Raw genomic sequence first — 51,777 nt, 5'->3', positions numbered from 1 at the left:
AAAACCTGATCTTGCTGGGCAGTGCCAACCTCAACGGCACCGGCAACAGCGTCAACAACCGCATCACCGGCAACATCGGCAATAACATCCTCGACGGTGGCATGGGTGCCGACACCTTGATGGGTGGTGCCGGCAACGACACCTACGTTGTGGATAACATCAACGATGTCGTCATCGAACAGGTTGGTGAAGGCCACGACCTGGTCAGAGCCAGTCTCAGCTATACCCTCGGCGCAAATGTCGAAGACCTGACGATGATTGGCAATTCCGATGGATCGCTCAGGGGCAACGCGCTGGACAACGTCATCACCGGTAATGCCGGCTCCAACTATATCGATGGCGGGCTTGGCGCGGACACCATGATCGGTGGTGCCGGCAACGACACCTACTTTGTGGATAATCTCAACGATGTTGTCACCGAACTTGCCGATGAAGGTATTGATACCGTCTGGACCAGCGTCGATTTCACCCTCTCGGACAACGTCGAAAACGGCTTTATGACTGGCAATGCCAACTTGAATCTGACGGGGAGCGCGCTGGATAACACCTTGAATGGTAACGAGGGCAACAACATCCTCTCGGGCGGTCTCGGTGCCGATCGAATGTCTGGCGCGGGCGGCGACGATACATACGTCGTGGATAACGTCAATGACATCGTGCTAGAGGCCCCGGATAAAGGTCACGACCTCGTCAGCACTTCGGTCGACTACACGCTGGGGGATAACGTCGAGGACGGCACGATAACAGGCAATGCAGACGTGAAACTGTCGGGCAACAATCTTGATAACATCCTGATCGGAAACTCCGGCAATAACGAACTACAGGGCTTTGACGGTATCGACCAACTATTCGGTGGAGCAGGCAACGACATACTGTACGGCGGCATCGGCAATACCACACTGAACGGTGGTTCAGGCGCCGATACCTTTGCCTTCACCAATCTGTTTCTTATTAACGCCGTAATGGGGGGAACCTCTCCCCAAAACGTCATTACCGATTTCAACGCCCTGGAAGGCGACAAAATCGATTTCTCCAATTTCGACAGCGATCCGATGGCCCTCGGCTTACAGCACATGACCTTCGTTGGCTCGAGTGAATTCACCGGCTTCGGGCAACTGCGTTTCGTCGATAATGTTCTATCGGGGAACATGAGCGCAGACGCTGGCGGTTACTTCGAAGTGCAAATGGTAGGTGTCAACTCGCTCAACGCGAACGACGTCATCGTCTGATCTCTTCGCTGCCCGAAACAATCGAAGCCGAGCAATAAAAACACCCCGCCGAGGCGGGGTGTTTTTCTGTTCGCGTTATCTATTACCTAAGCCAGCAACCCCAGCTCTTTGGCCCGCGCCACTGCCTGTGTGCGCCGCTCAACCCCCAGCTTGCTGTTGATATGGCTGGCGTGGGTTTTCACGGTGTGCAGGGAAATGAACAATTGCTCGCTGATCTGCTGATTCGAACAGCCTTGAGCAATCAGGCGCAGGACGGCCAGTTCTCGACTGCTGAGTTGCTCGGCCACTGAAACCTCCGCGACGGGACGCGCAGCGGGAACAGGCAGGTGTTCCAGCAATTGCTGACTGACGGCTGTCGAAGCGATCGCGACCAATTGCCCGCGCAACCAGTCGCCATGCTCCTTCACCAGCAGATCGAATGGCTGCGCCACGCCGCCGGTTGCCGCCTCCAGCGCCTGACTCAGTGCTTTTCTGGCCTCCGGCTCACGCCCCCCCACCAGCAGCAACGCCACCTTCTGCGTCAACGCCATCACACTGAGCAACTGCCGGCCGGTTTGCTGGCCGTTTTCATGCAACACATTCAACCGCCCTTCGGCGAGCATCGGTTGCCCCTGAATCATGTCGAGCAGCGCTTGTTGCAGCTCCACATGCAGCGGCAGTTGTGGATGAAATTCCGGTGGTGCGGCGGCGCGTTCTCCCGTGTATGTCTGCCCCAACCGCGCGAGCCACGCTTCTGCCAGATCAGTGCGACCCTGCGCCAGCCACAGCTCACATTTGACCAGCGTGATCATCGCCAAATAGTAGATCGGCGGCACATCCCAGATGTGCATCAGGCGTTCGGCTTCGGCGAGCTCGGCAAAGGCCTTGGCGAACTCGCCACTGCTGCCATCCAGTCGAGCGATCACGCAGTGGCCGATCAACACGCTGATATCGCGACAGGCTCGCGCTTCGCCGATTCCGGCCAACAACCGCACGCGCGCGGCCTGCGGCTGCAGGCGCATGGCCAACAGAAAACCCTCGTACAGCGTCAGCCGTGCACGCACCGCGTACAAGCGCTGTGGCGACAAGCCGCGCAACCGCTCCAGCCCCTGATGGACCTCATCGAGAGCACGCAGGATTTCGCCGCGAGCCTGCAACACCCGCGCACGATCGTAATGCGCCAACGCTTCGAACAAGGGATTGCCGACGCGCTGTGCCAGTTCCAGGGATTCGCGGTTAAGCCCGCGTGCGCGCCACAGATCGCCATCGGCAATGGCCAGATTGGACAAGGTCGATAGACACATCAGCCGTTGGCCATAACGTTTGGCCGGCAGGCTTTCCAGAGCTTCAGTGCAGTATCTGATCGTCAATTCCCGATGCCCACGCCCGCGCGCAATGATCCCGCTCAGCGCCAGCCATTGCGCCAGCATCGACTTCTGCGCGGTAGCGGAGGGCGCCGGCAGGAAGCGGCTCAGGTGGCTGGACAGCTCTTCGGCGGCATCGAGTTGACAGGCCAGCCCCAGCGCCCAGCTGTACAACACAATCAAACGCGGAGTACTGATCAACAGGCTGTCGGGCAAGTCCATTTTCCAGCGCAGCAGCATGCCGACGTTCTGCTCGGCGAGCAGTTGCTCCTCGGAAAGGTTCTGTACCAGATTTGCCGCCACATCGAGGTGACCTGCACGCAGCGCCTGTTCGACCGCCTCGTCCAGCAGCCCTTGAGCGTTGAACCAGCGACAGGCACGCAGATGCAGCGTTGCCGTCGGCACCATCGCTTGCGCAATCGGCCGACTGCGCAATAAATCAGAGAATAAATGGTGATAACGATACCAGTGACCATGCTCGTCCAGCGGCACCAGAAACACCTGATGCGCCAGCAGGAAACGCAGGATCTCGGCACTGTCATGGGCTTCACGAACGGCATCGCACAACTCGCTGCAAAAACGCTCTTGCGGTGCGGTGTCGTAGAGAAAGGCCTGTACTTCGGCGGGCAGGCAATCGATGACTTCCTCCAGCAAATAGTCGCGGATCAGCCCTTCCCCGCCGTTCAGTGCTTGCGGCAACGCGGCATCGTTGCCCGCCTCGGCCACCGCCAGCAACCAGAAGCGCAAACCGGCGACCCAGCCTTCGCTGCGCTGGATCAGGTTTTCCAGCGCTTCACCGCGCAGTGAACTGCTGTGACGATCGAGCAAGGTCAGGGCTTCGTCGTATGTCAGGCGCAAGTCCTGTTCGTGCAACTCCAGCAACTGCCGCGACAGCCGCAAGCGCGCCAGATGCCAGTCCGGACGCTGGCGGCTGGTGACCATCACCAGCAAGCCATCAGGCAGATGGTTGAGGAAAAATTGCAGGCAGCGATCGAGCACCGGGCCTTGGGCGAGATGGTAATCGTCGAGCACCAGCAGCAGCGGCGCGCCGGGATCGAGGTGCCGGGTCAGTTCATCGAGCAGGCCGTCGAGCCATTCTTCAAAAGCAAATGGCTGATGGCGCTGACGCATTTTCAACAGACCGAGAGCGCCAGCGCCCAGGGCCGGAAAGTAGTCCTGCAAACCTTCGAGCAAACGCTCAAGAAAACGTCCGGGGTCGCTGTCACGCGGGCTCAGCCCCAACCAGAGGCTTTGCCAGTGCGCCGGCAGGCTCTGACAGAACTCTACCGCCAGCGAGCTCTTGCCGAACCCGGCGGGAGCGCTGACCAGCAACAGCCGTCCACCGAGCCCGGCCTGCAGGCGCTCGCAAAGACGTGGTCGCAAGACGTAGCCGTCGGGCAACGGAGGGCGAAAAAAACGCCCGTCCAGTGCCGCGACGGCAACGCTTGCGGGACCCGGAAGTGGGGACAGATCAGTCATGGCCGGCTCTTGTTCGAATTGCTGTTGGCGGCATTGCAGATGTCCGCAGACTAGCCTTAAACGTACCGGGAATGAAGGTTGCTGCTACAAATGGCTACAAAAAGGCTACATCCACCTGTGAACCCTATCCTGTAGGAGCTGCCGGAGGCTGCGATCTCTTGATCTCGCATTTGCCGCTGAAAAGTCAAAAGATCGCAGCCATCGGCAGCTCCTGCGAAAGCAAAAAAAAACGCCCCGAACCAGTCAGGGCGTTTTCACGAGGATGCGGCCTCGGGTTACAGCGGGTTAGCGAACACCGTCCTGACGCAATGCGGCCGGAGTGAAGTCGCTGGTGGTGGCGGTGAAACCGAAGTCATACGCGCTCTTCTCTTCGTTCTTCATGCCCAGTGCCAGATAACGGCCGGACTGCAGGTCGTAGAGGGTTTCCAGGGCATACCACGGCACTTGCTTGTCGTAGTAGTTCTCGGCGTGTGCTTCGGCGACGCGCCACAGTTGGCCACGACCGTCGTAGTGGTCGATCACGGCGGCTTGCCAGGTGTCCTCGTCGATGTAGAAGTCACGCTTGGCGTAGATGTGGCGCTGGCCTTCTTTCAGGGTGGCAACCACATGCCAGACGCGGCGCAGCTCGTAACGCGCCAGATCCTGGTTGATGTGGCCGGCCTTGATGATGTCGGCGTATTTCAGTTTCGGATCGTCGAGCTTGTAGCTGTCGGAGGCGATGTACATTTCTTTCTTGCCTTCGAGCTTCCAGTCGTAGCGATCCGGAGCACCGTTGAACATGTCGAGGTTGTCGGAGGTACGCAGACCGTCGGCGGCAGTACCCGGCCCGTCATAGGACACTTGTGGAGCACGGCGTACACGGCGCTGACCGGCGTTGTAGACCCACGCCGAACGTGGTTCCTTCACCTGATCGAGGGTCTCGTGAACCAGCAGCACACCACCGGCCAGACGTGCCGGCGCAGTCACTTTCTGCTTGAAGTAGAACAGGATGTTGCCCGGGTTTTTCGGATCGTAGTCCTTCATCTTGTCGCGGAACACGAACTGGTCCTGGAAGTACACCAGACTGTACGAGCCGTTCGGTTGCGGTGTGGCCTGAGTCACCAGACGGGTCACACTGCCGCCGCGGTAGCGGGTGATGTGGTTCCAGATGACTTCCACACCGCTCTTCGGAATCGGGAACGGTACCGCGGTATCGAAGTTTTCCAGACCGTTGCCGCCGGACACCAGGTTGGTGGTGGTGGCGTTTTTCCTGATCGCGGCGAACACATCATCCGGCACGGTCGCGCCGCGATGGGACGGGTAGACCGGCATTTTGAAGGTGTCCGGGTAACGCTTGAACATCGCGTACTGACCTGGCGCCAGCTTGTCTTTGTACTTGTCGACGTCTTTCGCGGTGATGGTGAACAGCGGTTGCTCACTGGCGTACGGATTGGACAGGAAACCCTTGCTGTCGACCGAACCGGCATTCTTCGGCAGTGGTTTCCACGCCGGGATCGAACCATCGGCGTTACCGGCCATTTCGGCGCCCATCGGCGTCAGGCTCTTGCCCAGTTTGTCGGCTTCGGCAGCAGGCACCGCGGCCATGACGCCGGTCGCCAGCAGCGACAGGCCCAGAACACCGGCGTGGAACAGACTCTTTGTTATTTTCATAAATTCGTTCGTCCTGAAATGCAGTGCTTAGAAGTTCACGCCGAAGCTGAGCGCAACGAAGTCGCGGTCATCCACGGTGGTGTACTTGCCGTCGAAGAAGTTGGTGTAAGCCAGGCTCGCGGTGTAGGTGTTCTGGTATTCGGCGTCGACGCCCAGGCTGACCGCTTTGCGACCTTCCTCGAAGTTGCCGCCAGGGCCTGGCGAGTAACCGCTGACGTCATGGGACCAGGCCACGTTCGGCTTGAGGTTCACACCGGCGAAGACGTCGTTGTATTCCCAGATGGCGCGACCGCGGTAGCCCCACGACATCGATGTGGTGAAGCCGTCGTTGTCGCAATTGCGGCTGCGGTTGTTCTGTGGCGAGCCCGGGCCGGCGCCGTTGATGGTGCTGTTGTTGAGAATGTTGGCGCAGGTGTTGGTGGTGCCGGTGGCCGGCAACTCACCAGGGCCGTAGACCGGATCGCGGCCATAACGCATGTCGGAACGGCTTTCCAGCCCACCGACGTAGGTCGCGCCGACTTCGCCGACGAGGGTCAGACGGCTGGCGCCCATGACCTGATCGAAGAAGTGCGTGAACGTTGTCTGGATCTGGGTGATTTCCTTGCGCTCATAGCCATGCAGATCCTGACCCGGCACGCCGGTTAGCAGCGAAGCATTGGTCAGTGCGCCGCCCAGCGGACGTACGCCGGCGAACAGGATGTCGGTGGAGTTCAGTTGCACCGGAGCGTTCGGACGGTAGCTGATCTCACCGCTCCACGCCGTACCGGTAGGCAGGGTGGTGGAGAAGCTCAGACCGTAGAGGCGAATATCTTCAGGGTATTCGATGAAGTAATTCGAGTTGCCCGCGACCAGCAGGGGTGCGAGTGCCGCGAAAGGCCCAGGCAGAGAGGCTGCGGTGTTGTACACCGATTGCGGTGCACCGGTGGCGCTGAAAATCGGCGCACGGCTGTGGTAGTTCATGAAATACGCGCCGAACTCGGTATCCAGCGGCTCGAACATGTACTTCAGAGACGCGCCCCACTGACCGCTGTCACGGGCGTCACGATCCGGACCACGGCGTACCAGAACGCCCTCTTCGTTGACGTTGACACCGTTGGCCGCCAATGGCCCCAGCGCGACGGCCGGGATTTGCGAACGCTTGTTGAGTACGCGCAAGTTGTTGTCGCAACCGTCGGCAACGATGTCCGGCTGCGAGAAGAACGTGCCGCAGTTATCGACAACGGTCTGGTCCCATTCCAGTTGATAGAACGCTTCGGCCGAGAGGTTATCGGTCAGGCTCTGGGACAGATAGAACATGTTGACCGGAATCAGGCCTTCCTTGATCTCGGCACCCGGACGGCGGAACGCCGATACGTCGATCGGGTTGATCGAGTTGATGCCGCCGCCAATGAAGGTACTTTCACCCCAGCTCACCACCTGCTTGCCCAGACGCACGGAGCCCGGCTGATCGGCGATCGCGTAGTTGTGGTAGACGAAGGCGTCGAGGATCTGCCCGCCGGACGACTTGGCGCCCTCTTTGCGGTTGCTGTCGCTGATGTCCTTGAACTGGCGGCTCTCGTCCTTCAGTTCGAAGTCGTACCAGTATTTGCCACGGACAAACACACCGGTGTCGCCGTACTTCAGTTCAAGGTCATGGATGCCCTTGAAGATTTTCGAAAAGGTTTCACCACTCTTGAAGTTGGCGTGACCGTCATCGGACGTTTGCGACAGGCCGTGGCCGCCGTTGTTGACGCCGATCAGGTTCTTGTTCGGGCTCTGAGTAGACCAACTGGCACCAATCGACAGGGACGAGTCGAACTGGCCCTCGATTTCACCGACGTTGAAACTGACGCCGAATGCGGGCCCGGCGAGCGAAGAAGCAAGACTGACTGCCAGAGGCAGTTTCGCCCGGCGCCAGAACTGGTTTACTGAGGTCATCGACGCTACTCCATGTGCATTATTGTTATGGCAGTGAGTACTTTTAAAAACGCCTGAAGGACCGGGTGCCAGAGACAACCCGAAACCACTCCAAAGATGCATCGCCCCGTTTTGTGCGTGTGCCCCGTTCTTAAAAATCCTTGAGCGGACTATAGCCAGCAGGTGGTACTGCTTGATCCCTCTAAAGTGTGATTTGCAGCCGCCAACCACTCTGGAACAGTCCTTTCGCCAGTCCGACACAAGTCGGCACGGCAAGGATGGCTGATTTTTTCGATTTCACAAGCCAAGCGCTTGCTTGGTGGGTCTGGCGCGCCGTTTTCGGCGCGCCAGCAGACACTCAAAGTGTCGAGAGGAAGGTGCTGTTGTTGGCCTGCCATTCGGTGATGTCGAGGCGGATGCGCTTCTTGTCGAGCTTGCCGACACTGGTCTTGGGAATTTCCGTAACAACGGCGATCTGGCTTGGAATTGCCCACTTGCTCAAGTGACCCAGTTCGACGAACGGCTTGAGGTGTTCCTTGAGCTCGCGTGCCCCGATCTCGTGCCCTTCGCGGATCACCAGCAGGGCAAACGGGCGCTCGCCCCACTGCGGATCGGCGATGCCCACCACTGCTACTTCGCGTACCGCGACGTGACGGCTGATCAGGTCTTCGAGGTCCAGCGAGGAGATCCACTCGCCGCCGGTCTTGATCACGTCCTTGATGCGATCGCGGATGTCGATCACGCCCATGCTGTCGAGCGTGGCGACGTCGCCGGTGTGCAGCCAGCCGCCCGCCCAGAGCTCGGCGCCCTTCTGCGGTTCGTTGAAATAACCTTCGGTGAGCCATGGCGCACGCAGCACCAATTCGCCCTGGGTCTCGCCATCGGCCGGGAGAAAGTTACCCTCGGCGTCGACAATCGCTGCTTCCACCAGCGGCCCCGGCACACCGGCCTTGATCCGATAGGTGGTGCGTTCGTCTTCGGTGCCGGCCATCAACTCATCGTTGAGATGTGCACAGGACACCAGCGGCCCGGTTTCCGACATGCCGTACGCGGCGGTGAGCTGAATGCCCCGCGCCTTGGCGGTTTCGTACAGCGTGCGGTTGAGTGCGCTGCCGCCAATAACGATTTTCCAGCCGCCGAAATCGGTGTCCTGCGCGCCTTTGGCGTTGAGCAGCATTTGCAGGATGGTCGGCACGCAATGGGAGAACGTGACCTTCTCTTTGCGCCACAGCTCGACGAGTAATTCCGGATCGTAGCGTCCCGGATAAACCTGTTTGAGGCCCAGCATGGTCGCCACGTATGGCAGGCCCCAGGCATGCACGTGAAACATCGGTGTGATCGGCATGTACACGTCGTTGGTGCCGAGCAGGCGCACGCTGTCGATCGCGCCCATGATTGTCGACACACCCATGGTGTGCAGGACCAGTTGCCGATGGGTGAAATACACGCCCTTCGGATTGCCCGTAGTGCCGGTGGTGTAGAACGTGGTGGCAACCGAATTTTCGTCGAAATCCTGGAAGTCATACTGCGGGCTCGCGGCGGCCAGCAGTTGCTCGTACTCGCCGACCAGGTTCGGCAGATCGGCAGTTTTCTCCGGCAGATCGGTCAGCAGCAGGGTTTTCTCGACCGTGGTCAGGTGCGGGGCGATCGCTTGGTATAAACCGACGAACTCACTGTTGACCAGCACAAAGCGGTCCTCGGCGTGGTTCATGGTGTAGAGGATCTGCTCCGGCGACAGGCGCACGTTGATCGTATGAATCACCGCGCCAATCATCGGAATCGCAAACATGCATTCCAGGTAACGATGGCTGTCCCAGTCCATCACCGCCACAGTGTCCCCGGCCTTCACACCGTTCGCCGTGAGGACATTGGCCAGCCGCGCCACACGCTCGATCAGCGTCGGGTAGCTATAGCGGATCTGGTCACGGTAGATGATCTCGCGGGTTTTCTCGTAACGGGCGCCGGACATCAGCAGCCGTTTAATCAGCAATGGATACTGGTAGGCCCCATCGGCCGGGGGAATGACGCGAGTCTGCAACATATGAATCCCTTTTCTGGCTGCACGGTGTTGGCGTAGAGATCGGTACTCTAGAACCCTTATACGCCAGCCAAATCAGCCAAAGGAATGATTTGCAGAGCCGTACAAATGCTAGCTTTGCGCCAGCATTTGTCGGTTTTCTTCATCGGTCAGGCTGTTTGCCCTACAGCCTCTTCGGAAGGTGTGCGTGGGAAAACCACCGCGGCTAGAAAGGTCAAAGCGCCGAAACCCGCAAGAATCAAGTAAAGGCCTACAAAACCATGGCGCGGTTCGACATAGGAAATCAGCGGAATCGCCGTCGCACTGGCACCAAACGATAAACAGTAACGCAGGGCGAAGACGCGCGATTGCCACTGCGGGGCGACGAAGTTGGCGACCATCGCATCGTTGACGGTGACCTGACCAAACACCACGAACATGAAGGCTGCGCCGAGGGCGATCACGACCCATCCGTCGGCATAGGAAAGCGCAAGCAACAGTGGCGCCTGGCACAGCGTCAGGACAATGAACGGCCATTTCAGGCTGAGCCGATGCAGCACTCGACCGATGCTCAACTGTGCGACCGCGCCAAAGGCATAAGCCAGACTGACCACCACGCCAAGGGTTTGTGGCGAAGCGAACAGTTCATGCAAACGCTCCTGAAACAGCTTCGGATAGGTCATGGTGGTGGCGTTGAACACGACGCCGCCAGTGGCCGTCGCCAGCGCCAGCACGCCGAACACCATGAGCATGGAAATACGCTGGCCAGCGGCGCCTTTGAGTGGCGTGTGCGCACGCTTCGGAATCGGCTCTTCACGCACCTGCAAGGCGAAGCCAGCCCCCAGCACAATCGCCACCGCGCCCGGTAACAGAAACGCCGAGCGCCAGCCGAATTGCGCCACCAGCAAGCCCGTGATCAGCGCCGAAAACGCCACGCCCAGATTGCCCCACATGCCATTGATGCCGATTTCCCGGCCACGGTTCTGCGCGTAGGCGACCAGCATTGCCGTGCCGACCGGGTGATAAATCGCCGCGAAAATGCCGATCAGGGTCAGACCGATCACCAGCATCGTCGGACTGTTACTCAGGCCAGTAAAAATCGCCGAGGCACCAATGCCAAAGAAAAACACCAGCATCATCTGCCGCCGACTCCAGTGATCGCCCAGCCAACCGGCGGGTAGCGAACAAGCGCCGAAGGCAATGAACCCGCCCAGTGACAGGCCGATCAGCGTGGCGTAATCGAGGCCGAAGGCCTGCGTCATACCGAGTACAGCGGCAGGAAAGATCAGCATGAACATGTGATCGATCACATGGGCGGCGTTGATATAGCGAATAACGTTTCTGGATTGCTTCATGGCGGCACGCTTTACGTTGTTGTGTAGCGCTTATGCTAAGTTGGCCGCAAAGCGCATTCCTGCCAAGCAAGTCATCAAACCAGACATGTTGATCAGCCACTTCGAACACGGCCCGGTGAGCGCCTACCCCCGGGATTATCTGGATGGCGCGCACCAGCCACTGCACCTGCATCGTGAGGCGCAGTTGTTGTATGCGGTCAGCGGGATCATGCGCGTGGTCACGGCGTCGGGCGCATGGGTGATTCCGCCAAGTCGTGCGGTGTGGATTCCGCCAGAAGTGGCGCACGAGATTTTCATGAGCGGCGACGTGCAGATGCGCTCGCTGTTCATCGCGCCAGAACTGTCCCCCGACAGCCTGCAACAGTGCTGCGTATTGGCAGTGACACCGCTGCTGCGTGAACTGATCCTGCGTGCCGTCCAAGGGCCACCGCATGCCGACAACCCGCTGATTCAGCAGTTGATGCTCGAAGAGCTGGGCAGCCTGGAAAACCTGCCCCTGCACATTCCGATGCCTAACGACCGGCGCCTGCAAAACATTTGCCTGGCGCTGCTGCACACTCCCGATCATGCCAATACCCTGGAAGACTGGGCGCAGCAGGTCGGCGCCAGCTCACGGACATTGGCGCGGCTGTTTCAGCAACAAGTGCAGATGAGTTTCAACGCCTGGCGCCAGCAACTGCGCCTGATGGAAGCCCTGCCGCGCCTGCTCGCCGGAGACAGCGTGCAACGTGTGGCGCAGGACCTGGGTTACGGCAGCGCGCGGGCGTTCAGCGCGATGTTTCGCCGTTTGCTGGGGGAGAATCCCCGCGAATACCTCAACAACCTGAGCAAACTCAGCGAACTCGTGTAGGAGCTGTCGAGTGCAACGAGGCTGCGATCTTTTGACTTTGTTTTTAAGATCAAGATCAAAGATCGCAGCCTTCGGCAGCTCCTACACAGTCCGATCAGTGCATTTCGGTAAACGCGATTTTCACGCCGAGCGCGATCAGCACCGCGCCCATGGTGCGGTCGAACCAGTGGCCCATGCGGGCGAAACCGGCACGTACGCGTTGCTGACTAAAGAGCATCGCAACGAGGCAGAACCAGATAGCAGTCGCGACCGCCAGGTAAATCCCGTAGCCGGCCTGCACCGCCAGTGGTGTGTGCGGGTTGATCACCACGGTAAACAGCGACAGGAAAAACAGCGTGGCTTTCGGGTTCAGGCCGTTGGTCACGAAACCCGAGGTGAACGCGCCGCGTGCTGTGCGCACGCCAGCCTCTTTGTGCAGGTCATCGGTGACGGTTTTCGCCGGTTGCGCACGCAATGCCTTGAAGCCGATGTACAGCAAGTAAGCCGCCGCCGCCCATTTCAACGCGTTGAACAACACGATCGACTGCGACACGATCAGGCCGATGCCGAGCAGCGAATAACCGACATGCAGGAAAATCGCTGTGCCGACGCCCAGTGCCGTCCAGGTACCGGCGCGACGACCGTGGGTCACGCTCTCGCGCACCACCACGGCGAAGTCCGGGCCGGGGCTGGCGACGGCCAGCAAGTGGATCAGTGCAACGGTCAAGAACTCGGTCCAGTACATGGGGGCTCCTTTCGGCCAAGCGTATCAATTTGTTTCATCTGGTAGGCTCGGCAGATTACGCCCAACGCTCACAGCACAAAAGGTACAGTTGATGACGAACACGCGCCGTGCGGTATTCCTTGATCACCCTTCGCTGGATCTCGGCGACCTCGACCTCAGTCCGTTGCGCGCGTGTTTCAGCGATCTGCAACTGTTCGCCCAGACCTTGCCAGAGCAAGTGGCCGAGCGCCTGCAAGGCGCCACCGTAGCGATCACCAACAAAATCCTGATCGACGCCGCCGCCATGGCCGCCAACCCCGACCTGAAGCTGATCCTGATCACCGCCACTGGCACCAACAACGTCGATCTGGCCGCCGCCCGCGCTCACGGCATCACTGTGTGCAACTGTCAGGGTTACGGCACGCCGTCGGTGGCGCAGCACACGATCATGCTGCTGCTCAACCTTGCCACGCGTCTGGCCGATTACCAGAAAGCCGTCGGCGAAGGTCGCTGGCAGCAGGCAAAACAGTTCTGCCTGCTCGACTACCCGATCGTCGAGCTGGAAGGCAAAACCCTCGGCCTGCTCGGTCATGGCGAACTCGGCGGCGCCGTGGCGCGATTGGCCGAAGCGTTCGGCATGCGTGTGTTGCTCGGGCAGATTCCCGGGCGCCCTGCTCGCCCGGATCGTTTGCCGCTGGATGAACTGCTGCCGCAAATCGACGCCCTCACCCTGCACTGCCCACTCAACGAACACACTCGCCATTTCATCGGCGCCCGCGAACTGGCGTCGATGAAACCTGGCGCCTTTGTGGTCAACACCGCCCGTGGCGGGCTGATCGATGAGCAGGCGCTGGCTGATGCCTTGCGCAATGGCCACCTCGGCGGCGCGGCTACCGATGTGCTGAGCGTCGAGCCGCCGACCAACGGCAATCCACTGCTCGCAGCGGACATCCCGCGCCTGATCGTGACCCCGCACAACGCCTGGGGCAGCCGCGAGGCACGCCAGCGAATCGTCGGCCAATTGACCGAAAACGCTCAGGCGTTCTTCAGCGGTAAGGCGCTGCGGGTCGTCAGTTGATAGACTGCGGCACTTTTTTTTGAGGAGCAGTTATGGATCCGCGCAGTGAAGTACTGCTTCGTCAGCCCGAGTTGTTTCAAGGTTCGTTGTTGTTGGCCGGTTTACCCGCCGATGATTTGCTCGGGCGCCTGCCCAACGCATTCGGCTGGTGCTGGCATGCCGGCGACCAGGCCGCACTGGATGCACGCTTTGAAGGCCGTAGCCATTTTGGCGTGAACATACCCGAGCGAGAATTCGACAGCGCCGTGGTGTTTCTGCCCAAGTCCAAAGACCTCACCGACTACATCCTCAACGCCGTGGCTTCGCGTCTGGCCGGGCGTGAAGTATTTCTGGTCGGGGAGAAGCGCAGCGGCATCGAAGGCGCATCCAAGCAACTCAACCCGTTCGGCAAACCACGCAAACTCGACAGCGCGCGTCATTGCCAGCTCTGGCAAGTCACCGTGGCCAACGCCCCTGAAGTGAAATCCCTGGAAAGCCTGGCGCAGACCTATGAATTGCCCTTGGCCGAGGGTCCGCTGAAAGTTATCAGCCTGCCGGGCGTGTTCAGCCACGGCCGCCTCGATCGCGGCAGCGCCCTGCTGCTGGAGCATCTGGACAAACTGCCGAGTGGCCATTTGCTCGACTTCGGTTGCGGCGCGGGCGTGTTGGGGGCTGCGGTCAAACGTCGCTATCCGCACAATCAGGTGACTCTGCTCGACGTCGATGCCTTCGCCGCCGCCAGCAGTCGCCTGACATTGGCGGCCAATGGTCTGGAAGCTGAAGTGCTGACCGGTGACGGTATCGACGCTGCGCCGATGGGTTTGAACGCAATTCTGAGCAACCCACCGTTCCATGTCGGCGTACACACCGATTATTTCGCTACTGAGAACTTGCTGCGAAAAGCGGCGAAACATCTGAAAAACGGCGGCGAACTGCGCTTGGTGGCGAACAGTTTCCTCAAGTATCAACCACTGATCGAAGAGCATCTGGGCGTCTGTGCGATCAAGGCTGAAGGCAACGGTTTCCGGATTTACCGGGCCAAGCGCGGCTGAAAATTTGTTCTTGCCCAAACGGATTTGCCTAGGCAGAATCCGCTCCGTCCTAGGGGAGTAGTCTCCCACGAGCACCAAGCTCGTCCGGCATACGTCAACATACTTGATCCTCAGATCATGGCGTATGCGACCCAAGCGTCCGCAGCAGACGGATCGCAGGGTTTGACAAGACCTATGACACGCACACCTTACCCGGGGCGGGAAGGCTGTACGTGTCATAGCCGTGTCGACCCGCCCCTTAGGAAATCCTGATGCTGGACTCGTTACTCGTTCCCACCGCAATCGTTGCCTTGGCCGAAATCGGCGACAAGACGCAACTGCTCGCACTGATTCTCGCCGCTCGCTTCCGCAAACCCTGGCCGATCATTGCCGGTATTGTCGCCGCGACCCTGGCCAACCACGCAGCAGCCGGTGCGGTCGGCGCCTGGTTCGGCAGTTTCTTCTCGAATGCCACGCTGCACTGGATTCTCGCCGCAAGCTTTACGGCCACGGCGCTGTGGACACTGGTCCCGGACAAAATGGATGACGATGAAACCAGCACCGCACGCAAGTTCGGGCCTTTCCTGACCACGCTGATTGCGTTTTTCCTCGCCGAAATGGGCGACAAGACTCAGGTCGCCACGGTGATGCTGGCCGCGCAATATCCGGAACTGTGGCTGGTGATTATCGGAACGACGGCGGGCATGCTGATTGCCAACGTGCCAGTGGTATTGGCGGGTAATTTTGCTGCGGACAAATTGCCGCTGACCTTGATCCGTCGCCTCGCGGCATCGGCATTCATGATTCTGGCGATTGTTGCGGTGTACAAGGCGATGCAGAGCAGTGGCTGGGTTTAACCCTGCCAAAGCCGATCGCGCCGATCATTCCCACGTTCTGCGTGGGAATGCAGCCGGGGGACGCTCTGCGTCCCATTGGAACGCGGAACGTCCCTTGAGGCATTCCCACGCAGAGCGTGGGAACGATCATCGACTCAGGATTTCGGCGCTTTTTCGTACAGCGGCATGACCTTCGGAATCGCCGCCTGCAACGACGCAATCCGGCTGGTCGAGGCCGGGTGGGTGCTCATGAACTCCGGTGGCGAACCTTCCGAGGCCTTGCTCATCTTGTTCCACAAAGTAATCGCGGCATTCGGGTTGTAGCCGGCGCGTGCGGCCAGCTCCAGACCGATCAGATCGGCTTCGTTTTCGTTGGCGCGGCTGTTTGGCAGGGTCATGCCGTAGTTGGCCACGGTGTCGGCCAGCGCCAGACTGTCCTGACCCAGACCGAGCAACGCACCGGCGCCCTGCTTGGCCATTTCAATCCCGTAGGCCTTGGACATCGCTTCACGGCCGTGCTCGCGCAGGGCGTGGGCGATTTCATGGCCCATGACCGCGGCGATTTCATCGTCGGTCAGCTTCAGGCTGTCGATCAGCCCGGTGTAGAAGATGATCTTGCCGCCAGGCCCGCAGTTGGCGTTGAGTTCATCACTCTTGATCAGGTTGACTTCCCACTGCCATTGCGCCGCATCCGGACGGAAGTTCGGCGCCTGGGCGATCAGGCGGTTGGCAATCGCCTGAACCCGCTTGGCCTCGGGACTGGTCTTGTCCAGCACACCTTTGCTGGACGCCTCGCCGACGGTCTTCTGATACGACTGCGCATACATCTGGTCGACCTCTTGCGAGGACAGCATGCTGAACATGTACTGCTTGCGCTCCACACCCACGGCGCCGCCGCTGGTGGTGTTGACCGACTGACAACCGGCCAGCAACAGCGCTGCGCTCAGTGCACTTACAACCAATGTCTTGTTCATTCAAAAGCTCCCTGAAAACCTGTCGCGTATCCTAGGCGGGTAATTGTATCGACGCCAGATACAACGGACGTGTTGCAGCGACTTTCAGATGTTTCCCACCTGCACTGTCGTAAAAAATTCACAGCGACCGCCAACCCCGTGCAACTGCGTCGCGCACTGATCCATTTGCGACATCGCCTTTCAATTGCACCTGCTCGCGCTCATGGCCCAATGCCCGCTGCCGATACAACAGCGCAGACGTCCTCTTGCGTGCGGAGCTCCCATGAAGTTCAAGTCGATCCAGTTTTCCGTCGCCGCCTTGGCCGGCGCCATCGTGCTCAGCGTGGTGGCCGCGCTGGTGCTGTATGCGCTGTTCTCCGGTGCGCGCACGCAAGAAATGGTGCAACAGCGCACTCAGGCGCAGTTCGAGCAAGTCATCGAACAGCGCCTGACCTCGCTGGCGCAAACCCAGGTCAGCCAGATCCAGCGCGAGCTCGAAGCGCCACTGTTGATTGCCGGCGGCCTGGTGCGGGTCAACGCCCTGCTCGGCACGCCAGGTGATGATGGCCAGCCGCGCCTGACCGTCAGCCGCGAGCAACTGATCAGCCTGATCAAAGAGAACGTCGAAAAGAACCCGAAAATTCTCGGCACCTACATCGGCTGGGAAAAAAACGCCCTCGACCACAATGACGCGGCCTACGTCGGCACCAGCGTCGTGGGGATCGACCCGGCCAACGGACGTTTCCTGCCGTGGTGGTTCCGCAATGATGACGGCACCCTCGGCCTCGACAAACTGGTCGACGTCGATGACCAGAAGACTCTGTCCACCGGCGTGCGCGCCAGCGAGTACTACCTGTGCTCGAAAGAAACCAAGAAATCCTGCGTGATCGATCCGGCGCCGTACAAAGTCGGCGACAAGATCGTCATGCTCGCCTCCTTTATTGAACCGATCATGCTCAATGGCACCTTTCAAGGCATCGTCGGCGCCGACCTGTCGGTGAACTTCATTCAGGAAATGCTCCTCAGCGCCAACCAGAAGCTGTACAGCGGCGCCGGGCAAATGGCCCTGATCGGCGGCAACGGCCGGATCGTCGCGTACACCCAAGACCCGAGCAAATTCGGCGAGAAAGTCAGCGACATCCTCGACGCCGGGCAGACCGCCAACCTGGCTAATCTCAAACGCGGCGAAGTGACTTACTCGGTCAACAAGGACAAGGGGCGCATCGAGTTGTACCTGCCGTTCGGCATCGGCCAGACCGACGCACGCTGGACATTGATGCTGCAATTGCCGCTGAACGCGGTGATGGCCGATCTGCAAAAACTGCAGGGCGATCTGGAGGCCCAGCGCAAATCCGACACCTTCGGCATGGCCATGGTCGGTCTGCTCATCGCCGGCCTCGGCTTGCTGGTGATCTGGCTGGTCGGCCACGGCATCGCCCGACCGCTGAAACAGATGGTCGCGATGCTCAATGACATCGCTCAGGGTGAAGGTGATCTGACCCGTCGCTTAACCAGTGATCGCAGCGATGAACTCGGCTCGATTGCCAAAGGCTTCAACACGTTTCTGGCCAAGCTGCAGGCGATGATCACTCAGGTGGTGACGTCGGTGCAGAGCGTCAGCGACTCCTCTGAACACACTGCTGACATCGCGATTCGCACCAACATCGGCATCCAGAAACAAATGGCCGAGATCGATCAGGTTGCCACGGCGGTGCAGGAAATGACCGCCACCGCGCAGGACGTCGCGCGTAACGCGACGCAGGCGGCACAAGCGGCCAGTCATGCCGATCAGGCCGCCAGCCAAGGTATGCAGATCGTCCGTGACACGTCGAACTCAATCGGCGTGCTGGCGCTGGAAATCGGCAAGGCTGTAGATGTGGTGCAGAACCTGGCCAAGGACAGCGAAAACATCAACGCCATTCTCACCGCCATTCGCGGCATCGCCGAGCAGACCAACCTGTTGGCGCTGAACGCGGCGATTGAAGCGGCGCGTGCCGGCGAGCAGGGTCGTGGTTTTGCCGTGGTGGCGGACGAAGTGCGCAATCTGGCGCAGAAAACCCAGAAAGCCACCGAAGAAATCCAGAGCATGATCCAGCAATTGCAACAAGGCACCCGCGATGTCGTGCGGGTCATGGAAGACAGCCAGAACCGCACCGACGAAAGCGTGCAGCACGCGGCGAAAGCGGCTGAGGCGCTGGAGACGATCACCCAGGCGGTATCGGTGATCAACGACATGAACACGCAGATTGCCAGCGCGGCGGAAGAGCAGAGTGCAGTAGCCGATGACATCAATCGCAACGTGATCAACATCGGGCAAGTGGCGAATGAAGTGGCGGGCGGTGCGGATGAGTCGAGTTCGGCGAGCGCGGACCTGACCAAACTGGCGGAGCAGCAGCGGCGGTTGATCAACCAGTTCAAGGTCTGAAAAGCGAAAAGCCCCTCACCCTAACCCTCTCCCAGAGGGAGAGGGGACTGATTGGGGGATATTTCAGAATGACACCGACCTGAAAGATCTTCACTGAATCCATAATCGACTCGATGCATCAGGTCGCTGAATCGCTCAAGACAACTCGGTCGGCTCCCTCTCCCTCTGGGAGAGGGCTGGGGTGAGGGACTTTTGATCTACAGGCTTTAACCCGGGGTCAGACACTCCGGCCCATTAAGCTTGGGATCATTGATCAGATTCGCCAGCACCCGCTCGCGCAATGCCGCCGGTTCACTGGCCAGCAACCCTTGCAACACATGCAATGGCGTCTCGGGATCGAGCCACGCCGCCTGCCCCGCTTCATCCAGAATCAACGGCCGGCGTTGACTCGACGCCGGCTGCGTAATCACTGCCGTGCTCAACCAGACCTGCTCCTGCACCGGATAAGCCTCCCAGATCGCCGCAAAAAACAGTGACGAGCCCTCCCCCGGCGTCAGCCAGAACGGCCGCTTGCGCTGGGTCCCACGCCATTCATAAAAACCGTTGGCCGGCAGCAGGCAGCGGCGCAAGCGCAAGGCTTCACGAAACATCGGCTGCTCGGCCACCGTTTCGGCACGAGCATGAGCCGGGGTTTTCGACAGATCAGTCAGCCACGGCGGAGTCAGCCCCCAGCGGGCGCGGGCGAGGGTGCGCTGGCCATCTTCACCGGCACGCAGCATCAACACCGAATCATTGGGGGAAATGTTCCACTGCGCCTGCTGATCGGCGGGAAAACCTGGCAGGGCCGCGAAGTCGCGGTTCCAGCGAAACAGGGCATAACGTCCACACATGGGGCAACACGACTCTGAAATAAAACGAAGCTCAGCCTAACAGACCAGCGTCCCGGGGAAGCTCTCCGGTTCATCGCCGGGCAGCGGCAGCGCGGCATTGTACGCGGTGATCAGCTCGCGGGCGTATTCGGCCTGGTCGTTATCCACCGACAGTCCCAACAGGCCGAAGATCGGCAGTTCCCCCGTACCGCCGAGCAAATCGCGACCAATCAAGTGCGCCTCGATGCCTTCGCTGGCGAGCATGCCCTTGAGCATTTCACCTTCCATCAGGTTTTCTGGCTCGTAGATTCGCTGCATGGGCGCCTCTCAATCGTTTTCGCTGAAGACTTCCAGAAACCAGTCCTCTCCATGGACCTGCAAGACGAACGTTATGGGCTGACAACACACCTGACAGTCTTCGATGTAGGTCTGATCGCCGCCGGACAGGTCTACTGTCGTCTCGACCGGTTCCCCACAATAAGGACATTCGTATTCAGCGGTTTCCAGCATCGCGGTCTCCCAAGTGACTTGTGCGTATAATCGCCGGTCTATTTGCAGGGCTATTTTTGTCTGGCTACTTTTTCAGACCGTGCCCCGCGGGTTTTCGATCAAAACCTTTACTTACCCTAGCCGTTTCCAACAAGAGAGCATGATGGGCGAATTCGATGCCATCCGACCTTACGACGACAGCGAAGTACCTGTGGTACTGGCAAGACTGCTCGGCGACAAGGCGTTTCTAGATATCCTCACCCACTTCCGCTTCCCGCGTTTTGCCGGTGCCTTCGGCTGGATGCTCAAACCACTTATAGCTCATCGGCTGCGTCGTGAGTTCGCCGACGTGACGTCGGTGGCGACGTTGCAGGACAAGATCGAGTCCTATGTCGACCACACCATCGAGCGCGCCACCGACGGCGTGACCTACACCGGTGTCGAGCAATTCAAGTCTGGCAGTGCCTATCTGTTCATCGCCAACCACCGCGACATCGTGATGGACCCGGCCTTCGTCAACTATGCCGTGTACCACGCCGGCCTGCCGACCCCGCGCATCGCGATTGGCGACAACCTGCTGCAAAAGCCGTTTGTCAGCGACCTGATGCGCCTGAACAAGAGCTTCATCGTCCATCGCTCGATCACCGGCCGCCGCGAGAAAATGGCCGCGTATCAACTGTTGTCGGCGTATATCAACCACTCGATCCGCAACGATTGCGCCTCGATCTGGATCGCTCAGGCCGAAGGTCGGGCGAAGGACGGCGACGATCGCACCGAGTCGGCCATCCTCAAGATGTTCCACATGAGCCGCAAGGACGAGCCGTTCGGCGAAGTCATCCAGTCGCTGAACGTCACCCCGGTGTCGATCAGTTACGAGTATGACCCGTGCGATCAGGCCAAGGCCCGCGAGCTGTACATCCGCGCCACCACCGGCACCTATGCGAAAGCGCCGGGCGAGGATGACGTGAGCATCGCCAAGGGCATTACCGGCTACAAAGGTCGGGTGCACGTGAACTTTGCTGCGCCGATCACTGAGCTGTTCGAAGACACCAAGCAATTGGCGATCGAAATGGACAAGCAGATTCTCGGCGGCTACCGGTTGTTCCCGGTGCATTACCTGGCGTATGCGCAGTGGGCCGACGCCGATCCGCAATTGAATGTGCCGAAAGCGGCCGAAGTGTTCCCGGCCGATGAACTGGCCAAGGCGCAGGAGGAATGGCAGAGCCGGCTGGATGCGTGCCCTGAGGAGCATCGTCCGTATCTGGTGCTGCAATATGCGACGCCGGTGCGTAATCAATACCGGGTCAAGGCTGGGTTGCCACTGTAAAGCAACAGCAAGATCAAAAGATCGCAGCCTTCGGCAGCTCCTGCAGGATGTACATCATTCCCGTACAGGAGCTGCCGAAGGCTGCGATCTTTTGCTTTTAAAAGCGGGTGCTGATCCAGGAAACGATCAGGGCCAGGCCCAGGCAGGCAAAACCGAAGCGATAGAAAAACCGGTTCATGCGCAAGGTCGCCCAATCGAGGATAGGCTCGGCGTTCGGTTGCGCCTGACGCTGGGCGGCAATGCTGGCCATCGCGCGCTGCTCACGGCGGCGAGTGGCGTGCAGCAGCCAACTACCCGGAAACGCCAACAACAACGCCAGCAGGTTGATCAGTTTGGCGGGATGGGCGGTAAACAGCGTCATCAAGTGCAGCGACATCACAGACCTCTATCTGAACCGGTATGGCAGTCGCCAAATCGACGACTGCGGCGCGGATTCTAACCAAACCTGCCCGTTCCTCCCCAGTCTTTGCGACAAATAACCTGACAATCGACCGATGGCTGTCCTGTGTCACGGCATCGTCATGTGGATACACCAAGATGCGCGCCTCGAAACGCACATGGAACGCGACATGCTTCACGCTGAAAATCAGGATCGTCTGTACCTCATTACCCCTTACGACGAACAACAAAGCCTCGTCGGCAGCCTCGCCTTCAATGTCCAGGATCGCCATTGGCTGGTGTATTGCGCGCTGGGCGGGCATCAGCATGCGGATTTGCCCGAGACGGATTTGTTGACGGGTGTCAGCGTGCTCGATTTCTACTCGCAGGCTGCCTGAAAGCAAAAGCACCCTCACCCTAGCCCTCTCCCCGAGGGAGAGGGAACCGACCGAGTTGTTTATTCGAGGTCCATCGACCTGAAATTTCCAGCCGAACTCAGGTTCTGAAAAGCCCCCGATCGGCTCCCTTTCCCCCTCGCCCCCTTTGGGGGAGAGGGCTGGGGTGAGGGGGATCGATCTCCCATACGACACAAATCCCAACCCTGACACCCACAAAAAAGCCCGGGCTCATCGCTGATCCCGGGCTTTTTCACATCCGCTGAAAACTTACTCAGCCAGAACCTGACCCACGGTCGGGTCCTTGAACAGGCGCGTCAACGCATCACTCAACACGTCGCTGACCAGTTTGGTGTTGGTTTCCTGGTTCGGCGCCATGCCGAAACGCTGGTCCAGCGAGGCGCCGTAACGGCCGCTGTAGCGACGGTTGGCGTTCTGCACGTCGGAGCGGAAGGTCGCGCCGATGGTCGCTTCGGTCACGTACATGCCTTCTTTCGGCGACTGGTATTTCAGCTCGGCCAGGGTCACCGTCAACTGCGGCGCGTTCGGCGCGTTGTTGGTCGGGGTGAAGCCGAGCAGACGCACGGCGGCTTCAGCCTGAGCCTGCAGCTTGGGCAGGATCTGCTCGCGCTGCACGGTGATGGCGCTGGTTTCCGGGTACAGGCCGCCACGGGTGCCCAAGGTTGGCGACGGACGACCGTCAACCACACGCACGACGACTGGCTGGCCACGGCCGACCGCTGGCAGCTGCGTAGTCAGCTTCGGCTCCGGGCTCAGTTGTTGCGGGCTGTGGGCGCAGCCGGCCAGGGTCAAACCGGCCACAGTGATCAAACCGAACAACAGGCGTTGCAACATGCTCTTCTCTCCAGAATCAGGCACAAACAGGCCGGCAGTATAGCGGTGGGCCACTCCGGGTAACCAGCGCCCGACAGCGAATACTGAAATGTCTGACAAACCCTTGGGAAAGCGGTTCCTGTCACAGATTATTCACCCGGCATACACGTTCACGTCACGGCGCATTGGCAACCTTGTAATCAGTCCCCCAAAAGGTACTCAATCATGCGTTATCTGATCTCGTTGTTCGCTCCTCGCCCATTGCACCGCTGCTTCGCCCTGCTCGACCGCAACGGTCATTGCCAGGCATTCAAGCAGTGCAGCCTGCAACCGATGGGCGATGGCTGGGTGGAAATCGAAGAAATCCGTCTCAACTGGTTGCACCAGCCACTGCCCGCCAGCGCCCGCGTCATAGCGTCGCAGCCCCGCGCACGGGTGCAAGGGATGTTGAGCATCTGACCGGATGCCTAATAAAAGTCATTAAACACGAGCAACAGCGCGCATTTCTTCGATACAATCTCCCCCCGATTATAAGGACGTCTCCTGATCGGGCCCCGCAACAGCGTCAATGCGCATGCATCGACACCCAAAATCGCCCACAGAGAGCCGCCCACACAGATCGAGTGAAGTTGGCGCGCTTGCCTGTTCTTCCGGCAAAAACCCCGCTTTTCGCGAATCTGCAGAGCTGTCATGACGCTCGGCCACCGCGTTGTTTTGCCCTTGCGGGCAGGGTGCCAGGCCTGGACAGCCCTTTTTTGAGGTTCACGTCTTCAAAAGAGCGTGAAAAAAACGGGTTTTCACAACTTCACAAGAGTGTGGCGAGCAAATGAAAAGTTTTGCGTCTGAACATGCACCATTAGCGTCTGAAACAGCCCAACGACACAGGACCGGGTATACCTCGAATATCGGAGCCTGAAGCCTGTCCGCTACGGATTTGGTTGCACAAAAACGGATGTCTCGACCATAAGTCGAATTGCCAGCTGCGTGCTGAAATGAGTTCATGGAGCTCTTGAAAGCCAAGCCGCATACATCCGTCGAAGTTGCGAAAAATTGCGAAGATTCGGACATGGCGACCTGACCACGGATAGCCTGGACACCACTGACCTGTCCCGGAACGCCTGGCAGCCATGCCGACAATTTGGTGCTGCAGATTTTGGAGACGCGTTAAATGGCGCATAACGAAGCAGTCGACGTAGTTCTGGTAGGGGCGGGCATCATGAGTGCCACCCTGGCCGTGCTGCTCAAAGAGCTCGACCCCGCGATCAAGCTGGAAGTCGTCGAGCTGATGGATTCCGGTGCTGCGGAGAGTTCCAACCCCTGGAACAACGCCGGTACCGGCCACGCGGGTCTGTGCGAGCTGAACTACACGCCACAGGCCGCTGATGGCACCGTCGACATCAAGAAAGCCGTGCACATCAACACCCAGTTCGAAGTGTCCAAGCAGTTCTGGTCGTACCTGACCAAAAAAGGCACCTTCGGCTCGTGCAAATCCTTTATCAGCCCGGTGCCGCACCTGAGTTTCGTCCAGGGCGACAGCGGCGTGTCTTTCCTCAAATCGCGCTTCGACGTGTTGAGCAAGCACCACGCCTTCGCTGACATGGAGTACACCGAAGACAAGGCCAAGATGGCCGAGTGGATGCCGCTGATGATGCCGGGCCGCTCGCCGGACGAAGTTCTCGCCGCGACCCGCGTGATGAACGGCACCGACGTCAACTTCGGCGCCCTGACCAATCAGTTGCTCAAGCACCTGACCAGCGCTCCCGACACTCAAGTCAAATACTGCAAGCGCGTCACCGGCCTCAAGCGTAACGGTGCCGGCTGGACCGTCAGCATCAAGGACGTCAACAGCGGCAACAGCCGTGAAGTCGACGCCAAATTCGTTTTCCTCGGCGCGGGTGGTGCGGCGTTGCCGTTGCTGCAGGCTTCGGGCATCGAAGAAAGCAAAGGCTTCGGCGGCTTCCCGATCAGCGGCCAGTGGCTGCGCTGCGACAACCCGGAAGTGGTCAAGCATCACCAGGCCAAGGTTTACAGCCAGGCTGCGGTGGGTTCACCACCAATGTCGGTGCCGCACCTGGACACCCGCGTGGTCGACGGCAAGAAATCCCTGCTGTTCGGGCCATACGCCGGTTTCACCACCAAGTTCCTCAAGCACGGCTCCTTCATGGACCTGCCGCTGTCGGTTCGCGCCGGCAACATCGGGCCGATGCTGGCCGTGGCGAAAAACAACATGGACCTGACCAAATATCTGGTCAGCGAAGTGATGCAATCGATGGAACAGCGTCTGGATTCCCTGCGCCGTTTCTACCCTGAGGCGAAAGCCGAAGACTGGCGCCTGGAAGTGGCCGGCCAACGGGTACAAATCATCAAGAAAGACCCGAAAAAGGGCGGCATCCTGCAGTTCGGTACCGAACTGGTCGCAGCCAAGGACGGTTCCCTCGCCGCCCTGCTCGGCGCTTCGCCGGGCGCGTCGGTGACCGTTTCGATCATGCTGGAACTGATCGAAAAATGCTTCCCGGCCAAGGCCAAGGGCGAGTGGGCCGGCAAACTGGCGGAAATCTTCCCGGCCCGTGAAAAGGTGCTGGAAACCGATGCTGCGCTGTATCGCAAGATCAACACGCAGAACAACATCGCGCTGGAGCTGGTTGAAGAAAGCAGCGAGACCCCAAGCTACGCTTGATCTTGCGGCATGAAAAACGCCCCGTACTCAGTGAGTGCGGGGCGTTTTTTTATGGCCTTGAAAAGCAAAAGATCGCAGCCTGCGGCAGCTCCTACAGGGTAAACACAAACCCTCTGTAGGAGCTGCCGAAGGCTGCGATCTTTGGATCTTGTCCTTTGATCTTAGCCGCGGGCCTTGTCGATCAGCTCGATGTACTCGGCCGCGTTGCGTTGATCCTTGATCTGGTCAACAAACGTCTGACCGTGCTCGTCCTTGCCATCCACGTCATAACCGGCCGCTACGAAGAACGTCAGAAAGCGCTCGAAGTCATCGATACGCAGGCCACGGTAGGCCTTGATCAGTTTGTGCAGCGACGGCGAAGTGGCGTCGACCGGCTCAAAATCGAGGAACAGCTTGATCTGCTCATCGCCGATCTCGTCACCAATCACTTGTTTCTTATCTTTACGCATTGCCGACTCCAGCTCGCAGACATTACACGGGGCGGGCAGTTTACCCCTGCCCGGCCGCCCGGCTCAACGCGATCGCACCGCCCCGGTGTGCAAATCGGCCCAGATATGGCCGTTGGCGTAACTGAGGAACTGCACATACACGGTGTCGTTGCGCAACAAGTCGATGACTACGCGGTACTGGGCCAACGGATAGAACAGCGTCAGGATTTTGCTCTTGTCGTCGTACACCGGTTTTTTCAGGCTTTTGCTTTCGCCGTCGAAATTCACCAGCACCTGAGTGATGGTCGCTCCCTTGTTCAGGGACTTGCCCTTGAGGCGGATCATCAGCGATGACGTCACCGGAATCGGCTGCTGATTGGACTGGCGTTGCGCGCCGACGACCACGGAATAGTCAGTGACCTGCATGAGTTGCTGCTGTTCAGGCTCGGCATCGCGCACGGTCAGATCGTCCGGCGGAAGGAATTGGCTGTGCATCGGCGCGGCGGACAGCGGCAGGCTGAGGGTCAGCAACAGGGCGGCAAAGCTGCGGATCAAGAGGCGCATGGCAGGCTCCGGGGGCGGGGCCGAGCACTCTAGCATGGGATTAAAAGCAAAAGATCGCAGCGTTCCGCAGCTCTTACAGGTTTACATCAATCCCCTGTAGGCGCTGCCGAAGGCTGCGATCTTTTGATCTTGCTTACATGCCTTTAACGGCAAAAATCCCGTTGGCGTTGCGCCAGTAGCCTTTGTAGTCCATGCCGTAACCGAAGATGTAGCGGTCGATGCACGGCAGGCCGACGAAATCGGCTTTCAGGTCAGGACGCGCCTTGCGGTCATGATCCTTGTCGATCAGCACGGCGGTGTGCACTTTGCGCGCGCCGGCGTGTTTGCAGAAGTCGATGATCGCGCCCAGGGTGTGACCCTCATCGAGGATGTCGTCGATGATCAGCACGTCGCGGTCGATGAACGAGACTTCCGGCTTGGCTTTCCAGAACAGGTCGCCACCGCTGGTTTCGTTGCGATAACGGGTCGCGTGCAGGTAGGAGGCTTCCAGCGGGAACTGCAGATGCGTGAGCAGTTTGCCGGAGAAAATCAGCCCGCCGTTCATCACGCAGAACACCACCGGGTTGCTGTCAGCCAGTTGTTCGTTGATTTGTGCACCGACGCGGGCAATGGCGGCCTCGACTTCAGCTTCGGTGTACAGGCAGTCAGCCTCTCGCATGATTTGACGGATATGCTCGAGATCAGCGGACATGGCGCTCTCCAGGGGTTGGCGGAATTGGAAAAGCGGGCAAAGGTACGCATCCATCGAGGCCGAATCAAGCCTTTATGGACTAACGTACAGAATGTCCTATAGGACATCACCCTCGGATAGATTAATCTAGGCCGGTTTTTTTGCCCGCCGCCGGAGTTTTTCCATGCCCATCCTCGAGATCCGCCATCCGCTGATCCGCCATAAACTCGGCCTGATGCGCCGCGCCGATATCAGCACCAAGAATTTCCGTGAGCTCGCTCAGGAAGTCGGCGCCCTGTTGACCTATGAAGCTACAAAAGATTTGCCGCTGGAGTCCTACGATATTGCAGGCTGGTGCGGCACCGTGTCGGTCGAGAAAATCGCCGGCAAGAAGATCACCGTCGTGCCGATCCTGCGCGCCGGTATCGGCATGCTTGAAGGCGTGCTGAGCCTGATCCCGGGAGCCAAGGTGTCTGCTGTGGGCGTTGCCCGCAACGAAGAAACCCTGCAAGCGCACACTTATCTGGAAAAACTGGTTCCGGAAATCGACGAACGGCTGGCGATGATCATCGACCCGATGCTCGCCACCGGCAGCTCGATGGTTGCGACCATCGACCTGCTGAAGAAAGCCGGCTGCAAGGACATCCGCGCGATGGTGCTGGTCGCCGCGCCGGAAGGTATTGCCGCCGTAGAAAAGGCTCACCCGGACGTGACCATCTACACCGCCTCCATAGATGAACGTCTGAACGAACACGGTTACATCATCCCAGGGCTTGGCGATGCCGGTGACAAGATCTTCGGCACCAAGCAGAAGGACGCGTGACCATGCAGCAAGAGTTCAACGATCCGCTCTGGCGCACGGTGCTGTCCGGCGCCCAGATGCTGTTCGTGGCTTTCGGCGCGTTGGTGCTGATGCCGCTGATCACGGGCCTTGACCCGAACGTGGCACTGTTTACCGCAGGTTTAGGGACGATCCTGTTCCAGATCGTCACCGGGCGTCAGGTGCCGGTGTTCCTGGCCTCGAGCTTCGCTTTCATCACCCCGATCATTCTCGCCAAGGGCCAGTTCGGCCTCGCCGCGACCATGGGCGGCGTGATGGCGGCCGGTTTTGTCTACACCTTCCTGGGCCTGGCCGTGAAGATCAAAGGCACCGGTTTCATCGACCGTCTGCTGCCACCGGTGGTGATTGGTCCGGTGATCATTTCCATCGGTCTGGCCATGGCGCCGATTGCCGCGAACATGGCAATGGGCAAGGCTGGCGACGGTTCGGAACTGATCCACTACCAGACCGCGATGATGATCTCGATGCCAGCGCTGCTGACCACCTTGATCGTGGCGGTGTTCGGTAAAGGCATCTTTCGTCTGGTGCCAATCATTTCCGGTGTGCTGGTCGGTTTTGCCATGTCGTTCTATTTCGGCGTGGTCGATACCGCAAAGATTGCTGCCGCGCCATGGTTCGCTTTGCCGCACTTCACCGCGCCGGAGTTCAACTGGCAGGCGATTCTGTTCATCGTCCCGGTGGCATTGGCCCCGGCCATTGAACACATCGGCGGCGTGATTGCGGTCGGTAGCGTGACCGGTCGCGATTACCTGAAGAAGCCAGGCCTGCATCGCACCCTGCTCGGTGACGGCATTGCCACCACCGCCGCTGGCCTGTTCGGAGGCCCGCCAAACACCACCTACGCCGAAGTGACCGGCGCGGTGATGCTGACCAAGAACTACAACCCGAAGATCATGACCTGGGCGGCGATCTTCGCCATCACCCTGGCGTTCATCGGCAAGTTCGGCGCGCTGCTGCAAAGCATTCCGGTGCCGGTAATGGGCGGGATTCTGTGCTTGCTGTTCGGTTCGATCGCGGCGGTGGGGATGAACACCCTGATCCGTCACAAGATCGATCTGGGCGAGGCGCGCAATCTGGTGATCGTGTCGGTGACCCTGGTATTCGGTATCGGCGGTGTGCTGGTCGGCACCGGCACAGGTCCCGACGACTTCGGCCTCAAAGGCATCGCGCTGTGCGCGGTGGTGGCGATTGCGCTGAACCTGATCCTGCCGGGTAACGATGGCTGGAAGAACAAGAAGGCGGATGAGCCGCAGATCTAAACCTTTAGATCGTCGCTGAGTGATCGTTCCCACGCTCTGCGTGGGAATGCGTCCCTAGAGGCATCCCACGCAGAGCGCGGGAACGATCATCACAGGGCCAGCGGTGCTCTTTCGCAAAGGGTTGCCAATGCCTTCGCCCATTGCGGGTCGTCATTCAGGCACGGCACCAACACCAATTCCTCGCCCCCCGCTTCGCGGAACTGCTCATTGCCGCGATCACCAATCTCTTCCAGCGTCTCGATGCAGTCGGCAACAAACGCCGGGCACATCACCAGAATCTTCTTCACGCCGCTTTTCGCCAGTTCATCCAGGCGTGCTTCAGTGTAGGGTTCGATCCACTTGGCCCGGCCCAGACGTGACTGAAACGACACCGACCACTTTCCATCCGCCAGGCCCATGCGCTCAGCGAACAACGCCGCAGTACGCAGGCATTGCGCGCGATAACAGGTCGCCAATACCGCAGGCGAGGCGTTCTTGCAGCAGTCTTCATTCTTGAAGCAATGATTGCCGGTCGGATCGAGTTTGGTCAGGTGCCGCTCAGGCAGCCCGTGGAAGCTCAGCAGCAAGTGATCGTAATCCTGCTGCAAATGCGGTTTGGCACTGGCAACCAAAGCGTCGAGGTATTCCGGCTGATCGTAGAACGGTTGCAGGATCGACAACTGCACATCGAGATTCTTCGCGCGAATGACACGTCTGGCCTCTTCAATCACCGTGGTGGTGGTGCTTTCGGCGAACTGCGGATACAGCGGCGCCAGCGTAATGCGCTTGTGCCCCGCCGCCACCAGTTTCAGCAGGCAGGTTTCAATCGACGGCTCACCGTAGCGCATCGCCAACTCCACTGGCCCCTGCTTCCATTGCGCCTTCATCTGCTGCTGCAGACGCCGGCTGAGCACCACCAGCGGCGAACCTTCGTCCCACCAGATCGAGGCGTAGGCGTGGGCCGACTGCTCGGGGCGCTTGACCAGGATCAGCGACACCAGCAAGCGCCGCACCGGCCACGGCAGGTCGATCACGTACGGGTCCATCAGGAATTGATTGAGGTAGCTGCGTACATCGGCCACCGAGGTGGAAGCCGGGGAACCCAGGTTGACCAGAAGCAAGGCGTGATCGGTCATGCAACGTCCTATTTCAGAGGCGGCTGGAGAGATCATCCAGAGCCGCGCGTAAATCCGTGAACTGGAAAGTGAAACCCGCTTCCAGCAAGCGTGCCGGCACGGCCTTCTGGCCGCCAAGCAACAACAAAGACATCTCGCCGAGGCCGACTTTCAGTGCCAGTGTCGGCATCGGCATGAACACCGGGCGGTGCAACACGCTGCCCAGCGTTTTGGCAAATTCGCGATTGCGCACAGGTTGCGGCGCGCACGCATTATAAGGACCACTGGCCTGATCGCGGTGCAGAAGAAAATCAATCAGGGCGATTTGATCGTTGATATGAATCCACGGCATCCACTGCCGGCCGTTGCCCAAAGGCCCGCCCAGCCCAAGCTTGAACGGCAGCAACAGGCGCGACAAAAAGCCGCCCTCGGCCGACAGCACCAGACCGGTTCGCACCAGCACCACGCGGATACCCAGCGATTCTGCGCGCAGTGCGGTTTCCTCCCAGGCTATGCACAGCTGACTGGCGAAGTCGTCGATCACCGGCGGCGATTCTTCCGTCAGCTCACGCTCACCGCCGTCGCCATACCAGCCAATGGCTGATCCGGAAATCAGCAGCGGCGGTTTCTGCTCTCGCGTGTCGAGCCAGCTCAACAGGGTTTCCGTGAGCGTGATACGGCTGCTCCACAACAACGCTTTGCGTCGATGGGTCCACGGCCGATCGGCAATCGGCGCACCGGCCAGATTGATGATCGCGTCAACCGGCTCTTCGCCAAGGTCTTGCAGACGCGCAATACCGCGCACCTGTGCGCCACAGATTTTCGCGACTTTCTCCGGCTGGCGACTCCACACCGTCAAGCGATGCCCCTGCCCCGACCAGTATCGGCAGAGCTGACGTCCTATCAAACCAGTACCGCCGGTCAGCAATATGTGCATGACATCTTCCTCGCGTGGCGTTTAACCCGGATCACTAGTCTATTTTTATAAGCAGGGATCTTTTCTATCGGGCAGGCTCTATTGTTTAACCATAGGCCAAGCTGTCAGATCGAGAACGCTAGAAGTTATACCAAAAAACAAAATTGTACAGGTTTGATCGACGGCGTAGTCTGTACAGAAAGGTAAACGAGGCCCCTATGACTGTACCTATCGCAATCATCGGCACCGGCATCGCCGGGCTCTCCGCCGCCCAGGCTCTGACAGAGAGCGGGCACACCGTGCAACTGTTCGACAAAAGCCGCGGCAGCGGTGGGCGCATGGCGAGCAAACGCAGCGACGCTGGTTCGCTGGACATGGGCGCGCAATATTTCACCGCGCGCGACCGACGTTTCGTCACCGAAGTGCAACGCTGGCAAAGTCAGGGCTGGGTCGCCGAATGGCAACCGCAGCTCTACACCTTTCAGGGCGGCCAGCTGAATCTGTCACCGGACGAGCAGACCCGCTGGGTCGGCACGCCGCGCATGAGCGCCATCACCCGTGGACTGCTCGATGGCCTGGAAGTGCACTTTGCCTGCCGCATCACCGAGGTTTATCGCGGTGAAGAACACTGGCATCTGCAGGACGCCGAGGGCTTCACTCATGGCCCGTTCAGTCACGTCGTGATCGCCACACCCGCACCGCAAGCGACAGCGTTGCTCGCTGCAGCGCCGAAACTTGCCGGGGCCGCCGCCGGGGTGAAAATGGAGCCGACCTGGGCCGTCGCCCTCGCTTTCGAAACACCATTGGACACCCCGATTGAAGGCTGCTTTGTACAAGACAGCCCACTCGACTGGCTGGCGCGCAACCGCAGCAAACCGGGGCGCGACAACACCCTCGACACCTGGGTGCTGCATGCCAGCAGCGCGTGGAGTCGCCAGCACATCGACCTGTCCAAGGAAGCGGTGATCGAGCAACTGCATGGCGCGTTTGCCGAGTTGCTGCACAGCGCCATGCCAGCGCCGAGCTTCAGCCTCGCCCACCGCTGGCTCTATGCGCGCCCGGCGACGGGCCACGAATGGGGCACCTTGGCCGACGCCGATCTGGGTCTGTATGCCTGCGGCGACTGGTGCCTGTCGGGCCGCGTCGAAGGCGCATGGCTGAGCGGTCAGGAAGCCGCACGCCGCCTGCACGAACACCTGCAATGAACCGTATCAATCCGCGTAAATTGCTGCTGTCGAAATGGACAGCAGCGCAGCCGCAAAACCGTGAGAAACACTTTCTGGTGACCGAGCTGTTCTGCGACGAAGAAGGCACAGTGCTGGAAGTTGAATTGCAGGCGGTGTTGACCAAGCGTGCCGAACGACTCGATTGGCAAACCCTCAAGAACAACGATCACTGGTTATTGGGCTGGCAATAAAGATCCTGTCGGAGTGCCTGCTCGCGATGGCGGTGGACCATTCAACCTTTTTTGTTGAATGACATACCGCTATCGCGAGCAGGCGAAGGCCTGCAAGGGAATGCATCAACCGGAAAAAGTTATACAAATCATTTGACTTGTACACCCATGAATCTATGCTGAGCAAAGTTGTACAGAGATCTACCTCTGTACAGGTATAGATTCGAGGTGCCCATGTCTGATTCTTGCGCAGCCAAACCCAAAATCGCTATCAGCGCCTGCCTGCTGGGCGCCGAGGTGCGCTACAACGGTGGACACAAGGAATCACGCCTGTGCAGCCGCACCCTCACCGAGCATTTCGATTTCGTCCCGGTGTGTCCGGAAGTCGCGATCGGCCTCGGCATTCCGCGCGAGCCGATCCGCCTCGTCGGCGAGGCCGAGCATCCACAAGCGGTGGGCACGGTAAATCCATCGATCAACGTCACTCAACCATTGGCCGAATACGGCACGAAAATGGCCGCCGAGCTTAGTGACATCTGCGGCTACATCTTCATGCAGCAGTCGCCGTCCTGCGGTCTGGAACGGGTCAAGGTCTACCACGCCAACGGCGCCCCGGTTAACGGCGGCGGACGCGGGATTTATGCCCAGGCGTTCTGCGCACAGCACCCGGATCTGCCCGTGGAAGAAGCCGGGCGTCTCAATGATCCGGTACTGCGCGAGAACTTCATCACCCGTGTGTTCGCCTACAGCGAATGGCAACAGGTCCTCGCCAATGGCCTGAGCCGTCGCGCCCTCACCGAATTCCATTCGCGCTACAAATACTTGCTGATGGCGCACAACCCACTGCAATACAAAACGCTGGGCAAGTTGTTGGGCAATATGGCCGACACCGATCCCGCCGAACTCGGCCCGCGCTACTTCAGCGAACTGATGGCCGCCCTGAAGAAATGCGCCACGCGCGGCACCCACAGCAATGTCCTGCTGCACATCAGCGGTTATCTGAAACAGGCGATCAGCGCTGAAGAAAAACAGGAAATGCAGCACATCATCGGCCAATACCGCCAGGGCATCGTGCCGTTGGTGGTGCCGTTGACGTTGCTCAAGCATCACTTTCGCCTCCATCCGGATTCGTACATCGCGCAACAGGTTTACCTGCAACCGCACCCGGAAAACCTCAGCCTGCGAAACGCAATCTAATGAATGACCAAATCGATACCAGCGCCCAGGAAGACCTCGGCGCGGATTTTAAAAAAGCCCTCGACGAAGGCTGGCTGCCGATTCGCGAAGTCGCGCGGCAGACCGGCGTCAACGCGATCACCCTGCGTGCCTGGGAACGCCGCTACGGGCTGGTCGTGCCGCAACGCACGCCCAAGGGCCATCGGTTGTATTCGGCCGAACATGTGCAACAGATTCTGACCATCCTCACCTGGCTCAACCGCGGTGTTGCCGTCAGTCAGGTCAAACCGCTGCTCGATGCACCACAGGCGTTCAGCGAGTCGGTGGAGAACGACTGGCAGCGCTTGCGCCAAACCCTGCTTACCGCCGTCACCCAACTCAATGAACGCAGCCTCGACGACAGCGTCAATCAGGCCATGGCGCTCTACCCGCCACGCACGCTGTGCGAGCAATTGCTGATGCCGTTGCTGGCGGAACTGGAGCAGCGCTGGCAAGGCCAGTTCGGCGCGCAGATGGAACGGGTGTTCTTTTATTCGTGGCTGCGCAGCAAATTCGGCACACGCATCTACCATAACAATCGCCAGTTACAGGGCGCTCCGCTGCTGCTGATCAATCATTCCGACCTGCCACTGGAGCCTCATCTGTGGTTGTGCGCATGGCTGATCAGCAGCGCCGACTGTCCGGTGCAAGTGTTTGACTGGCCGCTGCCGGCCGCCGAACTGGCACTGGCGGTCGAACACCTGCAAGCCCGTGGCGTACTGCTGTATTCCAGCAAAGCCATGAGCCTTGCGCAGTTGCCCAAGCTGCTGAACGGAGTCAATTGCCCGAAAATACTGGTCGGACCAACGGTATGCATCCACCACGCCGAGTTGTCCGTAAAAACCTCCGAGATGGCTGATGTGTTCCTGGCTGAAGACGCGCTTCTGGCCCATCAGGAACTCGTTCAGCGTGGGTTGATTTAATGGACACCGTGAGTGCCGACATGCAATTGATCTGGCTGCGCAGCGACTTGCGCCAACATGACAACACCGCCCTCGCGGCCGCCGCAGCGCGCGGCCCGACGGTTGCCGTGTATCTGTTGAGCCCGCAGCAGTGGCTGGAACATGACGATGCGCCGTGCAAGGTCGACTTCTGGTTGCGCAACCTCGATGAGCTGAGCAAAAGCCTCGCCGCGCTGAACATTCCGCTGCTGATCCGTACTGCCGCGCATTGGGATCAAGCGCCAGCGGAACTGCTCAAGCTCTGTCGGCAACTGAAGGTCGAAGCGGTTCACGTCAATGAAGAATACGGTGTCCATGAAAGCCGTCGCGACGCCTCGGTGGCGGACACACTGAAGGCCGAGGGCATCACGTTTCACAGCTACCTCGATCAGTTGCTGTTCAAACCCGGCAGCGTGCTGACCAAGACCGGCACTTATTTCAAGGTGTTCAGCCAATTCCGCAAAGTCTGTTACGAACGTCTGCACCGCTCGATGCCGGCCCTGATCCCGGCACCCGGCAAACAGGCAAAACTTCAGATCGACAGCGATCCGCTGCCCGGTTCCGTCACAGGCTTCGCCACTCCGAATCAAGCTCTGCGTGATCTGTGGCCGGCCGGGGAACAGGAAGCCCGGCGCCGTCTCGACACCTTCACCGACGCGCAGATCGACTACTACCAAAGCGAACGCGATTTCCCGGCCAAGCCTGGCACCAGTCAGCTCTCGGCGTACCTCGCCGCCGGGGTTATTTCGCCGCGCCAGTGCCTGCACGCCGCCCTGCAAAGCAATCAGGGCGAGTTCGAGAGCGGCAAGGTCGGTGCGGTCACCTGGATCAACGAGCTGCTGTGGCGCGAGTTCTACAAACACATTCTGGTCGGCTATCCACGGGTCTCGCGGCACCGCGCCTTTCGCCAGGAAACCGAAGCGCTGGCCTGGCGTGATGCGCCGGACGATCTTGCCGCCTGGCAAGAGGCGCGCACCGGTCTGCCGATCATCGACGCGGCCATGCGGCAATTGCTCGAAACCGGCTGGATGCACAATCGCCTGCGCATGATCGTGGCGATGTTCCTGACCAAAAACCTGCTGATCGACTGGCGCGAAGGCGAACGCTTTTTCATGCGTCACCTGATTGATGGCGATCTGGCGGCGAACAACGGTGGCTGGCAATGGAGCGCCTCCACCGGCACCGATTCGGCACCGTACTTCCGCATCTTCAATCCGTTGAGCCAGTCGGAAAAATTCGACAGCGAAGGCCTGTTCATCAAGCACTGGCTACCGGAACTGGCGGCCCTCAACAAGAAAGAAGTGCATAACCCGGCCGACGTCGGTGGTTTGTTCGGCGCGGCGGATTACCCGTCGCCGATCGTCAATCTCAGCACTTCGCGCCAGCGCGCATTGGCTGCCTTCAAGAGTCTGCCTTCGCGTACGTCTACCGGAGGTGATGATGAGTGAATTCCTGCGCCGTTTCGCCCGGCAATTTTCAGCATTGAACAAAGACAACCTGGAAAGCCTGGGCGAGCTGTACAGCGATGACATTCACTTCACCGACCCGCTGCATGAAGTGCAGGGGCTGGCGCAACTGCGCGTCTATTTCGGCGAGCTGTACGCCAACGTCAGCGAACTGCGTTTCGACTTTCATGGTTTCGACCAGATCGGCGCCTGCGAGGGCTACCTGCGTTGGGTCATGAGTTATCGCCACCCGCGCCTGGCGGGTGGTCGTTTGATTCGTGTCAGCGGCTGCTCGCATTTGCTGTGGCACGACAAGGTTTATCGCCATCGGGATTATTTTGATGCCGGGGCGCTGCTGTATGAACACTTGCCAGTATTGGGCCGGGTCATTGCCTGGCTGAAAAGGAGAATGGGATGAGTCGTACACCTCCACGGCGTTATTGGTTGACCGGGGCCAGCAGTGGCATCGGCGCGGCGCTGGCTGAAGAGATTCTGAAAACCGGTGCACACCTGGCGGTCAGCTCCCGTCAGGTCGCCGCGCTCAAGGTCTTGTCACAACGCTATCCGGGGCAGGTTCTGGTGGTGCCGGGGGATCTGACCAACAGCCAGACAGTGCGCGAAATCGGCGAGCAGATCGCCGCCGACTGGGGTTCCCTGGATTCGGTGATCCTCAACGCTGGCACCTGCGAATACGTGGATGCCAAACAGTTCGATTCCTCGATCATCGAGCATGTGGTGCGCACCAACCTGCTCGCCAGCAGCTACTGCATCGAGGCCGCCCTGCCCTTGCTGCGCAAAGGCACCGCGCCGCACCTGGTCGGCATGGCCAGTTCGGTAACCTACCTGCCGCTGCCACGGGCTGAAGCCTACGGCGCCTCGAAGGCCGGTTTGCGCTACCTGTTCGAATCGCTGCGCATCGATCTCGCCGACGAAGGCATTGAAGTCACAGTCATCAGCCCCGGTTTTGTGGAGACCCCGCTGACCGCCAAAAACGATTTCCCCATGCCCTTGAGCTGGCCTGTGGATAAAGCGGCGCGGCATATCTTCGCCAAACTCAAAGATCGGCCATTGGAAATCGCCTTCCCGGCGCTGTTCATGGCCGCGCTGTGGCCGCTGTCGAAATTGCCGACGCGCGTCCAATTGGCCATCGGCAAGCGCATGGTGCGCAAGTCGCCTCCTCTGACGGATCCGACATGAAAATTGCCATCGTCGGCAGCGGCATCGCCGGACTGACCTGCGCCTACCTGCTCAATCGCCGCCATGAAGTCACGGTATTCGAGGCGGGCGACTGGGTCGGTGGCCACACGCACACCGTGGACGTCACCGTCGCAGGACGGCAGTACGCCGTGGACACCGGTTTCATCGTCTTCAACGACTGGACCTACCCGAACTTCATCCGCTTGCTCGGCCAACTCGGCGTGGCGTTCAAACCGACGGAAATGAGTTTCTCGGTAACCGACCCAGACACCGGTCTGGAATACAACGGCAACAACCTCAACAGCCTCTTCGCCCAGCGCAGCAATCTGTTGTCGCCGGGGTTCTGGGGCATGTTGCGCGACATCCTGCGCTTCAACAAAGAAGCTCAGCGCGACCTCGTCGAACTGCGCATCGCCGCCGACACCACCCTCGACGAATACCTCAAGGCTGGCGGCTACGGTGAACGTTTCATCCTGCATTACATCGTGCCGATGGGCTCGGCGATCTGGTCGATGTCGATGGCAGAAATGCTCAACTTCCCGCTGCAGTTTTTTGTGCGGTTCTTCAAGAACCACGGGCTGTTGTCAGTCAGCGATCGGCCGCAATGGCAAGTCATTGAAGGCGGTTCCAGCGCTTACATCGCGCCGCTGACAGCCGCGTTCAAGGACAGGATTCGGCTCAATTGCCCGGTCACCCGGGTTGATCGCGATGTGCATGGCGTAGTTATCCACAGCCCGGCAGGCCTCGAGCACTTTGACCGAGTGGTATTCGCCTGTCACAGCGACCAGGCGCTGAAACTGCTGGCAGTCCCTAGCGATGCCGAACGCGCAATCCTCGGCGCCCTGCCGTATGCCGACAACGAAGTGGTGCTGCACACCGATACCCGTTTGCTGCCGACGCGCAAACTGGCCTGGGCGAGCTGGAACTATCGGCTCAGCGGCGCCGGCCATACCCACGCTGCCGTCACTTACGACATGAACATTCTGCAGGGCATTCAGAGCGACACCACGTTCTGCGTCAGCCTCAATCAGAGTGCCGGGATCAGCCCCGACAAAGTGCTCGCCCGCTACACGTACGCCCACCCGCAGTTCAGCCTTGCGGCCGTGGCCGCGCAGCAACGCTGGGGTGAACTGGATGGTGCGCAGCACACGCATTATTGCGGCGCTTACTGGGCCAACGGGTTTCATGAGGACGGTGTCGTCAGCGCCTTGCGCGTGGCCGCCGCGTTCGGGGAAAGCTTATGAACAGCGCCCTGTATAGCGGCTGGATCGGCCATCGGCGTTTTTCGCCGCGCCGCCATGAATTCCGTTACCGGATCGGCTTGCTCTACCTCGATCTCAGCGAACAGGACGCGGTACTTGCACTCTCGCCGCTGGCCGGACGCAGCCGCTTTGCGCCGTTTTCATTTCGCGAGACTGACTACCTCAAGGCCTTCACCGGCCGTGGCATACGCTTGATCGATGCGGTGCGCCAGCAAATCGGCCTTGCCATCGGCCACGAACCGCAAGGCTCGATCTGCCTGCTGACCCAGGCGCGCAGTTGGGGGCTGTCGTTCAACCCGGTGAGTTTCTTTTACTGCCATGAGGCGGACGGGCAACTGGCGGCGATCGTCTGCGAAGTGACCAACACGCCGTGGGGCGAGCGCTACCACTATGTGTTGCCGGCGCGGCCCCCGGTCAATCTGCAGGATTTCCATCAGCACTTTGCCGTGGCCAAAGCCTTTCACGTTTCACCGTTCCTGCCGCGCGATCTCGAATACCGCATGAGCTTCAGCCCCGCCGCGCAAAAACTCGGCGTGCACATGGCTGACTGGCAAGGCGAACACAAACTGTTCGACGCGACGCTCAATCTGCAACGCGAAAGCCTCGACCGGCGCAGCCTGCATCGTTACCTGCGGCGCTTTCCGTGGATGACCGCGAAAACCGCTCTGGCCATTTACTGGCAAGCGCTGCGACTGCTGCTAAAACGCGCACCGATTTTTGCTCATCAGACTGCCGACGGCAGTTTTCAAACCGCCACTGTGCCTCCCAAGGAGCAGCGCCATGAAATCCTCTAGTCTGTCGGTCAGCCGGCTCAGCACCAACGGTTTGACCGGATCGTTGCTGCGCCGTGGCGTGCTGCGTCAATTGGCTCAGCTGAAAAACGGCCAACTGTTGGTGATCGAGGATGGCGAACGCCTGATGTTCGGTACGCCGGGCAGTGCCTTGCTCGGGGAAATCCATGTGCTCGACTCGGCCGTTTGGGGCCTGGTTGCCGGTAACGGTTCGATTGGTGCCGGCGAGGCCTTTATCCATGGCTATTGGAGTTCACCGGATCTGACGGCCGTGGTCCGCGTGTTCGTCAGCAACCTCGACGTGCTCGATGCCATGGAGGGCGGTCTGGCCCGTCTCAGCCGGCCACTTGTGCAAGGTCTGCACTGGCTCAACCGCAACACGCGCAAGGGTTCGCAGAAGAACATCGCCGCGCACTACGATCTGGGCAACGATCTGTTCGAGCAGTTTCTCGACCCGACCATGATGTATTCGGCGGCGCAGTTCCTTACGCCGGAAGACAGCCTCGAACAGGCACAACTGAACAAACTCGAGCGCATCTGTCAGAAGCTCGCGCTCAAGGACAGCGACCATTTGCTGGAGATCGGCACTGGCTGGGGCAGCATGGCGCTGTATGCCGCGCAACATTACGGCTGCCGCGTGACCACCACGACCCTGTCGAAAGAGCAGTACGCGTTTACCGCGCAACGCATCGAACAACTGGGTTTGCAGGATCGCGTCACGCTGTTGCTCAAGGACTACCGCGACCTGACCGGCGAATACGACAAACTGGTGTCGATCGAGATGATCGAAGCCGTCGGGCACCGCTTCCTGCCGACCTACTTCAAACAGTGCGCGCAGTTGCTCAAGAGCAACGGCCTGATGTTGATCCAGGCGATCACCATCCGCGAGCAGCGTTACGAACAGGCCAAGCGTAGCGTCGATTTCATCCAGCGCTACATCTTCCCCGGCGGCGCCCTGCCCTGCGTGCAGAAAATGCTCGAAGTGGTCGGCCGCGACACCGACATGAACCTGCTGCACATGGAGGATTTCGGCCTGCACTACGCCCGCACCCTGCGCCTGTGGCACGAGAACTTCCGCCGCGCCCACGGCCGCTTGAGCGAACTGGGCTATGACGATTATTTCCTGCGGTTGTGGGAGTTTTACCTGTGTTACTGCGAGGGCGGTTTCCTCGAACGCACCATCGGCACCGCGCAATTGCTGCTGGCCAAACCGGCGGCGATGACCGCGCCGCTGCTCGGACGCTTCGATGCTTGAGCGTGTCGCCAATGCCGTGTTGTTCCAGATCGGCTGGCTGATCTGCGTGATGGGCGGCAACAGCCTGTGGTTGCTGGCCGCGCTGGCGGTGCTGGTGATCCATCTGCGCTGGATCAGCAGTTGGGCGGCTGAGGGGCGTTTGATCCTCAGCGTGGTGATTGTCGGCACCGCGGTCGACAGTGTGTTGCGCGGTGCCGGCGTGTTCGCGTTTCAGGATCAGTCGCCGCTGATTCCGTTGTGGCTGATGCTGCTCTGGGCGCTGCTGGCGACCACCTTGCGTCATTGTCTGGCCTGGAGCGCCCGCCCTTGGTGGCTGGCCAGTGTGCTTGGCGCGGTCGGCGGCGCGCTGTCGTATTACGCTGGCGGGCGCCTGGCCGGGGTGCAATTTCCCTATGGCGAATTGCCGACACTGATCGGCATCGGCCTGCTCTGGGCACTGCTATTTCCGTTGCTGCATACGATGGCTCGGCGGCTGACTCGCTGAGCGTCCGTCAGACCTTTCACACGTGCTCCGGCCACTGCCTTACACTGCCGACCATGAAGACCATTCCCCACCAACAAATCACGGAACCGGCGGTCACTTGCTCGACCTGCGCGGCGTGCTGTTGCCAGCTCGAAGTGATGCTGATCACCGACACCGGCGTGCCTGATCGCTTTATCGATACCGATGAGTGGGGCGGTGAAGTGATGTTGCGTCTGGACGACGGCTGGTGCGCGGCGCTGGATCGCGACAGCATGATGTGCACGATCTATGAGAAACGGCCGCTGATTTGTCGCGAATTCGAAATGGGCGCGCCGGAGTGCATTGAAGAACGCAAAGGCATCACGACTGCCTACCGCTGATTTAAAGCAAAAGATCGCAGCCTTCGGCAGCTCCTACAGAAGAAATCATTCCCATGTAGGAGCTGCCGAAGGCTGCGATCTTTTGATCTTTTTAGAGCGGCATCGTGTAATGCAGCGAGTAACTTTCTACGCCGTCGTTGTCACTGGCGAGACCGGCGTTGGAATAGTGCGTCGCACGAATCCCGACTTCATGTCCGCCATTGAAACGCAGGCCAAAACCCAGGCGGTCTTCGAACTGGAAAGAGCCGCCGAGATTGTTGGATTCGTACTTGGTATTGGAGAACGCGGCTACGCCGATGCCCGCCTCGACATACGGTTTGACCGACTCACCGGCGAACTCGTAAACGAATACCGGCGAGAACGACAGGCTGTTGTTACTGGACGTCTTGTCACCTTCCCAGTAAGTGTAAGCGCCGCTCCAGTAACCGGTCAGACGACCGACGTCACTTTGCAGCCAGCTCTTGTCCCAGTCGAAATTCATGCCCAGGCGGTACGTCATGGTCGAATCGCTGGTGGCACCCACCGCGAACTCCACGCCTGCCGCTTGTGCAGTAATACTTTGCCCCATCAGTGCGGCCGCAATCGCGGCCAAGCAGAATAGTCGCTTCACGTTGAAACTTCCTTTTCCGGAACGATCGTTTGGTTTTCTAGATAACTCATCGCTATAGAAGCTAGCGCTTGATTAGAAGTTCAGCTGTTTTTCTAGTTATTTCACAATTTTTTTACAAGTCGAAGTTTTGCACTTCGCCAGCGCTTTGTCCCAGCAATGGCAGGATGTTTTTGAAGTACGCAGGGTCCGCGCTGGTCCAGAATCTGACCGACCGGTTCGGGCCGGCGGCAAGCAAATCGCGCTCCGCCAAAAGCCGCTGAAGTTGCCGCGCCACAGCAGCGCCGGTATCGATCAGGCTGATGTCCGCAGGGATCATCGATTTGAGCATCGGCTTGAGGAAGGGATAGTGGGTACAGCCCAGAATGATCGTGTCGCAACTGCTGGCCAGCAGTGGCTCGACATACCCTTGCAGCAACTGGCGCAACTCGGCGCTGTGCAGATCGCCGCTTTCAATCAGCTCGACCAGGCCGGGGCATGGCTGGGTGATCACGCGCACGTCAGTGGCAAAGCGATCGAGCAGCGCCGCGAACTTGGCGCTCTGCAACGTGCCGGTGGTGGCGAGTACGCCGACTACACCGCTGCGGGTCGCGGCTGCCGCTGGTTTGACCGCAGGCTCCATACCGACAATCGGCCAGTCAGGAAAATCACGTCGTAAATCGGCAACGCCTGCGACCGTTGCGGTATTGCAGGCCAGCACCAACGCCTTGGCGCCCTGCTCGCGGAAAAAACCGGCCATCACGCTGCAGCGCTGGCGAATGAATTCCGGGGTTTTCTCGCCGTAGGGGACGTGCCCGCAATCGGCGACATAGAGCAGCGATTCATTGGGCAGCAACCGCTGGATTTCCGCCAACACCGACAAGCCGCCAACGCCGGAGTCGAACACGCCGATCGGCGCTTCACGCATGGCGCGAACCACAGACGCTGCAACCCGGATCGCGCTTGACCCGCAGCTCGCGGAAGCGCGAACCCAGGGCATCGATCAGCAGCAAGCGGCCCACCAGCGGCTCACCGAAACCGACCAGCACCTTCAAGGCTTCCAGTGCTTGCAGGCTGCCGACCAGACCAACCAGCGGTCCGACCACTCCGGCCTCGCTGCAGGTCAGTTCGGCCTCGCTGCCGTGCCCGTATAAACAGTGATAGCACGGGCTCTCGGCACGACGCGGGTCAAACACCGACAACTGCCCCTCAAGACGAATCGCCGCGCCGCTGACCAAAGGTTTGCACGCAGCCACACACGCGGCGTTGACCGCTTCGCGGGTGGAGAAATTATCGGAGCAGTCGAGCACCAGATCCACCGCCGCCACGGCAGCAGCGAGAGAATCCTCGTCCAGCGCCTGACGATGAGCGATCAGTTGAATCTCGGGATTGATCGCGCCCAGACGCTTGAGCGCCGAGTCGACCTTGCTCATGCCGACGCTGTCGGTGTCATGAATGATCTGGCGTTGCAGGTTGGTCAGGTCGACCGTATCGAAATCCGCCAGATGCAATTCACCGACACCCGCCGCTGCCAGATACAGCGCAACCGGCGCGCCGAGACCGCCGAGGCCGACGATCAGCACGCGACTGGCCTTGAGCTTCAACTGCCCGTCGATGTCGATGTGTTGCAGCAGAATCTGCCGGCTGTAGCGCAGCAATTCCTGATCATTCAGCACGGCAGGCGCCCCAGACTGATGCGTTGATGACCGCCCAGATCGGTGCGGCTGCGGACTTCTTCAAAACCGCGAGTGAGCAACAGATCGCGCATGGCTTCGGCTTGATCATAGCCGTGTTCGAGCATCAGCCAGCCGGCGGCCTCAAGATGATCAGGGGCCTGGGCGACGATCAGACGCAGATCGTCGAGTCCGTCTTCACCGGCGACCAGTGCACTGGTCGGTTCGAAACGCACATCGCCTTCGACCAGATGCGGATCGGCAGCGGCAATGTACGGCGGGTTGCTGATGATCAACTGAAAACGCTGACCTTCCAGCGCACTGAACCAATGGCTGCTGAGCACGGTGGCGTTGTGCAAATGCAGGCGCTGGCGATTGCGTTCGGCAAGTGCCACGGCTTCCAGCACGCGATCCACAGCGGTGACTTTCCACGCAGGGCGTTCGCTGGCCAAGGCCAGGGCGATCGCGCCGCTGCCAGTGCCGAGATCGAGGACTTTAGCGGGCGTTGCGGGCAGCAATTCCAGCGCCGCTTCCACTAGCAACTCGGTATCCGGGCGCGGAATCAGCGTGTGCGGCGCGACTTCCAGATCCAGCTTCCAGAAACCCTGCTGACCCAGAATGTAAGCCACCGGTTCGCCACTGCGGCGGCGTTGCAAATATTCGGCAAAGACCAGCGCCGCTTCACTCGGCACGATGCGCTCGGGCCAGGTGTGCAGAAAGCTGCGCGACTTGCCCAGTGCAGCGGCAAGAAGCAATTCGGCATCCAGACGCGCAGTCGGTGAGTCCGGCAATTCGGCAGCGCGCAACAGGCTGGCAATGATGGTCATTTATTCACCTATCGCTGCGAGCTGGTCAGCCTGGTATTCGGCCAGCAACGGCTCGATCACCGCTTCAACGCCACCGGCAAGGATTTCATCGAGGGAGTACAGGGTCAGGTTGACGCGATGGTCGGTAACCCGGCCCTGAGCAAAGTTGTAGGTACGAATCCGCTCGGAACGATCACCGGAACCCACCAGCAATTTACGCTCGCTGGCAATCGCATTGGCCGCCGCGGCGGTTTGCTGATCGTTGAGTTTGGCCGACAGCCAGGCCATCGCCCGCGCCCGGTTCTTGTGCTGGGAACGTTCTTCCTGACACTCGACGACGGTGCCGGTCGGTATGTGGGTGATGCGGATCGCCGAATCGGTGGTGTTGACGTGCTGACCACCGGCCCCGGAGGAGCGGTAAGTGTCGACGCGCAGATCCGCCGGGTTGATCTCGATGGCTTCGCGCTCGTCCGGCTCGGGCAATACCGCCACGGTGCACGCCGAAGTGTGGATCCGACCCTGGGATTCGGTGGCGGGTACACGCTGTACGCGGTGCGCGCCGGATTCGAATTTCAGCTTGCCGTAAACGTTGTCGCCTTCGATGCGGGCGATGACTTCTTTATAGCCACCGTGCTCGCCTTCGTTTTCCGAAAGAATTTCCACGCGCCAGCCACGACGTTCGGCGTAACGCGAGTACATGCGGAACAGGTCGCCGGAGAAGATCGCCGCCTCGTCGCCACCGGTGCCGGCGCGGATTTCAAGAAAGACGTTACGGCCGTCGTTGGGATCCTTGGGCAGCAGCATGCGCTGCAGATCGTCTTCCAGGGTTATCAGCAACTCTTTGGCTTCACGAACTTCTTCCACGGCCATTTCCCGCATGTCCGGGTCGCTGTCCTTGAGCAACGCCTGCGCGCCTTCAAGATCGCTTTGTACGCTGAGCAGCTTTTTATAGCCCTGTACCACCGGCTCAAGTTCGGCGTATTCCTTGGAATAGGCGCGGAATTTGACTTGATCGGAAATGACTTCGCCGTCGCCGAGCAGTGCGGTGAGTTCCTCGAAACGGTCCTGGAGGACATCCAGCTTATTGAGCAGTGACGCTTTCATTGCGGTTTTTTATCCGAAAAGCTATCCGGTGAGCCCTCGAGGGCAAAGAGTTCCTGGGCCATGGCCAGCGCATCGAGGCGGCCTTCGGCAGAAAGCTTTTTCAATTGCACGCTGGGCGCATGCAAGAGTTTATTGGTCAGGCCACGGGCCAGTTGCCCGAGTACGTCTTCGGCGTTGCCGCCGTTGGCCAGCAGACGCAGGGCTTTTTGCAGCTCCTCGTCGCGCAGGCGTTCGCTCTGCTGACGATAGGCCTTGAGCACATCGACCGCCGCCAATTCGCGCAGGCGCACCATGAAATCATCGGCGCCGACCGAGACCATCTCCTCCGCGGCCTGGGCTGCCCCCTGGCGACTCTTGAGGTTCTCGGCGACCACTTCGTGGAGATCGTCGACGCTGTAGAGGTAAACGTCGTCCAACTCGCCGACTTCTGGCTCGATATCGCGGGGAACGGCGATGTCGACCATGAAAATCGGTTTGTGCTTGCGCAGCTTCAATGCACTCTCGACCGCGCCTTTGCCGAGAATCGGCAACTGACTGGCGGTCGAACTGATGACGATGTCGCTGCGCACCAGCTCTGCCGGGATGTCCGAGAGCAGCACCGCGTGGGCGCCGAACTGTTCGGCCAGCAAACTGGCGCGCTCCAGAGTGCGGTTGGCCACGACGATGCGCTTGACCCCCAGCTCATGCAAATGGCGGGCGACCAGGGTGATGGTCTCGCCGGCGCCGATCAGCAAGGCCTGGCTGCGTTGCAAATCACTGAAAATCTGTTTGGCCAGACTGACCGCGGCAAACGCCACGGACACCGGGTTTTCACCAATCGCGGTGTCGGTGCGCACCTGTTTGGCGGCATTGAACGTCGCCTGAAACAGCCGTCCGAGTAGCGGCCCGATGGTGCCGGCCTCGCGGGCCACGGCATAGGCCGACTTCATTTGGCCGAGAATCTGCGGTTCGCCCAGCACCAGCGAGTCGAGCCCGGAGGCGACACGCATCATGTGACGAACTGCCGCATCATCTTCATGCACATAAGCACTCGCGCGCAGCTCATCGAGGCTTAAATGGTGATAATCGGCCAGCCAGCGCAGCACGATATCGGCAGAAAGCTGATCCTGTTCTATATAAAGCTCACTGCGATTGCAGGTGGAGAGGATCGCAGCTTCGCGGCTGTCGGTGAGTCGGCAGAGCTGCTGCAAGGCCTCCACCAGCTGTTCAGGAGTAAAAGCCACGCGCTCGCGGACGTCTACTGAAGCAGTCTTGTGGTTGATACCGAGTGCAAGGAAGGCCATTCAAGGTCGCTGATGGTGACGTGAAGCCGGCAATTGTCCTACTTCGAAAGATTCAGAACAACTACCGCTGACTATTGTCCCAATCGTCAGTCCCTATAATGGGCACAATTGAGTCTCGGTTATGTTTGGTCGAAGGCTTGTGTCATGATGATCCGACCGCAGGTTAGTCGTCCTCTTCCTATATGAATAGATCTTCCGCGTTGCTCCTCGCTTTTGTCTTCCTCAGCGGCTGCCAGGCCTTGGCCCCCGTTTCGCCGGACGGTACGCCGTCGGTTGAAGACACCACGCCCGCGCCTGAAAAGCCCAAGGTTTACAGCTCGTTCAGCGAGGAAACCGTTTTCAGCCTGTTGAGCGCCGAACTCGCCGGCCAGCGCAATCGTTTCGACATTGCCCTGGACAACTACGTGACCCAGGCCATCAACACTCAGGATCCGGGTGTCTCCGAGCGTGCATTCCGCATCGCCGAATATCTGGGCGCCGATCAACCGGCCCTCGATACCGCGCTGATCTGGGCGAAAAACGCCCCGGATGACCTCGAAGCGCAACGCGCCGCCGCCGTGCAACTGGCGCGCGCCGGGCGTTATGACGACTCGATGGTCTATATGGAGAAAGTTCTGCAGGGCAAGGGCGATACCCATTTCGATTTCCTCGCGCTGTCGGCAGCGGATACCGATCAGGAAACCCGCAACGGTCTGATGAAAAGTTTCGACCGCTTGTTGCAGCGTCACCCGAACAACAGCCAGCTGATTTTCGGCAAGGCCCTGTTGTTGCAACAGGATGGCGACAATAAAGCCGCACTGGCATTGCTCGAAGACCATCCGCCGGAAGAAGGCGAGATCGCACCGATCCTGCTGCGCGCACGTCTGCTGCAATTGCTCAACCGTGGCGACGAAGCCCTGCCGCTGCTGCAAAAAAGCATCAAGAAATACCCGGACGACAAACGCCTGCGCCTGACTTACGCGCGCATGCTGGTTGAGCAAGACCGCATGGAAGACGCCAAGGCCGAGTTCTCCAGCCTGGTTCAGCAATACCCGGAAGACGACGAACTGCGTTACTCGCTCGCCCTGGTCTGCCTGGAAGCCAAAGCCTGGGACGAGGCCAAGGGTTATCTGGAAGACTTGATCGCCCGCGAAAGCCACGTCGATTCGGCGCACCTGAACCTCGGTCGCATCGCCGAAGAACGCAACGACCCGCAAGGCGCGCTCATCGAGTACGCCCAGGTCGGCCCGGGCAACGATTATCTGCCGGCGCAATTGCGTCAGGCCGACATCCTGATGAACAACGGCAAAACGGCTGAAGCGCAAAGCAAACTCGCCGCCCAGCGCGACGAGCAACCGGATTACGCGATCCAGCTGTACCTGATCGAATCGGAAACCCTGTCGGCTAACAAACAGGACGACAAGGCCTGGAAAGTCTTGCAGCAAGCCTTGCAGCAATACCCGGACGATCTGAATCTGCTCTACACCCGGGCGATGCTCGCGGAAAAACGCAATGACCTGGCGCAAATGGAAAAAGACCTGCGCCTGATCATCAAGCGTGATCCGGACAACGCCATGGCGCTCAACGCGCTGGGCTACACCCTGTCCGACCGCACCACCCGCTACGCTGAAGCCAAAGCGCTGATCGAGCAGGCACATCAGATCAATCCGGAAGACCCGGCCGTACTCGACAGCCTCGGCTGGGTGAACTACCGCTTGGGCAATCTGGATGACGCCGAGAAATATCTGCGTCAGGCGCTGGAGCGCTTCCCCGATCACGAAGTCGCCGCGCACCTGGGCGAAGTCTTGTGGACCAAGGGCAACCAGCGTGAAGCCAAACAAATCTGGGGCAAATTCCTCAAGGATCAGCCCGACAGCACCATTCTGCGCAGCACCATCAAGCGCCTGACCGGATCCGAGACTCTTTAACTCATGTTTTTGCGCCACGTTATTGTTTTCAGCTTCATCGCCCTGCTCGCCGGCTGCTCGGGTTTTGGCACTCGCGAATCGGTCGAGGGCCACGGCAGTCCGGCTCAATGGGCCGCGAACAAACAACAGCTGACCGGCCTCGACGGCTGGCAGATCGACGGCAAGATCGGCATCCGCGCACCGAAAGATTCCGGTAGCGGCACGCTGTTCTGGCTGCAACGTCAGGACTATTACGACATTCGCCTGTCCGGCCCACTGGGTCGTGGCGCGGCCCGTTTGACCGGGCGCCCGGGCAAGGTTTCGCTGGAAGTTGCCAATCAAGGTCGCTATGACTCCGAGTCGCCGGAAGCGCTGCTTGAAGAGCAACTAGGCTGGAAACTGCCGGTGTCGAACCTGGCCTGGTGGGTGCGTGGCCTGCCAGCCCCGAACAGCAAAAGTCGCCTGAATCTGGATGCCGACAGCCGCTTGGCCAACCTCGAACAGGATGGCTGGAAAGTCGAATACATCGCCTACACCGAGCAGAACGGTTACTGGTTGCCGGAACGCATCAAGTTGCACGGCACTGACCTGGACGTCACGTTGGTGATCAAGACCTGGCAACCGCGCAAGTTGGGGCAATAACCCATGACCGCTGCACGCCTGACCCTGCCCTCGCCGGCCAAACTCAATCTGATGCTGCACATTCTCGGTCGCCGTGAAGACGGTTATCACGAATTGCAGACGCTGTTTCAGTTTGTCGATTATGGCGACGAGATCACTTTTGCCGTGCGCAATGACGGCGTGATTCAACTGCACACCGAATTCGCAGGCGTGCCCCACGACAGCAATCTGATCGTGCGCGCGGCGAAAATGCTCCAGCAACAATCCGGTTGCTCGCTCGGTATCGATATCTGGATTGATAAAGTGCTGCCCATGGGCGGCGGCATCGGCGGTGGCAGCTCGAACGCGGCGACGACTTTGCTCGGCCTGAATCATTTGTGGCAATTGGGTTGGGACGAAGATCGCCTGGCCGAACTGGGCCTGACGCTGGGTGCCGACGTACCGGTTTTCGTCCGTGGTCACGCGGCGTTTGCCGAGGGCGTGGGCGAGAAACTGACCCCGGTCGATCCCGAAGAACCGTGGTATCTGGTGCTCGTGCCGCAAGTCTCTGTTAGTACGGCAGAAATTTTTTCCGATCCTTTGTTGACACGTAACACGCCGCCCATTAAAGTGCGCCCCGTTCCCGAGGGAAACAGTCGAAATGACTGCTTGCCGGTGGTTGCAAGGCGTTATCCAGAAGTACGTAACGCATTGGATTTGTTAGGTAAATTTACCGAAGCAAAGCTCACCGGAACTGGAAGTTGTGTGTTTGGGGGCTTCCCAAGCAAAGCTGAAGCTGATAAAGTCTCGGCCCTTCTGACAGAGACCCTTACAGGGTTTGTAGCCAAAGGCAGCAACGTTTCGATGTTGCACCGCAAGCTGCAAAGTCTGCTCTAAAGGAACCAAGTGCTCGGCACTTGATGCAACAGATACAGGGGCGTCGCCAAGCGGTAAGGCAGCAGGTTTTGATCCTGCCATGCGTTGGTTCGAATCCAGCCGCCCCTGCCATTTTCTATACTCATCCAGGTTACCCTCAGCCTCTAGGTACTGCGCGTGTCCAAGATGATGGTCTTTACGGGGAATGCTAACCCCGATCTGGCTCGGCGTGTCGTACGTCAGCTGCATATCCCTCTCGGTGACATCTCTGTCGGCAAGTTTTCCGACGGCGAAATTACAGCCGAGATCAATGAAAACGTTCGCGGTAAAGACGTTTTCATTATTCAGCCGACTTGCGCTCCGACCAACGATAACCTGATGGAACTGGTAGTGATGGCTGATGCCTTCCGCCGCTCCTCGGCTACTCGTATCACTGCTGTTATTCCTTATTTTGGTTATGCCCGTCAGGATCGCCGTCCGCGTTCCGCACGTGTGGCTATCAGCGCGAAAGTCGTTGCTGACATGCTTACCGTAGTCGGCATCGACCGTGTTCTCACGGTTGATCTGCATGCTGACCAGATTCAGGGTTTCTTCGATATTCCGGTAGATAACATCTACGGCTCCCCGGTACTGGTGGATGACATTGAAGATCAGCGCTTCGAAAACCTGATGATCGTGTCCCCGGACATTGGTGGCGTCGTGCGTGCACGTGCCGTTGCCAAATCCCTGGGCGTGGACCTCGGGATCATCGACAAACGCCGTGAGAAAGCCAATCACTCTGAAGTGATGCATATCATCGGTGATGTCGAAGGGCGTACCTGCATTCTGGTCGATGACATGGTCGATACCGCCGGCACTCTGTGCCACGCGGCCAAGGCCCTGAAAGAGCATGGCGCAGCCAAGGTCTTTGCCTACTGCACACACCCTGTGCTGTCGGGTCGGGCCATCGAGAATATCGAAAATTCCGTGCTGGACGAGCTGGTGGTGACCAACACCATCCCGCTGTCCGCTGCAGCACAAGCCTGTGCACGTATCCGTCAACTGGATATCGCACCGGTTGTTGCCGAAGCGGTTCGCCGCATCAGCAATGAAGAATCGATCAGCGCGATGTTC

General features: G+C 59.7%; 51 protein-coding genes, 1 tRNA gene, 2 pseudogenes and 1 riboswitch. Of the genes and pseudogenes, 31 read left to right on the top strand and 23 right to left on the bottom strand.

All coding sequences use genetic code 11. The annotated features are described in order from the left end of the window. Window positions 1–11 precede the first annotated feature (11 nt). Together M9827_RS28005 and M9827_RS28000 are read left to right on the top strand one after the other, a co-directional pair. Window positions 12–338: pseudogene (locus M9827_RS28005) on the top strand (calcium-binding protein); the annotation flags it as partial. Window positions 339–515: 177 nt separating this feature from the next. Further along, window positions 516–1,229: a calcium-binding protein gene (locus M9827_RS28000; protein WP_502943460.1), complete on the top strand. Its 714-nt coding sequence runs from the start codon at window positions 516–518 to the stop codon at window positions 1,227–1,229. Window positions 1,230–1,315: 86 nt separating this feature from the next. Here M9827_RS28000 and M9827_RS16415 read toward each other — a convergent pair whose 3' ends face one another. The 5 genes from M9827_RS16415 to M9827_RS16395 all read right to left on the bottom strand — a co-directional run bounded on the left by M9827_RS16415 (window position 1,316) and on the right by M9827_RS16395 (window position 10,969). After that, entirely contained in the window at window positions 1,316–4,051 is a 2,736-nt protein-coding gene (locus M9827_RS16415) for a winged helix-turn-helix domain-containing protein (RefSeq protein ID WP_250606215.1), read from the bottom strand. Window positions 4,052–4,336: 285 nt separating this feature from the next. Next, window positions 4,337–5,701, bottom strand: coding sequence for a DUF1329 domain-containing protein (locus M9827_RS16410; protein ID WP_250606214.1), 1,365 nt, complete (start codon window positions 5,699–5,701; stop codon window positions 4,337–4,339). A gap of 27 nt (window positions 5,702–5,728) precedes the next feature. Further along, on the bottom strand, window positions 5,729–7,618 hold the full coding sequence (locus M9827_RS16405; protein ID WP_250606213.1) for a DUF1302 domain-containing protein: 1,890 nt from the start codon (window positions 7,616–7,618) through the stop codon (window positions 5,729–5,731). A 337-nt stretch (window positions 7,619–7,955) separates the two neighbouring features. Beyond that, window positions 7,956–9,638 (bottom strand): fatty acid--CoA ligase, encoded by a 1,683-nt coding sequence (locus tag M9827_RS16400; RefSeq protein WP_250606212.1) that lies wholly within the window; start codon window positions 9,636–9,638, stop codon window positions 7,956–7,958. Window positions 9,639–9,784: 146 nt separating this feature from the next. Next, entirely contained in the window at window positions 9,785–10,969 is a 1,185-nt protein-coding gene (locus M9827_RS16395) for an MFS transporter (protein ID WP_250606211.1), read from the bottom strand. A gap of 85 nt (window positions 10,970–11,054) precedes the next feature. On the opposite strand from M9827_RS16395, the gene M9827_RS16390 reads away from it, so the two are divergent. Beyond that, window positions 11,055–11,819 (top strand): AraC family transcriptional regulator, encoded by a 765-nt coding sequence (locus M9827_RS16390; RefSeq protein ID WP_250606388.1) that lies wholly within the window; start codon window positions 11,055–11,057, stop codon window positions 11,817–11,819. Between the two features lie 94 nt (window positions 11,820–11,913). Here the strand turns inward: M9827_RS16390 and M9827_RS16385 are convergent, their stop codons facing one another. Next, window positions 11,914–12,543, bottom strand: coding sequence for a LysE family translocator (locus M9827_RS16385; RefSeq protein ID WP_007912807.1), 630 nt, complete (start codon window positions 12,541–12,543; stop codon window positions 11,914–11,916). Window positions 12,544–12,634: 91 nt separating this feature from the next. Here M9827_RS16385 and M9827_RS16380 point away from each other — a divergent pair, with 91 nt between their 5' ends. The 3 genes from M9827_RS16380 to M9827_RS16370 all read left to right on the top strand — a co-directional run bounded on the left by M9827_RS16380 (window position 12,635) and on the right by M9827_RS16370 (window position 15,467). Then, the gene (locus tag M9827_RS16380) at window positions 12,635–13,600 is read left to right on the top strand and encodes a 2-hydroxyacid dehydrogenase (protein WP_250606210.1); all 966 of its coding nucleotides are present in this window, start codon (window positions 12,635–12,637) and stop codon (window positions 13,598–13,600) included. Window positions 13,601–13,632: 32 nt separating this feature from the next. Then, complete coding sequence (locus M9827_RS16375) at window positions 13,633–14,631, top strand: methyltransferase (protein WP_250606209.1); 999 nt, start codon at window positions 13,633–13,635, stop codon at window positions 14,629–14,631. 39 nt (window positions 14,632–14,670) lie between these two features. Continuing rightward, window positions 14,671–14,795, top strand: a riboswitch (yybP-ykoY riboswitch). 87 nt (window positions 14,796–14,882) lie between these two features. Further along, window positions 14,883–15,467, top strand: a complete 585-nt coding sequence (locus tag M9827_RS16370) for a TMEM165/GDT1 family protein (RefSeq protein ID WP_077574495.1) — start codon at window positions 14,883–14,885, stop codon at window positions 15,465–15,467. 134 nt (window positions 15,468–15,601) lie between these two features. Here the strand turns inward: M9827_RS16370 and M9827_RS16365 are convergent, their stop codons facing one another. Further along, complete coding sequence (locus tag M9827_RS16365) at window positions 15,602–16,420, bottom strand: M48 family metallopeptidase (RefSeq protein WP_093441307.1); 819 nt, start codon at window positions 16,418–16,420, stop codon at window positions 15,602–15,604. Window positions 16,421–16,622: 202 nt separating this feature from the next. Here M9827_RS16365 and M9827_RS27995 point away from each other — a divergent pair. Together M9827_RS27995 and M9827_RS27990 are read left to right on the top strand one after the other, a co-directional pair. Beyond that, window positions 16,623–17,969, top strand: a pseudogene (locus M9827_RS27995) (methyl-accepting chemotaxis protein); the annotation flags it as partial. 12 nt (window positions 17,970–17,981) lie between these two features. Next, on the top strand, window positions 17,982–18,824 hold the full coding sequence (locus tag M9827_RS27990; protein WP_502943459.1) for a methyl-accepting chemotaxis protein: 843 nt from the start codon (window positions 17,982–17,984) through the stop codon (window positions 18,822–18,824). Window positions 18,825–19,030: 206 nt separating this feature from the next. On the opposite strand, the gene M9827_RS16355 is transcribed toward M9827_RS27990, so the two are convergent. Genes M9827_RS16355 through M9827_RS16345 form a run of 3 tightly spaced genes read right to left on the bottom strand, consistent with a single transcriptional unit; the run spans window position 19,031 to window position 20,143 of the window. Next, window positions 19,031–19,654 carry an SOS response-associated peptidase gene (locus M9827_RS16355; protein WP_250606207.1) on the bottom strand — a complete coding sequence of 208 codons (624 nt, stop codon included), beginning with the start codon at window positions 19,652–19,654 and terminating at the stop codon, window positions 19,031–19,033. A 36-nt stretch (window positions 19,655–19,690) separates the two neighbouring features. Beyond that, window positions 19,691–19,951 (bottom strand): putative signal transducing protein, encoded by a 261-nt coding sequence (locus M9827_RS16350; protein WP_007912819.1) that lies wholly within the window; start codon window positions 19,949–19,951, stop codon window positions 19,691–19,693. 9 nt (window positions 19,952–19,960) lie between these two features. Beyond that, complete coding sequence (locus M9827_RS16345) at window positions 19,961–20,143, bottom strand: CPXCG motif-containing cysteine-rich protein (RefSeq protein ID WP_250606206.1); 183 nt, start codon at window positions 20,141–20,143, stop codon at window positions 19,961–19,963. Between the two features lie 142 nt (window positions 20,144–20,285). Between M9827_RS16345 and M9827_RS16340 the strand changes: the two genes are divergently transcribed. Then, the gene (locus tag M9827_RS16340; protein ID WP_250606205.1) at window positions 20,286–21,449 is read left to right on the top strand and encodes a 1-acyl-sn-glycerol-3-phosphate acyltransferase; all 1,164 of its coding nucleotides are present in this window, start codon (window positions 20,286–20,288) and stop codon (window positions 21,447–21,449) included. Between the two features lie 97 nt (window positions 21,450–21,546). On the opposite strand, the gene M9827_RS16335 is transcribed toward M9827_RS16340, so the two are convergent. Further along, a complete protein-coding gene (locus M9827_RS16335) occupies window positions 21,547–21,825 on the bottom strand; it encodes a hypothetical protein (protein WP_016985168.1) in 279 nt (92 codons plus the stop codon). 193 nt (window positions 21,826–22,018) lie between these two features. On the opposite strand from M9827_RS16335, the gene M9827_RS16330 reads away from it, so the two are divergent. Next, on the top strand, window positions 22,019–22,225 hold the full coding sequence (locus M9827_RS16330; RefSeq protein WP_008083982.1) for a hypothetical protein: 207 nt from the start codon (window positions 22,019–22,021) through the stop codon (window positions 22,223–22,225). 267 nt (window positions 22,226–22,492) lie between these two features. Here the strand turns inward: M9827_RS16330 and M9827_RS16325 are convergent, their stop codons facing one another. Next, a complete protein-coding gene (locus M9827_RS16325; protein WP_007912832.1) occupies window positions 22,493–23,077 on the bottom strand; it encodes a YajG family lipoprotein in 585 nt (194 codons plus the stop codon). 204 nt (window positions 23,078–23,281) lie between these two features. On the opposite strand from M9827_RS16325, the gene M9827_RS16320 reads away from it, so the two are divergent. Together M9827_RS16320 and mqo are read left to right on the top strand one after the other, a co-directional pair. Beyond that, window positions 23,282–23,515, top strand: a complete 234-nt coding sequence (locus M9827_RS16320; RefSeq protein WP_250606204.1) for a hypothetical protein — start codon at window positions 23,282–23,284, stop codon at window positions 23,513–23,515. Between the two features lie 709 nt (window positions 23,516–24,224). After that, window positions 24,225–25,733 (top strand): malate dehydrogenase (quinone), encoded by a 1,509-nt coding sequence (mqo, locus tag M9827_RS16315; RefSeq protein WP_250606203.1) that lies wholly within the window; start codon window positions 24,225–24,227, stop codon window positions 25,731–25,733. A gap of 161 nt (window positions 25,734–25,894) precedes the next feature. Here the strand turns inward: mqo and M9827_RS16310 are convergent, their stop codons facing one another. The 3 genes from M9827_RS16310 to M9827_RS16300 form a co-directional block, all read right to left on the bottom strand. Continuing rightward, entirely contained in the window at window positions 25,895–26,182 is a 288-nt protein-coding gene (locus M9827_RS16310) for a PA4642 family protein (RefSeq protein ID WP_250606202.1), read from the bottom strand. A gap of 63 nt (window positions 26,183–26,245) precedes the next feature. Continuing rightward, window positions 26,246–26,725, bottom strand: a complete 480-nt coding sequence (locus tag M9827_RS16305) for a hypothetical protein (RefSeq protein ID WP_250606201.1) — start codon at window positions 26,723–26,725, stop codon at window positions 26,246–26,248. A gap of 133 nt (window positions 26,726–26,858) precedes the next feature. Beyond that, window positions 26,859–27,416, bottom strand: coding sequence for a hypoxanthine-guanine phosphoribosyltransferase (locus tag M9827_RS16300; RefSeq protein WP_008086142.1), 558 nt, complete (start codon window positions 27,414–27,416; stop codon window positions 26,859–26,861). A gap of 163 nt (window positions 27,417–27,579) precedes the next feature. On the opposite strand from M9827_RS16300, the gene upp reads away from it, so the two are divergent. Both upp and M9827_RS16290 read left to right on the top strand, forming a co-directional pair. Then, the gene (upp, locus tag M9827_RS16295) at window positions 27,580–28,218 is read left to right on the top strand and encodes a uracil phosphoribosyltransferase (protein WP_007912842.1); all 639 of its coding nucleotides are present in this window, start codon (window positions 27,580–27,582) and stop codon (window positions 28,216–28,218) included. 2 nt (window positions 28,219–28,220) lie between these two features. After that, a complete protein-coding gene (locus M9827_RS16290; protein ID WP_250606200.1) occupies window positions 28,221–29,495 on the top strand; it encodes a uracil-xanthine permease family protein in 1,275 nt (424 codons plus the stop codon). An 89-nt stretch (window positions 29,496–29,584) separates the two neighbouring features. Here M9827_RS16290 and hemH read toward each other — a convergent pair whose 3' ends face one another. Together hemH and M9827_RS16280 are read right to left on the bottom strand one after the other, a co-directional pair. Continuing rightward, on the bottom strand, window positions 29,585–30,610 hold the full coding sequence (gene hemH / locus M9827_RS16285) for a ferrochelatase (protein WP_250606199.1): 1,026 nt from the start codon (window positions 30,608–30,610) through the stop codon (window positions 29,585–29,587). Between the two features lie 13 nt (window positions 30,611–30,623). Beyond that, entirely contained in the window at window positions 30,624–31,526 is a 903-nt protein-coding gene (locus M9827_RS16280; RefSeq protein ID WP_250606198.1) for a TIGR01777 family oxidoreductase, read from the bottom strand. A 197-nt stretch (window positions 31,527–31,723) separates the two neighbouring features. Here M9827_RS16280 and M9827_RS16275 point away from each other — a divergent pair, with 197 nt between their 5' ends. From M9827_RS16275 to M9827_RS16220, 12 genes are all read left to right on the top strand, one after another. Beyond that, complete coding sequence (locus M9827_RS16275; protein ID WP_250606197.1) at window positions 31,724–32,710, top strand: NAD(P)/FAD-dependent oxidoreductase; 987 nt, start codon at window positions 31,724–31,726, stop codon at window positions 32,708–32,710. Further along, a complete protein-coding gene (locus M9827_RS16270; protein ID WP_250606196.1) occupies window positions 32,707–32,922 on the top strand; it encodes a TIGR02450 family Trp-rich protein in 216 nt (71 codons plus the stop codon). The genes M9827_RS16275 and M9827_RS16270 overlap by 4 nt, the downstream gene beginning before the upstream one ends. 213 nt (window positions 32,923–33,135) lie before the next feature. After that, window positions 33,136–34,098: a YbgA family protein gene (locus M9827_RS16265; protein ID WP_250606195.1), complete on the top strand. Its 963-nt coding sequence runs from the start codon at window positions 33,136–33,138 to the stop codon at window positions 34,096–34,098. Then, entirely contained in the window at window positions 34,098–35,039 is a 942-nt protein-coding gene (locus M9827_RS16260) for a MerR family transcriptional regulator (protein WP_250606194.1), read from the top strand. Before M9827_RS16265 ends, M9827_RS16260 begins: the two co-directional genes overlap by 1 nt. Window positions 35,040–35,059: 20 nt before the next feature. Beyond that, window positions 35,060–36,505: a deoxyribodipyrimidine photo-lyase gene (gene phrB / locus M9827_RS16255; RefSeq protein ID WP_250606387.1), complete on the top strand. Its 1,446-nt coding sequence runs from the start codon at window positions 35,060–35,062 to the stop codon at window positions 36,503–36,505. After that, complete coding sequence (locus M9827_RS16250; RefSeq protein WP_250606193.1) at window positions 36,498–36,920, top strand: nuclear transport factor 2 family protein; 423 nt, start codon at window positions 36,498–36,500, stop codon at window positions 36,918–36,920. Before phrB ends, M9827_RS16250 begins: the two co-directional genes overlap by 8 nt. Then, on the top strand, window positions 36,917–37,699 hold the full coding sequence (locus M9827_RS16245; protein WP_250606192.1) for an SDR family NAD(P)-dependent oxidoreductase: 783 nt from the start codon (window positions 36,917–36,919) through the stop codon (window positions 37,697–37,699). The genes M9827_RS16250 and M9827_RS16245 overlap by 4 nt, the downstream gene beginning before the upstream one ends. Beyond that, a complete protein-coding gene (locus tag M9827_RS16240; protein ID WP_250606191.1) occupies window positions 37,696–38,943 on the top strand; it encodes an NAD(P)/FAD-dependent oxidoreductase in 1,248 nt (415 codons plus the stop codon). The genes M9827_RS16245 and M9827_RS16240 overlap by 4 nt, the downstream gene beginning before the upstream one ends. Further along, window positions 38,940–39,755 carry a DUF1365 domain-containing protein gene (locus tag M9827_RS16235; RefSeq protein ID WP_250606190.1) on the top strand — a complete coding sequence of 272 codons (816 nt, stop codon included), beginning with the start codon at window positions 38,940–38,942 and terminating at the stop codon, window positions 39,753–39,755. Before M9827_RS16240 ends, M9827_RS16235 begins: the two co-directional genes overlap by 4 nt. After that, the gene (locus tag M9827_RS16230; protein ID WP_250606189.1) at window positions 39,742–41,007 is read left to right on the top strand and encodes an SAM-dependent methyltransferase; all 1,266 of its coding nucleotides are present in this window, start codon (window positions 39,742–39,744) and stop codon (window positions 41,005–41,007) included. The genes M9827_RS16235 and M9827_RS16230 overlap by 14 nt, the downstream gene beginning before the upstream one ends. Beyond that, window positions 41,000–41,491, top strand: a complete 492-nt coding sequence (locus M9827_RS16225; protein WP_250606188.1) for a DUF2878 domain-containing protein — start codon at window positions 41,000–41,002, stop codon at window positions 41,489–41,491. Before M9827_RS16230 ends, M9827_RS16225 begins: the two co-directional genes overlap by 8 nt. A 53-nt stretch (window positions 41,492–41,544) precedes the next feature. Further along, window positions 41,545–41,850: a YkgJ family cysteine cluster protein gene (locus M9827_RS16220; protein WP_007912865.1), complete on the top strand. Its 306-nt coding sequence runs from the start codon at window positions 41,545–41,547 to the stop codon at window positions 41,848–41,850. Between the two features lie 91 nt (window positions 41,851–41,941). On the opposite strand, the gene M9827_RS16215 is transcribed toward M9827_RS16220, so the two are convergent. The 6 genes from M9827_RS16215 to hemA form a co-directional block, all read right to left on the bottom strand. Further along, window positions 41,942–42,460, bottom strand: a complete 519-nt coding sequence (locus tag M9827_RS16215) for an acyloxyacyl hydrolase (protein WP_250606187.1) — start codon at window positions 42,458–42,460, stop codon at window positions 41,942–41,944. A 112-nt stretch (window positions 42,461–42,572) separates the two neighbouring features. Next, window positions 42,573–43,364, bottom strand: coding sequence for a glutamate racemase (gene murI, locus M9827_RS16210; protein ID WP_250606186.1), 792 nt, complete (start codon window positions 43,362–43,364; stop codon window positions 42,573–42,575). Then, window positions 43,357–44,112, bottom strand: a complete 756-nt coding sequence (locus M9827_RS16205; protein WP_150693135.1) for a molybdopterin-synthase adenylyltransferase MoeB — start codon at window positions 44,110–44,112, stop codon at window positions 43,357–43,359. The genes murI and M9827_RS16205 overlap by 8 nt, the downstream gene beginning before the upstream one ends. Beyond that, window positions 44,106–44,936: a peptide chain release factor N(5)-glutamine methyltransferase gene (prmC, locus tag M9827_RS16200; protein ID WP_250606185.1), complete on the bottom strand. Its 831-nt coding sequence runs from the start codon at window positions 44,934–44,936 to the stop codon at window positions 44,106–44,108. The genes M9827_RS16205 and prmC overlap by 7 nt, the downstream gene beginning before the upstream one ends. Further along, on the bottom strand, window positions 44,937–46,019 hold the full coding sequence (gene prfA, locus M9827_RS16195; protein ID WP_250606184.1) for a peptide chain release factor 1: 1,083 nt from the start codon (window positions 46,017–46,019) through the stop codon (window positions 44,937–44,939). Continuing rightward, entirely contained in the window at window positions 46,016–47,302 is a 1,287-nt protein-coding gene (gene hemA / locus M9827_RS16190; protein ID WP_007951716.1) for a glutamyl-tRNA reductase, read from the bottom strand. Before hemA ends, prfA begins: the two co-directional genes overlap by 4 nt. Before the next feature lie 182 nt (window positions 47,303–47,484). On the opposite strand from hemA, the gene M9827_RS16185 reads away from it, so the two are divergent. The 5 genes from M9827_RS16185 to M9827_RS16165 form a co-directional block, all read left to right on the top strand. After that, a complete protein-coding gene (locus M9827_RS16185; protein ID WP_250606183.1) occupies window positions 47,485–49,209 on the top strand; it encodes a tetratricopeptide repeat protein in 1,725 nt (574 codons plus the stop codon). A 3-nt stretch (window positions 49,210–49,212) separates the two neighbouring features. Next, complete coding sequence (gene lolB / locus M9827_RS16180) at window positions 49,213–49,830, top strand: lipoprotein insertase outer membrane protein LolB (RefSeq protein WP_250606182.1); 618 nt, start codon at window positions 49,213–49,215, stop codon at window positions 49,828–49,830. Window positions 49,831–49,833: 3 nt separating this feature from the next. Beyond that, window positions 49,834–50,685 carry a 4-(cytidine 5'-diphospho)-2-C-methyl-D-erythritol kinase gene (gene ispE, locus M9827_RS16175; protein ID WP_250606181.1) on the top strand — a complete coding sequence of 284 codons (852 nt, stop codon included), beginning with the start codon at window positions 49,834–49,836 and terminating at the stop codon, window positions 50,683–50,685. A gap of 36 nt (window positions 50,686–50,721) precedes the next feature. Next, a tRNA-Gln gene (locus tag M9827_RS16170) sits at window positions 50,722–50,796 on the top strand. 45 nt (window positions 50,797–50,841) lie between these two features. Then, window positions 50,842–51,777, top strand: a 936-nt coding sequence (locus M9827_RS16165; RefSeq protein ID WP_250606180.1) for a ribose-phosphate pyrophosphokinase, incomplete at its 3' end; no start/stop codon positions are given.

The sequence above is a fragment of the Pseudomonas sp. AKS31 genome (assembly GCF_023634765.1).
Classification (GTDB): Bacteria; Pseudomonadota; Gammaproteobacteria; order Pseudomonadales; family Pseudomonadaceae; genus Aquipseudomonas.
The sequence above is the reverse complement of the archived record's forward strand: the minus strand, read 5'-3'. Positions and strand labels throughout refer to the sequence as shown.

What these genes read in the sequence shown, in the direction of transcription:
- M9827_RS16415 (WP_250606215.1), bottom strand. Translation starts at nt 4,051, where the DNA reads ATGACTGATCTGTCCCCACTTCCGGGTCCCGCAAGCGTTGCCGTCGCG.
- M9827_RS16410 (WP_250606214.1), bottom strand. Translation starts at nt 5,701, where the DNA reads ATGAAAATAACAAAGAGTCTGTTCCACGCCGGTGTTCTGGGCCTGTCG.
- M9827_RS16405 (WP_250606213.1), bottom strand. Translation starts at nt 7,618, where the DNA reads ATGACCTCAGTAAACCAGTTCTGGCGCCGGGCGAAACTGCCTCTGGCA.
- M9827_RS16400 (WP_250606212.1), bottom strand. Translation starts at nt 9,638, where the DNA reads ATGTTGCAGACTCGCGTCATTCCCCCGGCCGATGGGGCCTACCAGTAT.
- M9827_RS16395 (WP_250606211.1), bottom strand. Translation starts at nt 10,969, where the DNA reads ATGAAGCAATCCAGAAACGTTATTCGCTATATCAACGCCGCCCATGTG.
- M9827_RS16390 (WP_250606388.1), top strand. Translation starts at nt 11,055, where the DNA reads ATGTTGATCAGCCACTTCGAACACGGCCCGGTGAGCGCCTACCCCCGG.
- M9827_RS16385 (WP_007912807.1), bottom strand. Translation starts at nt 12,543, where the DNA reads ATGTACTGGACCGAGTTCTTGACCGTTGCACTGATCCACTTGCTGGCC.
- M9827_RS16380 (WP_250606210.1), top strand. Translation starts at nt 12,635, where the DNA reads ATGACGAACACGCGCCGTGCGGTATTCCTTGATCACCCTTCGCTGGAT.
- M9827_RS16375 (WP_250606209.1), top strand. Translation starts at nt 13,633, where the DNA reads ATGGATCCGCGCAGTGAAGTACTGCTTCGTCAGCCCGAGTTGTTTCAA.
- M9827_RS16370 (WP_077574495.1), top strand. Translation starts at nt 14,883, where the DNA reads ATGCTGGACTCGTTACTCGTTCCCACCGCAATCGTTGCCTTGGCCGAA.
- M9827_RS16365 (WP_093441307.1), bottom strand. Translation starts at nt 16,420, where the DNA reads ATGAACAAGACATTGGTTGTAAGTGCACTGAGCGCAGCGCTGTTGCTG.
- M9827_RS27990 (WP_502943459.1), top strand. Translation starts at nt 17,982, where the DNA reads ATGATCACTCAGGTGGTGACGTCGGTGCAGAGCGTCAGCGACTCCTCT.
- M9827_RS16355 (WP_250606207.1), bottom strand. Translation starts at nt 19,654, where the DNA reads ATGTGTGGACGTTATGCCCTGTTTCGCTGGAACCGCGACTTCGCGGCC.
- M9827_RS16350 (WP_007912819.1), bottom strand. Translation starts at nt 19,951, where the DNA reads ATGCAGCGAATCTACGAGCCAGAAAACCTGATGGAAGGTGAAATGCTC.
- M9827_RS16345 (WP_250606206.1), bottom strand. Translation starts at nt 20,143, where the DNA reads ATGCTGGAAACCGCTGAATACGAATGTCCTTATTGTGGGGAACCGGTC.
- M9827_RS16340 (WP_250606205.1), top strand. Translation starts at nt 20,286, where the DNA reads ATGGGCGAATTCGATGCCATCCGACCTTACGACGACAGCGAAGTACCT.
- M9827_RS16335 (WP_016985168.1), bottom strand. Translation starts at nt 21,825, where the DNA reads ATGTCGCTGCACTTGATGACGCTGTTTACCGCCCATCCCGCCAAACTG.
- M9827_RS16330 (WP_008083982.1), top strand. Translation starts at nt 22,019, where the DNA reads ATGCTTCACGCTGAAAATCAGGATCGTCTGTACCTCATTACCCCTTAC.
- M9827_RS16325 (WP_007912832.1), bottom strand. Translation starts at nt 23,077, where the DNA reads ATGTTGCAACGCCTGTTGTTCGGTTTGATCACTGTGGCCGGTTTGACC.
- M9827_RS16320 (WP_250606204.1), top strand. Translation starts at nt 23,282, where the DNA reads ATGCGTTATCTGATCTCGTTGTTCGCTCCTCGCCCATTGCACCGCTGC.
- mqo (WP_250606203.1), top strand. Translation starts at nt 24,225, where the DNA reads ATGGCGCATAACGAAGCAGTCGACGTAGTTCTGGTAGGGGCGGGCATC.
- M9827_RS16310 (WP_250606202.1), bottom strand. Translation starts at nt 26,182, where the DNA reads ATGCGTAAAGATAAGAAACAAGTGATTGGTGACGAGATCGGCGATGAG.
- M9827_RS16305 (WP_250606201.1), bottom strand. Translation starts at nt 26,725, where the DNA reads ATGCGCCTCTTGATCCGCAGCTTTGCCGCCCTGTTGCTGACCCTCAGC.
- M9827_RS16300 (WP_008086142.1), bottom strand. Translation starts at nt 27,416, where the DNA reads ATGTCCGCTGATCTCGAGCATATCCGTCAAATCATGCGAGAGGCTGAC.
- upp (WP_007912842.1), top strand. Translation starts at nt 27,580, where the DNA reads ATGCCCATCCTCGAGATCCGCCATCCGCTGATCCGCCATAAACTCGGC.
- M9827_RS16290 (WP_250606200.1), top strand. Translation starts at nt 28,221, where the DNA reads ATGCAGCAAGAGTTCAACGATCCGCTCTGGCGCACGGTGCTGTCCGGC.
- hemH (WP_250606199.1), bottom strand. Translation starts at nt 30,610, where the DNA reads ATGACCGATCACGCCTTGCTTCTGGTCAACCTGGGTTCCCCGGCTTCC.
- M9827_RS16280 (WP_250606198.1), bottom strand. Translation starts at nt 31,526, where the DNA reads ATGCACATATTGCTGACCGGCGGTACTGGTTTGATAGGACGTCAGCTC.
- M9827_RS16275 (WP_250606197.1), top strand. Translation starts at nt 31,724, where the DNA reads ATGACTGTACCTATCGCAATCATCGGCACCGGCATCGCCGGGCTCTCC.
- M9827_RS16270 (WP_250606196.1), top strand. Translation starts at nt 32,707, where the DNA reads ATGAACCGTATCAATCCGCGTAAATTGCTGCTGTCGAAATGGACAGCA.
- M9827_RS16265 (WP_250606195.1), top strand. Translation starts at nt 33,136, where the DNA reads ATGTCTGATTCTTGCGCAGCCAAACCCAAAATCGCTATCAGCGCCTGC.
- M9827_RS16260 (WP_250606194.1), top strand. Translation starts at nt 34,098, where the DNA reads ATGAATGACCAAATCGATACCAGCGCCCAGGAAGACCTCGGCGCGGAT.
- phrB (WP_250606387.1), top strand. Translation starts at nt 35,060, where the DNA reads ATGCAATTGATCTGGCTGCGCAGCGACTTGCGCCAACATGACAACACC.
- M9827_RS16250 (WP_250606193.1), top strand. Translation starts at nt 36,498, where the DNA reads ATGAGTGAATTCCTGCGCCGTTTCGCCCGGCAATTTTCAGCATTGAAC.
- M9827_RS16245 (WP_250606192.1), top strand. Translation starts at nt 36,917, where the DNA reads ATGAGTCGTACACCTCCACGGCGTTATTGGTTGACCGGGGCCAGCAGT.
- M9827_RS16240 (WP_250606191.1), top strand. Translation starts at nt 37,696, where the DNA reads ATGAAAATTGCCATCGTCGGCAGCGGCATCGCCGGACTGACCTGCGCC.
- M9827_RS16235 (WP_250606190.1), top strand. Translation starts at nt 38,940, where the DNA reads ATGAACAGCGCCCTGTATAGCGGCTGGATCGGCCATCGGCGTTTTTCG.
- M9827_RS16230 (WP_250606189.1), top strand. Translation starts at nt 39,742, where the DNA reads ATGAAATCCTCTAGTCTGTCGGTCAGCCGGCTCAGCACCAACGGTTTG.
- M9827_RS16225 (WP_250606188.1), top strand. Translation starts at nt 41,000, where the DNA reads ATGCTTGAGCGTGTCGCCAATGCCGTGTTGTTCCAGATCGGCTGGCTG.
- M9827_RS16220 (WP_007912865.1), top strand. Translation starts at nt 41,545, where the DNA reads ATGAAGACCATTCCCCACCAACAAATCACGGAACCGGCGGTCACTTGC.
- murI (WP_250606186.1), bottom strand. Translation starts at nt 43,364, where the DNA reads ATGCGTGAAGCGCCGATCGGCGTGTTCGACTCCGGCGTTGGCGGCTTG.
- prmC (WP_250606185.1), bottom strand. Translation starts at nt 44,936, where the DNA reads ATGACCATCATTGCCAGCCTGTTGCGCGCTGCCGAATTGCCGGACTCA.
- prfA (WP_250606184.1), bottom strand. Translation starts at nt 46,019, where the DNA reads ATGAAAGCGTCACTGCTCAATAAGCTGGATGTCCTCCAGGACCGTTTC.
- hemA (WP_007951716.1), bottom strand. Translation starts at nt 47,302, where the DNA reads ATGGCCTTCCTTGCACTCGGTATCAACCACAAGACTGCTTCAGTAGAC.
- M9827_RS16185 (WP_250606183.1), top strand. Translation starts at nt 47,485, where the DNA reads ATGAATAGATCTTCCGCGTTGCTCCTCGCTTTTGTCTTCCTCAGCGGC.
- lolB (WP_250606182.1), top strand. Translation starts at nt 49,213, where the DNA reads ATGTTTTTGCGCCACGTTATTGTTTTCAGCTTCATCGCCCTGCTCGCC.
- ispE (WP_250606181.1), top strand. Translation starts at nt 49,834, where the DNA reads ATGACCGCTGCACGCCTGACCCTGCCCTCGCCGGCCAAACTCAATCTG.